Annotated in this window: 55 protein-coding genes and 1 pseudogene (2 of these 56 only partly in view); 19 read left to right on the top strand and 37 right to left on the bottom strand. The window is 71.4% G+C overall.

All coding sequences use genetic code 11. The features are described 5' to 3' along the window. From B9W62_RS29705 to B9W62_RS29660, 10 genes are all read right to left on the bottom strand, one after another. Nucleotides 1-967, bottom strand: the 5' portion of a protein-coding gene (locus B9W62_RS29705; RefSeq protein ID WP_179235733.1) for an ABC transporter substrate-binding protein. 404 nt of this gene lie to the left of the window's left edge; the window shows 967 of its 1371 coding nt (coding positions 1-967); it begins with the start codon at nt 965-967; its stop codon lies off the left edge, out of view. Nucleotides 968-1103: 136 nt separating this feature from the next. Continuing rightward, a complete protein-coding gene (locus tag B9W62_RS29700; protein WP_373433714.1) occupies nt 1104-2714 on the bottom strand; it encodes a glycoside hydrolase family 43 protein in 1611 nt (536 codons plus the stop codon). Next, nucleotides 2711-3556 carry a DUF6807 domain-containing protein gene (locus B9W62_RS29695; RefSeq protein WP_087810029.1) on the bottom strand — a complete coding sequence of 282 codons (846 nt, stop codon included), beginning with the start codon at nt 3554-3556 and terminating at the stop codon, nt 2711-2713. The genes B9W62_RS29700 and B9W62_RS29695 overlap by 4 nt, the downstream gene beginning before the upstream one ends. Next, a complete protein-coding gene (locus B9W62_RS29690) occupies nt 3553-4710 on the bottom strand; it encodes a Gfo/Idh/MocA family protein (RefSeq protein ID WP_087810028.1) in 1158 nt (385 codons plus the stop codon). The genes B9W62_RS29695 and B9W62_RS29690 overlap by 4 nt, the downstream gene beginning before the upstream one ends. Further along, nucleotides 4707-5603, bottom strand: coding sequence for a carbohydrate ABC transporter permease (locus B9W62_RS29685; protein WP_087810027.1), 897 nt, complete (start codon nt 5601-5603; stop codon nt 4707-4709). Before B9W62_RS29685 ends, B9W62_RS29690 begins: the two co-directional genes overlap by 4 nt. Continuing rightward, a complete protein-coding gene (locus B9W62_RS29680; protein WP_087810026.1) occupies nt 5600-6535 on the bottom strand; it encodes a carbohydrate ABC transporter permease in 936 nt (311 codons plus the stop codon). The genes B9W62_RS29685 and B9W62_RS29680 overlap by 4 nt, the downstream gene beginning before the upstream one ends. A 102-nt stretch (nt 6536-6637) precedes the next feature. Continuing rightward, a complete protein-coding gene (gene araD / locus B9W62_RS29675; protein WP_087810025.1) occupies nt 6638-8368 on the bottom strand; it encodes an L-arabinonate dehydratase in 1731 nt (576 codons plus the stop codon). Then, nucleotides 8365-9273 carry a dihydrodipicolinate synthase family protein gene (locus tag B9W62_RS29670; RefSeq protein WP_087810024.1) on the bottom strand — a complete coding sequence of 303 codons (909 nt, stop codon included), beginning with the start codon at nt 9271-9273 and terminating at the stop codon, nt 8365-8367. The genes araD and B9W62_RS29670 overlap by 4 nt, the downstream gene beginning before the upstream one ends. After that, a complete protein-coding gene (locus B9W62_RS29665) occupies nt 9270-9938 on the bottom strand; it encodes a GntR family transcriptional regulator (protein WP_087810023.1) in 669 nt (222 codons plus the stop codon). The genes B9W62_RS29670 and B9W62_RS29665 overlap by 4 nt, the downstream gene beginning before the upstream one ends. A gap of 192 nt (nt 9939-10130) precedes the next feature. Next, nucleotides 10131-10736: a TIGR03086 family metal-binding protein gene (locus B9W62_RS29660; protein ID WP_087810022.1), complete on the bottom strand. Its 606-nt coding sequence runs from the start codon at nt 10734-10736 to the stop codon at nt 10131-10133. A gap of 143 nt (nt 10737-10879) precedes the next feature. Between B9W62_RS29660 and B9W62_RS29655 the strand changes: the two genes are divergently transcribed. Then, entirely contained in the window at nt 10880-12133 is a 1254-nt protein-coding gene (locus B9W62_RS29655) for an MFS transporter (protein WP_087810021.1), read from the top strand. A 62-nt stretch (nt 12134-12195) separates the two neighbouring features. Here the strand turns inward: B9W62_RS29655 and B9W62_RS29650 are convergent, their stop codons facing one another. Together B9W62_RS29650 and B9W62_RS29645 are read right to left on the bottom strand one after the other, a co-directional pair. Continuing rightward, a complete protein-coding gene (locus B9W62_RS29650; RefSeq protein WP_087810020.1) occupies nt 12196-13365 on the bottom strand; it encodes a hypothetical protein in 1170 nt (389 codons plus the stop codon). Further along, nucleotides 13362-14312, bottom strand: a complete 951-nt coding sequence (locus tag B9W62_RS29645; protein ID WP_087810019.1) for a 5-dehydro-4-deoxyglucarate dehydratase — start codon at nt 14310-14312, stop codon at nt 13362-13364. Before B9W62_RS29645 ends, B9W62_RS29650 begins: the two co-directional genes overlap by 4 nt. A 206-nt stretch (nt 14313-14518) precedes the next feature. Here B9W62_RS29645 and B9W62_RS29640 point away from each other — a divergent pair, with 206 nt between their 5' ends. From B9W62_RS29640 to B9W62_RS29605, 8 genes are all read left to right on the top strand, one after another. Next, entirely contained in the window at nt 14519-15328 is an 810-nt protein-coding gene (locus B9W62_RS29640) for an NAD-dependent epimerase/dehydratase family protein (RefSeq protein WP_087810018.1), read from the top strand. A 283-nt stretch (nt 15329-15611) separates the two neighbouring features. Beyond that, nucleotides 15612-16388: a DeoR/GlpR family DNA-binding transcription regulator gene (locus B9W62_RS29635; RefSeq protein ID WP_087812163.1), complete on the top strand. Its 777-nt coding sequence runs from the start codon at nt 15612-15614 to the stop codon at nt 16386-16388. 91 nt (nt 16389-16479) lie between these two features. Continuing rightward, nucleotides 16480-17850: an ABC transporter substrate-binding protein gene (locus B9W62_RS29630; protein WP_087810017.1), complete on the top strand. Its 1371-nt coding sequence runs from the start codon at nt 16480-16482 to the stop codon at nt 17848-17850. Then, the gene (locus tag B9W62_RS29625) at nt 17847-18791 is read left to right on the top strand and encodes a carbohydrate ABC transporter permease (protein WP_087810016.1); all 945 of its coding nucleotides are present in this window, start codon (nt 17847-17849) and stop codon (nt 18789-18791) included. The genes B9W62_RS29630 and B9W62_RS29625 overlap by 4 nt, the downstream gene beginning before the upstream one ends. Further along, entirely contained in the window at nt 18788-19666 is an 879-nt protein-coding gene (locus B9W62_RS29620) for a carbohydrate ABC transporter permease (protein ID WP_011028038.1), read from the top strand. Before B9W62_RS29625 ends, B9W62_RS29620 begins: the two co-directional genes overlap by 4 nt. After that, on the top strand, nt 19663-20652 hold the full coding sequence (locus tag B9W62_RS29615; protein ID WP_003976918.1) for a zinc-dependent alcohol dehydrogenase family protein: 990 nt from the start codon (nt 19663-19665) through the stop codon (nt 20650-20652). The genes B9W62_RS29620 and B9W62_RS29615 overlap by 4 nt, the downstream gene beginning before the upstream one ends. 150 nt (nt 20653-20802) lie before the next feature. Beyond that, nucleotides 20803-21024 (top strand): hypothetical protein, encoded by a 222-nt coding sequence (locus B9W62_RS29610; protein ID WP_087810015.1) that lies wholly within the window; start codon nt 20803-20805, stop codon nt 21022-21024. A gap of 85 nt (nt 21025-21109) precedes the next feature. Then, nucleotides 21110-22306, top strand: coding sequence for a TerD family protein (locus tag B9W62_RS29605; RefSeq protein WP_087810014.1), 1197 nt, complete (start codon nt 21110-21112; stop codon nt 22304-22306). 41 nt (nt 22307-22347) lie between these two features. Here the strand turns inward: B9W62_RS29605 and B9W62_RS29600 are convergent, their stop codons facing one another. The 4 genes from B9W62_RS29600 to B9W62_RS29585 form a co-directional block, all read right to left on the bottom strand. Continuing rightward, entirely contained in the window at nt 22348-22926 is a 579-nt protein-coding gene (locus B9W62_RS29600; RefSeq protein WP_179235732.1) for a TetR/AcrR family transcriptional regulator, read from the bottom strand. A gap of 37 nt (nt 22927-22963) precedes the next feature. Beyond that, nucleotides 22964-24565 (bottom strand): TROVE domain-containing protein, encoded by a 1602-nt coding sequence (locus B9W62_RS29595; protein ID WP_087810012.1) that lies wholly within the window; start codon nt 24563-24565, stop codon nt 22964-22966. A gap of 498 nt (nt 24566-25063) precedes the next feature. Then, nucleotides 25064-26539, bottom strand: a complete 1476-nt coding sequence (locus B9W62_RS29590) for a PhoX family protein (protein ID WP_087810011.1) — start codon at nt 26537-26539, stop codon at nt 25064-25066. A gap of 247 nt (nt 26540-26786) precedes the next feature. After that, a complete protein-coding gene (locus B9W62_RS29585) occupies nt 26787-28214 on the bottom strand; it encodes a hypothetical protein (protein ID WP_087810010.1) in 1428 nt (475 codons plus the stop codon). Nucleotides 28215-28431: 217 nt separating this feature from the next. On the opposite strand from B9W62_RS29585, the gene B9W62_RS29580 reads away from it, so the two are divergent. Beyond that, nucleotides 28432-30273: an endonuclease/exonuclease/phosphatase family protein gene (locus B9W62_RS29580; RefSeq protein ID WP_087810009.1), complete on the top strand. Its 1842-nt coding sequence runs from the start codon at nt 28432-28434 to the stop codon at nt 30271-30273. Nucleotides 30274-30304: 31 nt separating this feature from the next. On the opposite strand, the gene B9W62_RS29575 is transcribed toward B9W62_RS29580, so the two are convergent. The 3 genes from B9W62_RS29575 to B9W62_RS29565 all read right to left on the bottom strand — a co-directional run bounded on the left by B9W62_RS29575 (nt 30305) and on the right by B9W62_RS29565 (nt 32047). Further along, the gene (locus B9W62_RS29575; protein WP_087810008.1) at nt 30305-31012 is read right to left on the bottom strand and encodes an antibiotic biosynthesis monooxygenase; all 708 of its coding nucleotides are present in this window, start codon (nt 31010-31012) and stop codon (nt 30305-30307) included. Between the two features lie 154 nt (nt 31013-31166). Then, nucleotides 31167-31631: a DUF3618 domain-containing protein gene (locus B9W62_RS29570; RefSeq protein ID WP_087810007.1), complete on the bottom strand. Its 465-nt coding sequence runs from the start codon at nt 31629-31631 to the stop codon at nt 31167-31169. Then, complete coding sequence (locus tag B9W62_RS29565; protein ID WP_087810006.1) at nt 31628-32047, bottom strand: phage holin family protein; 420 nt, start codon at nt 32045-32047, stop codon at nt 31628-31630. The genes B9W62_RS29570 and B9W62_RS29565 overlap by 4 nt, the downstream gene beginning before the upstream one ends. 181 nt (nt 32048-32228) lie before the next feature. Between B9W62_RS29565 and dapA the strand changes: the two genes are divergently transcribed. Continuing rightward, nucleotides 32229-33152, top strand: coding sequence for a 4-hydroxy-tetrahydrodipicolinate synthase (gene dapA / locus B9W62_RS29560; protein ID WP_179235731.1), 924 nt, complete (start codon nt 32229-32231; stop codon nt 33150-33152). Here the strand turns inward: dapA and B9W62_RS29555 are convergent. Further along, the gene (locus B9W62_RS29555; RefSeq protein WP_087810004.1) at nt 33137-33403 is read right to left on the bottom strand and encodes a hypothetical protein; all 267 of its coding nucleotides are present in this window, start codon (nt 33401-33403) and stop codon (nt 33137-33139) included. The two genes, dapA and B9W62_RS29555, sit on opposite strands and share 16 nt — an antisense overlap. 119 nt (nt 33404-33522) lie before the next feature. On the opposite strand from B9W62_RS29555, the gene B9W62_RS39785 reads away from it, so the two are divergent. The 3 genes and pseudogenes from B9W62_RS39785 to B9W62_RS29545 form a co-directional block, all read left to right on the top strand. After that, complete coding sequence (locus B9W62_RS39785; RefSeq protein ID WP_179235730.1) at nt 33523-33711, top strand: hypothetical protein; 189 nt, start codon at nt 33523-33525, stop codon at nt 33709-33711. A gap of 56 nt (nt 33712-33767) precedes the next feature. Continuing rightward, complete coding sequence (locus B9W62_RS29550) at nt 33768-34469, top strand: DNA alkylation repair protein (RefSeq protein ID WP_087810003.1); 702 nt, start codon at nt 33768-33770, stop codon at nt 34467-34469. 41 nt (nt 34470-34510) lie between these two features. Further along, a pseudogene (locus tag B9W62_RS29545) lies at nt 34511-34717 on the top strand (NUDIX hydrolase); the annotation flags it as partial. On the opposite strand, the gene B9W62_RS29540 reads toward B9W62_RS29545, so the two are convergent. The 13 genes from B9W62_RS29540 to B9W62_RS29485 all read right to left on the bottom strand — a co-directional run bounded on the left by B9W62_RS29540 (nt 34714) and on the right by B9W62_RS29485 (nt 45862). Beyond that, a complete protein-coding gene (locus tag B9W62_RS29540) occupies nt 34714-35253 on the bottom strand; it encodes an HD domain-containing protein (RefSeq protein ID WP_256976628.1) in 540 nt (179 codons plus the stop codon). The pseudogene B9W62_RS29545 and the gene B9W62_RS29540 overlap by 4 nt on opposite strands. Nucleotides 35254-35666: 413 nt before the next feature. Beyond that, nucleotides 35667-36962: an AAA family ATPase gene (locus B9W62_RS40040; protein ID WP_373433746.1), complete on the bottom strand. Its 1296-nt coding sequence runs from the start codon at nt 36960-36962 to the stop codon at nt 35667-35669. Nucleotides 36963-37267: 305 nt separating this feature from the next. Next, nucleotides 37268-38257 (bottom strand): 2,3,4,5-tetrahydropyridine-2,6-dicarboxylate N-succinyltransferase, encoded by a 990-nt coding sequence (gene dapD, locus B9W62_RS29535; RefSeq protein WP_087810002.1) that lies wholly within the window; start codon nt 38255-38257, stop codon nt 37268-37270. 9 nt (nt 38258-38266) lie between these two features. Then, nucleotides 38267-38860, bottom strand: a complete 594-nt coding sequence (locus B9W62_RS29530) for a TetR/AcrR family transcriptional regulator (protein ID WP_087810001.1) — start codon at nt 38858-38860, stop codon at nt 38267-38269. Then, entirely contained in the window at nt 38860-39180 is a 321-nt protein-coding gene (locus tag B9W62_RS29525) for a DMT family transporter (RefSeq protein ID WP_087810000.1), read from the bottom strand. Before B9W62_RS29525 ends, B9W62_RS29530 begins: the two co-directional genes overlap by 1 nt. Before the next feature lie 103 nt (nt 39181-39283). After that, nucleotides 39284-39616 (bottom strand): metal-sulfur cluster assembly factor, encoded by a 333-nt coding sequence (locus B9W62_RS29520; protein WP_003976900.1) that lies wholly within the window; start codon nt 39614-39616, stop codon nt 39284-39286. After that, nucleotides 39613-40083 (bottom strand): Fe-S cluster assembly sulfur transfer protein SufU, encoded by a 471-nt coding sequence (gene sufU / locus B9W62_RS29515; RefSeq protein ID WP_087809999.1) that lies wholly within the window; start codon nt 40081-40083, stop codon nt 39613-39615. The genes B9W62_RS29520 and sufU overlap by 4 nt, the downstream gene beginning before the upstream one ends. A 17-nt stretch (nt 40084-40100) precedes the next feature. Then, nucleotides 40101-41357 (bottom strand): cysteine desulfurase, encoded by a 1257-nt coding sequence (locus B9W62_RS29510; protein ID WP_087809998.1) that lies wholly within the window; start codon nt 41355-41357, stop codon nt 40101-40103. Beyond that, nucleotides 41354-42118 (bottom strand): Fe-S cluster assembly ATPase SufC, encoded by a 765-nt coding sequence (gene sufC / locus B9W62_RS29505; protein ID WP_031046948.1) that lies wholly within the window; start codon nt 42116-42118, stop codon nt 41354-41356. The genes B9W62_RS29510 and sufC overlap by 4 nt, the downstream gene beginning before the upstream one ends. Nucleotides 42119-42125: 7 nt before the next feature. Then, on the bottom strand, nt 42126-42443 hold the full coding sequence (locus B9W62_RS29500) for a non-heme iron oxygenase ferredoxin subunit (RefSeq protein ID WP_053128856.1): 318 nt from the start codon (nt 42441-42443) through the stop codon (nt 42126-42128). Beyond that, a complete protein-coding gene (sufD, locus tag B9W62_RS29495; protein ID WP_087809997.1) occupies nt 42440-43624 on the bottom strand; it encodes a Fe-S cluster assembly protein SufD in 1185 nt (394 codons plus the stop codon). The genes B9W62_RS29500 and sufD overlap by 4 nt, the downstream gene beginning before the upstream one ends. A 61-nt stretch (nt 43625-43685) precedes the next feature. Beyond that, nucleotides 43686-45107, bottom strand: coding sequence for a Fe-S cluster assembly protein SufB (gene sufB / locus B9W62_RS29490; RefSeq protein WP_003976894.1), 1422 nt, complete (start codon nt 45105-45107; stop codon nt 43686-43688). Beyond that, complete coding sequence (locus B9W62_RS29485) at nt 45104-45862, bottom strand: helix-turn-helix transcriptional regulator (protein ID WP_087809996.1); 759 nt, start codon at nt 45860-45862, stop codon at nt 45104-45106. Before B9W62_RS29485 ends, sufB begins: the two co-directional genes overlap by 4 nt. 171 nt (nt 45863-46033) lie before the next feature. Between B9W62_RS29485 and B9W62_RS29480 the strand changes: the two genes are divergently transcribed. From B9W62_RS29480 to B9W62_RS29465, 4 genes are all read left to right on the top strand, one after another. Beyond that, the gene (locus B9W62_RS29480) at nt 46034-46822 is read left to right on the top strand and encodes an AAC(3) family N-acetyltransferase (protein ID WP_087809995.1); all 789 of its coding nucleotides are present in this window, start codon (nt 46034-46036) and stop codon (nt 46820-46822) included. A gap of 87 nt (nt 46823-46909) precedes the next feature. Further along, nucleotides 46910-47833 carry an ABC transporter ATP-binding protein gene (locus B9W62_RS29475; protein ID WP_087809994.1) on the top strand — a complete coding sequence of 308 codons (924 nt, stop codon included), beginning with the start codon at nt 46910-46912 and terminating at the stop codon, nt 47831-47833. Then, a complete protein-coding gene (locus B9W62_RS29470; protein WP_087809993.1) occupies nt 47830-48627 on the top strand; it encodes an ABC transporter permease in 798 nt (265 codons plus the stop codon). Before B9W62_RS29475 ends, B9W62_RS29470 begins: the two co-directional genes overlap by 4 nt. Before the next feature lie 6 nt (nt 48628-48633). Continuing rightward, the gene (locus tag B9W62_RS29465; protein WP_087809992.1) at nt 48634-49704 is read left to right on the top strand and encodes a COX15/CtaA family protein; all 1071 of its coding nucleotides are present in this window, start codon (nt 48634-48636) and stop codon (nt 49702-49704) included. Here B9W62_RS29465 and B9W62_RS29460 read toward each other — a convergent pair. The 4 genes from B9W62_RS29460 to B9W62_RS29445 all read right to left on the bottom strand — a co-directional run bounded on the left by B9W62_RS29460 (nt 49659) and on the right by B9W62_RS29445 (nt 53047). Continuing rightward, entirely contained in the window at nt 49659-50402 is a 744-nt protein-coding gene (locus tag B9W62_RS29460) for a nucleotidyltransferase domain-containing protein (protein ID WP_179235729.1), read from the bottom strand. The genes B9W62_RS29465 and B9W62_RS29460 overlap by 46 nt on opposite strands. Before the next feature lie 39 nt (nt 50403-50441). After that, nucleotides 50442-51548 (bottom strand): amidohydrolase family protein, encoded by a 1107-nt coding sequence (locus B9W62_RS29455; RefSeq protein ID WP_087809990.1) that lies wholly within the window; start codon nt 51546-51548, stop codon nt 50442-50444. Nucleotides 51549-51646: 98 nt separating this feature from the next. Next, complete coding sequence (locus B9W62_RS29450; protein ID WP_179235728.1) at nt 51647-51991, bottom strand: hypothetical protein; 345 nt, start codon at nt 51989-51991, stop codon at nt 51647-51649. Nucleotides 51992-52078: 87 nt separating this feature from the next. Then, on the bottom strand, nt 52079-53047 hold the full coding sequence (locus tag B9W62_RS29445) for a heme o synthase (protein ID WP_373433713.1): 969 nt from the start codon (nt 53045-53047) through the stop codon (nt 52079-52081). 354 nt (nt 53048-53401) lie between these two features. Here B9W62_RS29445 and tkt point away from each other — a divergent pair, with 354 nt between their 5' ends. After that, nucleotides 53402-54845, top strand: the 5' portion of a protein-coding gene (gene tkt, locus B9W62_RS29435; RefSeq protein WP_087809987.1) for a transketolase. The gene runs 644 nt beyond the window's last position; 1444 of the gene's 2088 nt are visible here — the first part of the coding sequence; its start codon is at nt 53402-53404; its stop codon lies beyond the right edge, outside the window.

The following is a 54845-nucleotide window of genomic DNA, read 5'->3' as shown; positions in this document are numbered from 1 at the left end:
TGCCGGAGGCGCCGGCCGGCTGCGGGATGCCGCGGAACTTGTCGACGCCGAGCGCCTTCACGTGGTCCTGGTAGGAGCCCAGGTTGTGGTTGAGCATGCCGATGGTGCCGGTGTCCCACTGGGCGACCATCTTGGCGAAGTCGTTGTTGACGTCGGCGGCCGGTGTCGCCTTCTTGTAGAGGGCCGCGTACTTCTCCAGCGCCTCGACGTTCTTCGGGTCGTTGACGGTTGTCTTCTTCTTGCCGGCGTCCCAGAACGAGGTGATGCCGGACTGCCCGTACATCGCGTCGAAGGCCTGGGCGATGGATCCGGAGCCGCCGCGGATGGTGTAGCCGAACTCGTTCTTGCCCGCGTCGGTCAGCTTCTCGGCGGCGGCGTAGAACTTGTCCCACGTCGTCGGCGCGTCCAGACCGGCCTTCTCGAACAGGTCGGTGCGGTAGTAGAGGACGCCGTTGTTGGCGGAGGTCGGCATCGAGTAGAGGGTGCCGTCGCCGCCGCCGGCGGCCTTCAGGGACTCGACCATGTCCTTGTTGAGCTTGCCGCTCAGGGGGGACGTGGTGAGGCGGTCGTCCAGCGGCTCCAGGGCGCCCTGGGCGGAGAAGCCCGCGAGCATGGACGCCGTCACGCCGCCGACGTCGGGCAGGCCGCCGCCCTGGATGGCGGTGTCGACCTTGGACTGGTACTCGGTGGCGGCGATCCCGACGTACTCCACGTCGATGTCCGGGTTCGCCTTCTCGAAGTCGGCGATGATCTCCTTCCAGACGGCCGTGCGGATGCCGCCGTTGTTGTCCCAGAAGACGATCTTCCCCTTGCCACTGCCCTCGGCGCCCTTGTCGCCGCCCGCCCCGCTGCCGTCGTCACCGCAGGCGGTGGCGGTCAGCGCGAGCACGGCTCCCAGGGCGACGGCGGCGGACGTGCGGCGCCCGACTGTGCCTTTGTCTCTGCTGCTGAGCATGCTGATCCTCATTGGTCGGCTCTCTTCTTCTGGGTCTTCCGGGTTCTTCCAGGTCTTCCGGATCTTCCGGGTCTTCCGGGGTCTTGCGGGTCTTCCGGGTCCGACAGAGCGGTGGAACGACAGAGCGGTGGAACGACAACGTGGGGGTTCAGTGGGTTCGGTGGGGCCCGACGCGCAACCGCGTGAACGTGGCGGTGCCGGCCTGTCCCCTGCCGACGGGGGCGAGGGCGAACAGCCCGATCAGTGCGCCGACCCAGCGCCAGGGGGTGGCGGCGAACTCCCGGCCGACGGGGATGACCGACGAACCGTCGCCCGGATCGCCGTCGCCGAGGTCGTACGAGAAGCGGCAGCGGGCCCCCGGCACCGTCTCGATCCGCAGCCGGGCCCGTCCTCCGGGTGCGGGGCGGGGCCGGTCGGCATCGCGCTCGGCCTCGGCCACCGACTCGGCGAACCGGTGCACCAGGTGCACGGTCCCGTCGGTGTCCCGCTGGAGCCCGATCCAGCGGTAGGCGTCGCCGAGCACCGCGAGCCCGGCCCGCGCCCCGGGTTCCTCGCTGTCCAGGCGCAGCTCGACCTCGATCAGCGAGGGCTCGCCGGGGAAGCGCTGGGTGAGGACGCTCGGCAGCAGACGCAGGTCGTGCGCGTCGGCCGAGCGGACGCAGGCGAGGCGCAGCCCGTCCCCGGCGTGCTGGGTGGCCCAGCCGGTGCGGGGGTTGGCCGTCCACGACCACTGGCGGCCGAACCGTCCGCCGGGGAAGTCGTCGTCGGTCGCGGGCGCGGCGGGCGGCTGCGGGGGCAGCGCGGGACGCGGGTGCTCGGCGACCGGGGCGCCGTCGTCCCCGAGGACCGGCCAGCCGTCCGTTCCCCACCGCATCGGCTGGAGGTGGACCACCCTCCCGTAGGCGCCGCGCTGCTGGAAGTGCAGGAACCAGTCCTCGCCGGACCCGGTGCGCACCCAGCCGCCCTGGTGGGGGCCGTTGACGTCGGTGTCCTTCTGCTCCAGGACGACCTTCTCCTCGTACGGCCCGAAGAAGTCGCGGGAGCGGAAGGCGCCCTGCCAGCCGGTCTCCACCGATCCGGCGGGGGCGAGGATCCAGAACCAGCCGTCGTGCCGGTGGAGCTTGGGGCCCTCCAGGGTGAACCAGCCGGGGAGCCGGTCGCCGTCGACGATCACCTCGCCGTCGTCGAGGAGTCCGGTGCCGTCGGGGCGCATGCGGTGGCCGGTGAGGCGGTTCTTGATCCCGGAGCGGGAGCGGGCCCAGGCGTGCACGAGGTACGCCTCACCGGTCTCCTCGTCCCACAGCGGGCAGGGGTCGATCAGGCCCTTGCCCGCCTTGACCAGGTGGGGGGCGGTCCAGGGGCCCCGGATGTCGGGGGCGTTGACCTGGAAGACGCCCTGGTCCGGGTCGCCCCAGAAGATCCAGAAGCGGCCTGCGTGGTGGCGCAGGGACGGTGCCCAGACGCCGCAGTCGTGGCGGGGCTTCGTGAACTCCCGCTCGGGCTCCAGGCGCTCCAGGGCGTGCCCGACCAGGGTCCAGTCGACCAGGTTGCGGGAGTGCAGCAGGGGCAGGCCGGGGACGCGGCCGAAGCTGGAGGCGGTGAGGTAGAAGTCGTCGCCGACGCGGACGACGTCCGGGTCGGACCAGTCGGCGTTCAGGACGGGGTTGGTGTACGTCCCCTGGGTCCCGTTGGCCCCCGGGGTCCCCTCGGTCCCCTCGGTCCCCGTGGCAGTCTCGGCGGCGGTCTCCGCGGCGGTCACGGGCTCACCGCCTTGCGGACGAGAGCGGCGGCGCCGTCGGCGTCGAGGCGGCCGTCGGCGACGACGGTGACGATCCGGCGGACCAGGGTGTCGCCCGCGGCGACGGCCACCCGGTCGTCGTGGGCCAGCGAGGAACCGACGCCGGGGTACTCCTCCGTACGCACGAACCACGGGTCGCGCCTGGTGCGTGCGGTGGCGCCGGCGAACACCAGCGACCAGGTCTCCCCGGTCAGGGCGAGCCAGTCGGCGCTGCGGCCGTGCACCTCCGGCTCGCCCTCCCGGTCGGCGGTGAAGACGCTGGGCGCCGCGCCCTCCTTGCGGGCGCGCCAGAAGAAGCCGCCGTAGGCCGCGCCGGGGCGCCCGTTGGTGGCGGGGCTGCCGAGGGTGAGCGGGTCCGGGGTGACGTTGGTGAGGGAGAAGGTGAAGTCCAGCGCCCAGGCGGCGGCGGTGAGTTCGGTGGCCGCGACCGTGCGGCGCTCGCGCAGCAGCTCGGTGCCGGCGGCGACCCAGCGCAGCTCCTCGACGAAACCGTCGGGGTCGCGGAGCTGGAAGGCGGTGTGCCGCTGGGTGCCGTGGTTGTCCAGCTCGGTCGGCCCCCGGCCCCGGACGTAGGTGCGCCCGCCCCAGAAGTTGTGCCCCTCGACGTCGGGAACGGCGACACCGACGCCGAGGTGGTGGAGGTGGTCGGCGGGGCTGAACTCGGTCACGGCCGTGCCCGCCAGGGTGGTGACGGGGTGCAGGTACGGGCGCGGCGAGAGCCGGTACGGCAGCTCGGGCCGGGTCACGTACCGGGCGACGGGGCGGCCCGCCACACGCAGCACCGGGGAGTCGTTGCCGGTCATCGGGTGCTCACCTCGTAACGGGGGTGCTCGGTGCGCGGCGCCCAGGGCGCGCCCAGTTCGGAGTACAGGGAGAGGGTGTCGGCGGCGGCGGCCACGAGTGCGTCGATGCCGGGGACCACGCGGCGCCCCTCCCCGGGGACGCGGTGCCAGGCGGCGGCGGGCAGCGGCTCCGGGTCCCGGGCCCGGCGGATCGCCTCGACGACCCGCATGAAGGCGCCGGTCTCGTCCGGGGGCACCAGCAGGGGGACGCCGGTGGTGAGGTGGGCGACCAGGTTCTCCAGCAGGTCGGTGCGGTCGTGGTGGAACTCCTCGGGGCCGTGGCCGCCGCGCTGGAGCAGGACGCGGTCCTGCTTGTACCAGAAGGTGACGCGGCCGCCGGCGCCGTGCACCAGGACGTACGGCTCGTCGGCCCGCTCCGCGCACAGGGTCGCGGCGACGGTGACGCGGTGCCCGCGGGCGGTGTGGATCCGCACGCAGGAGGTGTCGTCGGCCTCGATGTCGTTGGCGTGGCTCAGCTCGGTCTCGATGCCGGTGACGTCCTCGGCGCGGGCGGTGCCGCCGAGCGCGAGGGCGGTGGCGACGGCGTGCGCCAGCGGGTTGGTCAGCGCGCCGTCGATCACGTCGGCGCCGTTCAGCCGCCGCTTGCCGGACCAGGGTGCCCGGCGGAAGTAGGCCTCGTCGCGCACCCACGCGCCGGCCCCGCCGACGCCCACGACCTCGCCGATCGCGCCCTCGGCCACCAGTTCCCGGATGGCGGGGACCGCGTGCGAACCCAGTGACTGGAACCCGATCTGGCAGGCGACGCCGCTCTCGGCGACCCCGTCGGCCATCCGCCGGAACTCGGCGTACGACGGTGCCGGGGGCTTCTCGAGGAGCAGGTGCACCCCCCGCCGGGCGGCGGTCAGGGCGAGGTCGGTGTGGGTGGGGATCGGCGTGCAGATCACGGCGATCCGGGCGCCGGTGGAGTCGAGCAGGGCACCGAAGTCGGCGGACTGCTCGGGGAGTTCTCCCCCGGCCTCCTGTTCGGTCAGCGGGGTCAGCTCGCAGAGGCCGGCCAGCCGGACCAGTCCCGCCCGCTCCAGGCGGCGGATGTTGGCGACGTGCCAGCGGCCGTGGCCGCGGGCGCCGGCGAGGACGACGGGGACCGGGGTCATCCCTTCACCGCCCCCGCGCTGAAGCCGGTGATCAGCCACTTCTGGATGAAGGCGAAGACGATCACGACCGGGACGGCGGCGACGATGCCGCCGGCGGCGAGCGCGCCGAGGTCGACGCTGTCCGCGCTCATCAGGGAGTTGAGGCCGACCGGGATGGTCTGCTTGTGCTGGTTGTTGAGGAACATCAGGGCGAACAGGAAGTGGTTCCAGGAGTGCACGAAGGCGAAGGAACCCACCGCGATCAGGCCCGGCCGCAGCAGCGGCAGGACGACGATCCGGAAGGCCCGGAACCGGCCGCATCCGTCGACCCAGGCGGCCTCCTCCAGCGAGTACGGCACGTTCTTGATGAAGTTGCTGATCAGGATGATCGACAGCGGCAGCTGGAAGACCGTCTCGGCGATGATGACGCTGCCCAGCGAGTTGATCATCTGGAGTCCGGCGAAGATCTCGAACAGCGGCACCAGGAGCAGCGCGCCGGGCACGAACTGGGAGCAGAGCAGGGCGAGCATGAAGACCCGCTTGATCCTGAAGTCGAACCGGGCGAGGGCGTAGCCGCCGGCCAGCGCGACGAGCGTGGTCATCACCAGGGTCGCGAGCCCGACGTACACGCTGTTCTGGAAGTAGGTGCCGAAGCCGCGGTCGGTCCACACCTTCTCGAAGTGCTCGGTGGTCATCGGCCAGGGCACGAGCGAGGTCGAGCCGGCCGGGCGCAGCGCGAAGAGCAGGATCCAGTAGAACGGGATCAGCGTGAAGACCAGGTAGATCCCGAGCGGCAGGTAGATCTGCCAGCGGGGGACCTCGTCCCAGGCCGGGCGCTTCTTGCCCGGCCGCGGCGGCGCGGGAGCGGCCGGGGCGGGGGCGGGGGCGGCCGCGACGGCCTCCTTGGTGATCACTTGTTCTCGCCTCCGAACTTGCTCAGCCGCAGGTAGACGATCGAGCAGAAGAGCAGGATCACGAACGCGACCGTGGTGAGGGCCGACGCGTAGCCGAAGTCGTGGGCGTCGACGCTGGTGTTGGCGATGTACAGGGGCAACGTCGTGGTCTCCCCGGCGGGTCCGCCGCCGGTCAGGGTGTAGAGCAGGTCGACGTTGTTGAACTCCCACACCGCGCGCAGCAGCGTGGACAGGATGATGGCGTCCTTCAGGTGCGGCAGCGTGATGTGCCAGAACTGCTTGATCCGGCTCGCCCCGTCTACCTCGGCGGCCTCGTACAGGTCCTTGGAGACGGACTGGAGGTCGGCGAGGATGAGGATCGCGAAGAAGGGCACGCCGCGCCAGAGGTCGGCGACCACCGCCGCGGAGAAGACCGTCGAGGTGTCGGAGAGCCAGCTGGTGCCGTACGAGCCGATGCCCAGGTCCGCGAGGTAGCGGGTGACGCCGGTCTGGGAGTTGTAGAGCAGCACCCAGATCGCCGAGGTCAGCACGCCGGAGACCGCCCAGGGCGAGAAGACCATGGCCCGCCCGATGCCCCGGCCCACGAAGGTCTGGTTGACGATGAGCGCCAGCGCCAGGCCGAAGAGCAGTTGCAGTCCGACCTCGACGAAGACCCACTTGGCGCTGAAGACCAGGGTGTCCCAGAAGACCGGGTCGTCGGTGAAGATCTTGACGAAGTTGTCGAAGCCCGCGAAGCCGTTCCGCCACGGCTTGGTGGGGTTGTACTCCTGAAGGCTGTAGTAGAAGACGCTGATGACCGGGTAGGCGATGAAGCCCAGCATCAGCAGGGCGGCCGGTCCGATCAGCAGGTACGGGAGCCTGCGCGGCGTGGCCGAGGCACGGCGCCGCCGGGGTGGCGCGGGCGGTTTCGCCACGGCTGCGGCTTGGGCCATGACAGTTCTCCGTTCTAGTGCGTCTACGTCGTGCGGAGGTCGTACAGGAAGCGCTTTCTCTACGGGCAGGGGTGTGCGGAGGCGGTTCGTGCCGTACGGGGCTCAGCCCGCGTAGGGGTCCTGCACCTTGCCCGGGCGGGCCAGGAACTCGAAGTCGCAGCCGGTGTCGGCCTGGGTGATCTGTTCGTTGTAGAGCGCGCCGTAACCGCGCTCGTAGCGGGCGGGCGGCGGGGTCCAGGCGGCCCTGCGGCGCTCCAGCTCCTCGTCGTCCACGCCCAGGTGCAGGGTGCGGGCCTCGACGTCGAGGGTGATCGGGTCGCCGGTCCGGACGAGGGCGAGCGGTCCGCCGACGTATGACTCGGGGGCCACGTGCAGCACGCACGCGCCGTAGCTGGTGCCGCTCATCCGGGCGTCGGAGATCCGGACCATGTCCCGCACGCCCTGCTTGAGCAGGTGGTCGGGGATGGGCAGCATGCCGTACTCGGGCATGCCGGGGCCGCCCTTGGGGCCGGCGTTGCGCAGCACCAGCACGCTGTCGGCGGTGATGCCCAGCTCCGGGTCGTTGATGGTGCGCTGCATGGTCTTGTAGTCGTCGAAGACGACGGCGGGCCCGGTGTGCCGGAGCAGGTGCGGCTCGGCGGAGATGTGCTTGATGACGGCGCCGTCCGGGCAGAGGTTGCCGCGCAGGACGGCGACCCCGCCCTCGCTCGCGACCGGGTGGTCGCGGGGCCTGATGACGTCGTCGTGGTGGACGAGGGCACCGGCCAGCTGCTCGCGCAGGGTGTCGTGGGAGACGGTGGGCCGGTCCAGGTGGAGCAGGTCGGTGATGCGGGAGAGGAAGCCGGGCAGCCCGCCGGCGAAGTGGAAGTCCTCCATCAGGTACGTCTGTCCGCCGGGGCGGACGTTGGCCAGCACCGGGACGGTGCGGGCGATGCGGTCGAAGTCGTCGAGGGTGAGGGTGACGCCCGCGCGGCCCGCCATGGCGATCAGGTGGATCACGGCGTTGGTGGAGCCGCCGAGCCCGAGCACGGTGGTGACGGCGTCCTCGAAGGCGTCGGCGGTGAGGATGTCGCTCAGCTTCCGGTCCCGGTGGACCAGTTCGACGATGCGCAGTCCGGCAGCGGCGGCCATCCGGTCGTGCCCGGAGTCGACGGCCGGGATGCTGGAGGCGCCCGGGACGGTGACGCCGAGGGCCTCGGCGGCGGCGGTCAGCGTCGAGGCGGTGCCCATGGTCATGCAGTGGCCGGGCGAGCGGGCCAGGCCGCTCTCCAGTTCCTGCATCTCGCAGTCGCCGATGAGGCCGGCCCGCTTGTCGTCCCAGTACTTCCACATGTCGGTGCCGGAGCCGAGGGTCTCGCCGCGCCAGTGCCCGGGGAGCATGGGCCCGGCGGGCACGAAGACGGCGGGCAGGTCGACCGTGGCGGCGCCCATCAGCAGGGCGGGCGTGGACTTGTCGCAGCCGCCCATCAGCACGGCGCCGTCGACCGGGTAGGAGCGCAGCAGTTCCTCGGTCTCCAGGGCGAGGAGGTTGCGGTAGAGCATGGGGGTCGGCTTCTGGAAGGTCTCGCTGAGTGTGGAGACCGGGAATTCGAGGGGGAAGCCGCCCGCCTGCCAGACGCCCCGCTTGACGGCCTGGGCGCGGTCGCGCAGGTGGACGTGGCAGGGGTTGATGTCGGACCAGGTGTTGAGGATCGCGATGACGGGCTTGCCGAGGTGCTCCTCGGGCAGGTAGCCGAGCTGGCGGGTGCGGGCGCGGTGGCTGAAGGAGCGCAGGCCGTCCGTGCCGTACCACTGGTGGCTGCGCAGCTCCTCCGGGGACTTCCTGGGGGTCATATGGACCACCCCGCGGCGATGGCGGCGACCTCGGCGCGCTCGCTCTCGGGCAGCGGCTTGCTCGGCGGGCGGACCTCCCGGCGGCACAGGCCCAGCGAGGCGAGGGCCTCCTTGACCACGGTGACGTTGTTGGCGGAGCCGTTGGCGGCGCGCAGTTCCTCGAAGCGGCGGATCTGCTCCCAGACCTTCATGGCGCCCGGGTAGTCGCCCGATCGAAGCGCTTCGATCATGTTCCGCGAGACGGCCGGGGCGACGTTCACCAGGCCCGAGGTGAAGCCGGTGGCGCCCGCGGAGAAGTACGAAGGGGCGTAGGGCTCGGCGAGCCCCGCCACCCAGACGAACCGGTCGAGGCCGGCGTCGCGGGCGAACGCGGCGAACTTGGCGGCGTCCGGCACGGCGTACTTGACGCCGATCACGTTGGGGCAGGCGTCGGCGAGGTCGGCGAGGCGGGCGCCGGTGAGCTGGGCGTTGCGGATGTAGGGGACGACACCCAGTTCGGGCACGGCCTCGGCGATGGCGCGGTGGTAGTCGACCCAGCCGCCCTGGGAGACGTAGGGGTGGACGGGCTGGTGGACCATCACCATGGAGGCGCCCAGCTCGCGGGCGTGCCGGGCGGAGGCGACCGCGGTCGGCAGGTCGTGGCCGACACCGACCAGGATGTCCGCGCGCTCGCCGGTCTCCTCGACGGTCAGCTCGGTGACGAGGCGGCGCTCGGCCGGGTCGAGGGCGTAGAACTCGCCGGTGTTGCCGTTGGGGGTGAGGGTCGTGATGCCACCGTCGAGGAGACGACGCAGCAGGGCCCGGTAGGTGGCGGGGTCGACGGTGCCGTCCTCGGCGAACGGGGTCACCGGGATCGCCACCACGTCGGCCAGGGCCGCCCGCTGGGTCTCGAACGTCGCTGTCATGCCTGACCGTCCTCTTCCTGGGCGGCGGTCCCCGCTTCGGGGAAGGCCCGCTCGACGAACGACGCGATGTGCGCGTGCAGGGCGCGGCCCGCGCCGTCCGCGTCACCGGCGAGTGCGAGGCGCAGGATCTCCTGGTGCTCGCCTGCCTCCCGCTCCCAGGAGGGGTCGGCGGCCCAGGCGACCGCGGAGACCAGGGCCGCCTGGTCGCGGACCTCGTCGAGCATCCGGCCGAGCAGTGGGTTGCCGCACGGCAGGTACAGGGCGCGGTGGAACTCGCGGTTGGCCAGGGACCGTTCGGCCGTGTCGGTGGCCCGTTCGGCCTGGGTGAGCGCGTCCCGGGCGGCGTCCAGGGAGGCACCGCGGCGCACGGCGCGCTTGAGCGCCTCGGGCTCGAGGAGCAGCCGGACGTCGTAGACCTCGCGCGCCATGTCCGCGTCCACCATGCGCACGGTGACGCCCTTGTACTGGCTCATCACGACCAGTCCGGTACCGGCCAGGGTCTTGAGCGCCTCGCGCACCGGTGTCTTGGACACCCCGAACTGTGCGGCGAGGTCGGTCTCGACCAGGGCCTGGCCGGGCGTCAGCCGGCCGGTGAGGATGCGGCGTTTGATCTCCTCCAGCACGTACTGCGTGCGGGAGGGGATCGGCGTGGGCACAGAGGTCATGCGCGCCTCTCGGAATCTCGCGTCGGATGCGCGGCAGATCTCGGACATCGGAACTCGACATCGGAACTCGACATCAGATCTCGCGTATCGCGTCTCATATATGACGTACGGAGTACGACGCGTTGAAGGTAAGAGGGGCGCGCGGCGGCGTCAATGCTTCTGACAAAGGAAGTTGTTCGGGTGCCGCCTTGCTCAGGCGGTGCGGGACCAGCCCGGGTCGCGTCCGCTGAGCCCCACCGCGCGCTCCAGCAGCGGCGCGTCGGCGGGCACGGCGACGACCGGCCCGAACATGCCCTGGTCCCGGTCGGACTCCTGCGCGGCGGCGGCGAGCAGCCCGTACGCCGCCTGGAGCGCCGCCGGGTCGGGGGCGTAGTCCTGGCCGGTCGCGCGGGCCAGGTCCCAGCCGTGGATGACCAGCTCGTCGGCGACCACGGCACCGGCGACGTCGCCGGGCAGGTCGATGCCGCCGGCCCGGGTCATGCCGGTCCAGGCGTCGGGCTCGCGCCAGGCGTCGGCGAGTTCCCCGAGGACCTTCGCGAGCTCCTCGCGCCAGCCGGGCCCGACGTCCGGCACGGATGCCTCGGGGCTGGTGTCCGTGGTGGGCCCCAAATCCTTGCGCGCGGCGTCGCGGAAGGCCACGGCGAGGCCGGTCAGGTGCCCGAGCAGGTTGCGCACGGCGAGGCCGGGGCAGGGCGTCGGGTCCGCGAGCCGGTCGTCGCGCACACCGTCGGCGAGGCGGGCGAGGATCCGGGTCTGCGGCCCGAGGTCGAGGGTGGCGGTGCTGGTCTCGTGCGTCATCCGTGTCTCCCGGGAACGTGTGCTCGCTCGCTCTGTCGGGAGGTAGACCGATCACGGCCGCGAAACTCATCGGCCGCCGAAGCCCTCGCCTACGGCATCTGCCCGATGCCGGTCGTCGCGCCTTAGGCCCACGATGACCAGGCATGACGACGAGAACGACGGACACGGGGAAGACGGGGCGCGGCACCTGGCCCCTGGCCCGGGTCCTGCGCGACCGCAACGCGGGCCTGTATCTGGCCGGGGTGGTGGTGTCCGGTTTCGGCAGCTCGGCGCTCGGCCTGGCGGCGGGCGTGTGGGTGAAGGACCTCACCGGCTCGGACGGCCTGGCGGCCCTGTGCCTGCTCGCGCTCTGGGCTCCCACCCTGGCCGGGCCCGCGCTCGGTACGATCGCCGACCGGGTCCGCCGCAAGCCGCTGCTGCTCGCCGCGAACCTGCTGCCGGCCGGTCTCCTGCTCACCCTCTTCGCGGTCGACTCGCCGGGCGCCCTGTGGCTGCTGTTCGCGGTGCTGTTCCTGTACGGCGTGGCCGGTGTCGTCCAGGACGCGGCGGAGTCGGCGCTGGTGGCCGCCGCCGTCGATCCCGGCCTGCTCGGCGACTTCAACGGGCTGCGGATGACCGCCAACGAGGGCATGAAGCTGGTCGCCCCCCTCGCCGGTGCGGGACTCTACGCGGCGTACGGCGGCCCGAGCGTGGCGGCACTGGACGCGGTGACGTTCGTGCTGGCCACGGGGCTGTACGCGGCCCTGCGGGTGCGGGAGGCGGCACCGGAGCCACCGCCGGTGAACTGGCGGCGGCAGACGGCACAGGGCGCCCGCTTCCTCTGGGGGCATCCCGGGCTGCGCCCGCTGGTCCTCGCGGGCGGGGTGACGATGCTGTGCGCGGGCGTCGGCGGCGCCACGCTGTACGCCGTCGTCGACAACCTGGGCCGCTCCCCCGCCTACGCCGGTGTCCTGTACGCCGTCCAGGGCGCCGGTTCGGTGGTGGTCGGGATCATCTCCGGGCCCGCCCTGCGCCGCCTGGGCCCGCGCCGGTTCGGGGCGGCCGGGATCGCGCTGTTCGCGGTGGCGGTGGCGGTACGGGCGGTCCCGTCCGACGCGGTCGTCTGGGCGTCCAGTGCGGCGGTCGGCCTGGGTCTGCCGACGGTGCTGATCGCCGCGCTGACCGCCGTGCAGCGCGAGACGCCGGGGCCGCTGCTGGGGCGGGTCTCGGCGACGGCCAACTCCCTGGTCTTCGCCCCGAACGTGCTCGGGCTGGCCGCGGGTGCGGCCCTGGTGGAGACGGTCGGCCTGTGGCTGCTGCTGCCGGCCCTGGGCGCGGTGCTGCTGGCGACGGCGACGGCGCTGGCCCGGCGTCCGCGCGCGGGGGTCCTTTCGGGCACGCGCACGGAACGCCTTTGAGACGGGCGCGGGGAGCCGCGCGGCCGGCCCCCGCCCACCGGCGCGGGACCACGCGCCCCCGCTCAGCCCACCCGCAGCCCCGCCCGCACCGCCTCCAGATCCCCGTCCGAGGCCAACCCCGCGTGGTACAGCCGCAGTTCCGTCGCCCCCAGGTCCCGCGCGCGGGCCGCGTCGGCCGCGAGGGTGCGGGGGCTGCCGCCCATGCCGGAGACCACGGTGAGGTTGGCGGCGAGGACGGTGTCGTCACCTGCCTGTTCGGCGAACGGCGTCAGCAGGCCCGCCCCGCCCGTGCAGGGCACGACCACGCCGTCCGCGACGGCGAGGATGTGCGCGGGGTCCACGCCGGCGTTGGCGCCGCAGTGGTAGGACACCGGGTCGGCGTGCAGCAGGATCCGGAAGCCGTCGGGCGCGGCGGCGCGGACCGACGAGACCGCCGCCTCCTGGAGGGTGCGAGCCCGGTCGTCCCGCCACGCGCGCGTGGCGTTCGCGGACGCCGCGCCGAGGAGCTTCTCGACGCCCGCCCAGCCCCCGTCCGAGGGCACCGCGCCCCGCCACACCGGCTCCAGGGCGGTGCGTACGGCGGCGGCCAGTTCGTCGGCGTCGAGGCCCTGGGCCCCATAGCCCGCGCGGCAGTCGGGGCAGAAGCACAGCGACATGAGGTACTGCCCGGCGTCGCCGAGGGGCACCCCGCCGGTCTTGTCGTGGGCGTGCAGGTGGGCGAGGCCGTACCAGCCGAGGGACTCCAGTTCCGTGCCGCGCGCGCCGGGCCGCACCGCCGCCTCGGCGGCCAGGTCGGTGAGGTACGCGCGCGTGGCGGGCTGCGCGATGCACGGCGCCCAGGGGTAGCGGTCGCCGTAGGCGTTGACGACGCAGGTGTGCGGGTGCTCGGCGCCGAGGCGGGAGTTGTGGGCGAGGACGACCCAGGTGTGCACCGGCAGGCCCGCGTCCGCGAGGGCGGCGGCGGCCTCGCCGTACGCGTCGCCTGGCGCCCAGTCGCCGGACTCGTACGGGCGCAGTGCGCGGCCCTGCCAGCGGGCGCCGTCCGGCGGGTAGAGGACGGCGGCGTGCTCGGCGGTGACGACGCGGTGGCGCGGGTGGCGCGGGGTCAGGGCGCGGGTGGAGTGGTAGGCGGCGGCGAGCGTCACCTGCGCCACGCCGAGGTCCGCGATGCGCGCGGGAGCTGCCGGGTCGCCGTTGACGTCCCAGGGGTAGACGAACGCGGACGCCTTCACCGGTCCCCCTCCGGGTCGAGCAGCGCCTGGCCGCGCTCGACGATCTGCGCGAGCTGCTTGACGTGGTCCTCGGTCGGCTCCTGCAACGGCGTCCGCACCTCCCCCACGTCCAGCCCCCGCAGCCGTACGCCTGCCTTGACCAGGGCCACGGCGTATCCGCGGCCCCGGGCGCGCAATTCGACGAACGGCCGGTAGAAGCCGTCCAGCAGTCGGTGCGCGGTGGTGTCGTCGCCCTCGCGCACGGCTCGGTGGAAGGCGAGGGCGATCTCGGGGGCGAAGCAGAACACGGCGGACGAGTAGAGGGTGACGCCGAGCGCGCGGTAGGCGAGTTGGGTCTGCTCGGCGGTCGGGAGTCCGTTGAAGTACAGGAACTCCTCGCCGGGCAACTCCGTGCGCACCGCGCTGACGGTCCGCTGCATGAGGTCGAGGTCGCCGAGCCCGTCCTTGAGGCCGACGATGCCGTCCGTGCGGGCCAGTTCGACGACGCTGGACGGGGTGAACACGGCGTTGTCGCGCTGGTAGACGATCACGGGCAGCGCGGTCGCGGCCGCCACCTCCCGGTAGTGCCGCACCAGTCCCTCCTGACCGGCGACCACCAGGTAGGGCGGCATGGCGAGCAGCCCGTCGGCCCCGGCCTCCTCGGCGAGGCGGGCGTAGCGCACGGCGAGGGCGGTGCCGTAGCCCGCACCCGCGAGGACGGGCACCCGGCCCGCGCTCTCCTCGACGGCCGCACGGACGCAGGCCGCGAACTCCTCGGGCGTCAGGGCGTGGAACTCGCCGGTGCCGCAGCAGGCGAAGACGGCGGCGGCGCCCGCCTCGATGCCGCGGCGCACATGGGTGCGGTAGACGTCCAGGTCGAGTCCGCCGTCGGGTCCGAACGCCGTGACGGGGAAGAACAGCGGCCCGCTGGGCACGGTGAGCCGGGTGGCGAGAGGGGCTGAGGTCACGGGCGCTCCCCATTCCATATCTATGACCTGCGTCTACATTTCTGAACGCGACCACGCTAAGCCGCCCCGCGAACACCGTCAAGCAGACGCCCTCTTGACGCGTGACCACCGGCTCCTTAGCGTGTCCACACATCTGAACGTGAGGCACACACCGGCACGCCTGCGCACGCCTGCCGCTTCCACAGACCGATCTAGGAGTCCCGAGGATGCCCGCTCCCCGCACCGTTCTGCTCACCGGCGCCGCCGGCGGCCTCGGCACCCTGATGCGGGAACTGCTCCCCGGCCACGGCTACCGGCTGCGCCTGCTCGACCTGCGCCCGATCGAGGGCGAGCCGGACGCGATCACCGCCGACCTCGCCGACCGGGACGCCCTGCGCGAGGCGGTCCGGGGCGTCGACGCGATCATCCACCTCGCGGGCATCTCCCTGGAAGCCCCTTTCGAGAAGATCCTGAAGGCCAACATCGAGGGCACGTACAACCTGTACGAGGCAGCCCGCGAGGAGGGCGTCGGCCGCATCGTCTTCGCCTCCTCCAACCACGCCGTCGGCTACACCCCGCGCCCGCAGGGCGACGACCCCCTCATCCCCGTCGGGACACCGCGCCGCCCCGACACCTTCTACGGCCTGTCCAAGTGCTTCGGCGAGGACCTCGCGCAGCTCTACTGGGACAAGCACGGCATCGAGACCGTCTCCGTCCGCATCGGCTCCTGCTTCCCCGAGCCGACCAGCGTGCGCATGCTCTCGGTGTGGATGAGTCCCGCGGACGGCGCCCGCCTCTTCCACGCCGCGCTCACCGCCGAGGGCGTCGGGCACACCGTCGTCCACGGCTCCTCCGCCAACACCCGCCTGTGGTGGGACCTGACCTCCGCGCGGGCGCTCGGTTACGAACCCCAGGACGACTCCGAGCCGTACGCCGACAAGCTCGTCGCCGAGCAGGGCGACCTCGACCCGGGCGACCCGGCGCACGCCCGTCTCGGCGGCCACTTCGTGACCGACCCGCCGATCTGGCCGTACTGACCGGAAGACGACCACGCGAGACCCCCCGGGGAAGCGGACGGGCACCGAACGGGCCCGTCCGCTTCGGCATGCGGGCATCCGCCCTGCCCGTTCCCACCCCGCCCCGCACTGCGCCCCAGGTCCGAGACGGGCACCCGGCACCGCAAACGGGCACACCCGGGCAGTATCGGGTCCGCAACAGGCCTGGTCAGTGCCGCACGACCGCTGTAGAACTTCCCCCAAGGGCCACGCGGGCCCGAACGGGCAACCACACGGCGACGAGGCGGTGAGGCAGGTGTTCGGCATGAGCACGCAGACACGGACGACGGAAGAACGCCGGCACGAGATCGTGCGGGTCGCCCGCGCCACCGGCTCGGTCGACGTCACCGCGCTCGCCACCGAACTGGGCGTCGCCAAGGAGACCGTACGGCGGGACCTGCGCGCCCTGGAGGACCACGGACTGGTCCGCCGCACCCACGGCGGCGCCTACCCGGTGGAGAGCGCCGGGTTCGAGACCACGCTCGCCTTCCGCGCCACCAGCCACGTGCCCGAGAAGCGCCGGATCGCGGCCGCGGCCGTCGAACTGCTCGGTGACGCCGAGACGGTCTTCGTCGACGAGGGCTTCACCCCCCAGCTCATCGCCGAGGCACTCCCCCGGGACCGGCCGCTGACCGTGGTCACCGCGTCCCTCCCGGTCGCGGGCGCGCTGGCCGAGGCCGGCGACACCTCCGTCCTGCTGCTCGGCGGCCGCGTCCGCTCGGGCACCCTGGCCACCGTCGACCACTGGACGACGAAGATGCTGGCCGGCTTCGTCATCGACCTGGCGTACATCGGCGCCAACGGCATCTCCCGCGAGCACGGTCTCACCACCCCCGACCCCGCGGTCAGCGAGGTCAAGGCGCAGGCCGTGCGGGCCGCCCGCCGCACGGTGTTCGCCGGCGCGCACACCAAGTTCGGGGCGGTGAGCTTCTGCCGGTTCGCCGAGATCGGCGCCCTGGAGGCCATCGTCACCAGCACGCTGCTGCCCTCGGCCGAGGCCCACCGCTACGCCCTGCTCGGCCCCCAGGTCATCCGCGTCTGACAACCCCTCACCTCCCGTCCCCGGACAGCACACCCACACCTTCCACTGTCTCTTACCTCCCCATACCTCCCCATACGTTCAGGAGCGATCCATGCGAACCCAGAGCCGACGGAGGCCGCGAGCCACACTCGCCATGGCCGCCGCAGGGACGCTACTCGCCCCGCTGCTCACCGGCTGCTGGGTCGGGGCGGGCGGCGCCGGATCCGGCGGCAACGCCATCAACGTCCTCATGGTCAACAACCCGCAGATGGTCGAGTTGCAGAAGCTCACCGCCGACCACTTCACCAAAGAGACCGGCATCAAGGTGAACTTCACCGTCCTGCCGGAGAACGACGTCCGGGACAAGATCAGCCAGGACTTCGCCAACCAGGCCGGCCAGTACGACGCCGCCACCCTCTCCAACTACGAGATACCGATCTACGCCCGCAACGACTGGCTGCACGAGATGGACTCCTACGTCGCCGGGGACCCGGCCTACGACGAGCAGGACATCCTCGGCCCGATGCGCGAGTCCCTCACCGCCGACGACGGCAAGCTCTACGGACAGCCCTTCTACGGCGAGTCCTCCTTCCTGATGTACCGCAAGGACCTGTTCGCCAAGGCGGGCCTGACCATGCCCGAGCACCCCACCTGGACCCAGGTGGCCTCCTTCGCCGAGAAGCTCGACGGGTCCGAGCCCGGCATGAAGGGCATCTGCCTGCGCGGGCTGCCCGGCTGGGGGGAGCTGATGGCACCCCTGACGACGGTCGTGAACACCTTCGGCGGCACCTGGTTCGACCAGGACTGGCAGGCCCGGCTCGACTCCCCCGAGTGGGAGAAGGCGACGAAGTTCTACGTCGACCTGGTCCGCGAGCACGGCGAGTCCGGCGCCGCCCAGTCCGGCTTCGCCGAGTGCCTGAACAACATGACGCAGGGCAAGGTCGCCATGTGGTACGACGCCACCTCCGCGGCCGGCTCCCTGGACGCCGCCAAGTCCCCCGTCAAGGGCAAGGTCGGCTACGCGCCCGCCCCGGTGGAGAAGACGGACTCCTCCGGCTGGCTCTACACCTGGGCCTGGGGCATCCAGAAGGCCTCGCGCAACGCCGACAAGGCCTGGAAGTTCGTCTCCTGGGCGTCCAGCAAGGAGTACGAGCAGCTGGTCGGCGACGAGATCGGCTGGTCCAACATCCCGGCCGGCAAGCGCGCCTCGACGTACCAGAACCCGGCCTACGTCAAGGAGGCCGCCGCCTTCCAGGAGATGACCAGGAAGGCCATCGAGGGCGCCAAGCCCAAGGACCCCGGCGTGCAGCCCCGGCCCGCGCCCGGCATCCAGTTCGTCGGCATCCCCGAGTTCACCGACCTCGGCACCAAGGTCTCGCAGGAGATCAGCGCGGCCATCGCCGGACGCCAGTCCGTCGAGGAGGCCCTGAAGAAGTCCCAGCAGCTCGCCGAGCAGATCTCCGAGGAGTACGAGGGACGATGACCGCCACGACCACGGCCCCCTCGGCCGCACCCGAGAACACCCGCCCCACCGTCCGCCCGCCGTCCAACCGGCTGCGCGCCTGGGCCACCCGCGCCCCGCTCCTGCCCGCCCTGATCTTCATGATCGTGGTCACCCAGCTGCCCTTCGTGGCGACCCTGGTGATCTCCTTCTTCGACTGGAACGCCCTCTACCCGGACGCCCGCAGCTTCACCGGCTTCGCCAACTACGGCGACGTCCTCAGCGACCCGGCCCTGCGCAAGTCGGTGTGGACGACGATCCTGCTCACCGTGGCGGTCGTCCTGGTCAGCCTGGTCCTCGGCCTGGCCCTCGCCCTGCTCCTGGACCGTAGGTTCAAGGGCCGCGGTGTGGTCCGCACCCTCCTGATCGCCCCGTTCCTGGTGGTCCCGGTGGCGGCCGCCCTGCTGTGGAAGCACGTCCTCTACAACCCCGAGTACGGCCTGCTCAACGGTCTGCTGCACTACGTCGGCGGACCCCAGCCGGACTGGATCTCCAACACCCCGCTGCTCGCGGTCGAGGCCTCACTGGTGTGGCAGTGGACGCCGTTCATGATGCTCATCCTGCTGGCCGGACTACAGAGCCGGGACCAGCAGCAGATCGAGGCCGCCCGGGTGGACGGCGCGGGCGACTGGCAGATCTTCGTCCACCTCACCCTGCCCCACCTGCGCCGCTACCTCGAACTCGGCGCCCTGCTCGGCTCGATCTACATCGTCCAGAACTTCGACGCGGTCTTCACGATCACGTCCGGCGGCCTGGGCACCGCCAACCTGCCCTACACCGTCTACCAGAGCTTCTACCAGGCCCACGAGAACGGCCTCGCCTCGGCCGCGGGCGTCCTGGTCGTCATCGGCTCGATCATCATCGCCACCTTCGCGCTGCGCGTGGTGTCGTCCCTGTTCCGCGAGGAGGTCGGCCGCGCATGAGCGCCACCGCCGTACGCCCCGTCGTCACCGACGCCAAGCCGCCCGTACGCACCCGCCGCAGGGCCGGGGCCGGCCTGGGCCTGGTGGCCTGGCTGGTCGGCATCGTGTTCTTCCTGCCCATCGCCTGGATGGCGCTGACCTCCTTCCACTCGGAGTCGGACGCCGCCACCAACCCGCCCTCCTTCGCGGCGTCGCTGACGCTGGACGGCTACCGCGAGTTCTTCGGCGCGGGCGGCGGCGCCAGCCCCTGGCCCGCCCTGGTCAACTCGGCGGTGGCGTCGATCGCCTCGACCCTCTTCGTCCTGGTCCTGGCCCTGCCCGCCGCCTACGCGCTGTCCATCCGCCCGGTGAAGAAGTGGACGGACGTCCTGTTCTTCTTCCTGTCCACCAAGATGCTGCCGGTGGTGGCGGGCCTGCTGCCGATCTACCTGTTCGCCAAGAACACCGACATGCTGGACAACATCTGGCTGCTGGTCATCCTCTACACCTCGATGAACCTGCCGATCGCGGTCTGGATGATGCAGTCCTTCCTGGCCGAGGTCCCGGTCGCGATCATCGAGGCCGCCCGGGTGGACGGCGCGAAACTGCCCACCATCCTGGTCCGGGTGGTGGCCCCCATCGCCCTGCCCGGCATCGCCGCGACGTCCCTGATCTGCTTCATCTTCAGCTGGAACGAGTTGCTCTTCGCCCGGGTCCTGACGGGTGTGGTCGCCGAGACCGCCCCCGTCTTCCTGACCGGCTTCATCACCAGCCAGGGCCTCTTCCTGGCCAAGGTGTGCGCCGCGTCGCTCGTCATCTCCCTGCCGGTGCTCGCCGCGGGGTTCGCCGCCCAGGACAAACTGGTCCAGGGCCTGTCGTTGGGAGCCGTGAAATGAAGGCCGCCGTCATCGAGTCCGTGGGCCGCGCCGTCGTCACCGAGGTCCCCGACCCGACGCCAGGGCCGCGCGAGGTCGTCGTCGAGGTCGCCGCCTGCGGCCTGTGCGGCACCGACCTGCACATCCTCCAGGGCGAGTTCGCGCCCAAGCTCCCCATCGTGCCGGGCCACGAGTTCGCGGGCGCGGTGGTCGGCGTCGGCGCCCAGGTCACGGAGGTGGCGGTCGGCGACCAGGTGGCCGTCGACCCCTCCCTCTACTGCTACGAGTGCCGCTACTGCCGCACCGGCCACAACAACCTCTGCGAGCGCTGGGCGGCCATCGGCGTGACGACGGCGGGCGGCGCGGCCCAGTACGCGGTGGCGCCGGTCGCGAACTGCGTGAAGCTCCCCGAGCACGTCCGCACCCAGGACGCGGCTCTGATCGAACCGCTCTCCTGCGCCGTCCGCGGCTACGACGTCCTCCAGTCCCGCCTCGGTGCCCACGTCCTGATCTACGGCTCCGGCACGATGGGCCTGATGATGCTGGAGCTGGCCAAGCGCACCGGCGCGGCCAGCGTCGACATGGTCGATCTCAACCCGGCCCGCCTGGAAACGGCCCGCGGCCTCGGCGTCTCGGCCTCGGCCGCGACCCCGGACGAGCTGGACCGGCCCCAGGGCTGGGACCTGGTCATCGACGCCACGGGCAATGCGGCGGCGATCCAGGACGGCCTCGACCGCGTCGCCAAGGCCGGCACCTTCCTCCAGTTCGGCGTCGCCGACTACGCGACCCGCGTCCAGATCGACCCGTACCGCATCTACAACCAGGAGATCACCATCACGGGTTCGATGGCCGTCCTGCACAGCTACGAACGCGCGGCGGAACTGTTCGCGAACGGCGTCCTCGACCCGGACGTCTTCATCAGCGACCGCATCGAACTGGCCCGCTACCCCCAGGCCCTGGAGCAGTTCGCGGCGGGCGTGGGCCGCAAGATCGTGGTCGTGCCGTGACCATCTAGCCCGTCCGGCGTTTGAGGACGAGGCCGTCCAGGCCGAAAGGCGGGGGTCTGGGGGCGGCAGCCCCCAGGGACGGGAAGGGAAGGGGCGGCGGGGGCGAAAACCCATGGGGACGCCGCCCCCACCCCCCGTACGCTCCCCCGCATGCCCAAACCGAACGGCTTCGCCTACACCGCCACCGCATCCGGCACCGTCCACATCACCCACCACAACCACCCCGCCACCACCCTCAACGGCTCCCGAGCCGCCCGCTTCCTCGAAGAGGTCACCGCGGGCGACCCCCAGCTGGTCATGGCCCGCTGGACCGGCAACTACAAGCACGGCAACGAACGCACGGCCCGCAACCACCCCCGAAACCGCCGCTGACCTGGCGCAACGCGCCCCCGACCCGATTGGCCCCCGGGTAAGGGAACGGTAAAACGCCCTCGCTCGTTCACCCGGCATGACAGCTATGACCCCCGGCTCGAACATCCCCCTCTCCGCCGCCCGCGTGACGGTGGACGTCGCCGCGCCCGTGCGGCTCGACGTATCGGGCCTGCTGCTCACCGCCGACGGCAAGGTGCGCTCCGACGACGACTTCATCTTCTACAACCAGCCCACCGGGCAGGGCGTGACCTACCGCTCCGGCGGCGGCAGCGCCCCGGACGCGATCGTGGTGGACACCGCCGCCGTCCCGCCGGGCATCGAGAAGATCGTCGTCACCGCCAGCCCGGACGCCGCCGGCCAGACCTTCCAGGGCATCGAACCGACCGCCACCATCCGCAACGCGGACGACAACTCCGTGCTCGCCAGCTTCACACCCCCGCAGCTCGGCGCCGAGACCGCCCTCGTGATCGTCGAGGTCTACCTGCGCAACGGCGCCTGGAAGGCCCGCGCGGTCGGCCAGGGCTACTCCAACGGGCTGGCCGGCATCGCCACGGACTTCGGCGTCACGGTGGAGGAACCGGCCGCCCCGGCGACCCCGCCGCAGCCCCAGGCGGTCACGCCGCCGCCCCCCGCGGCCGCGCCCACGATGCCCGCCGCTCCGCCCGCCCCGCCCGCCGCACCGCCGGCCCCCGCCCCGGGCACCGGCAAGATCAACCTCGACAAGGGCCGGGTCAGCCTCCAGAAGAACCAGACCGTCTCCCTGGTCAAGGGCGGCCGGCCGGTGCTCTCCCAGGTCAAGATGGGCCTCGGCTGGGAGCCGGCGTACCGCGGCAAGGACATCGACCTGGACGCGTCCGTCATCGCCTACGGTCCGCAGCGCAACCACATCGACAGCTGCTACTTCGGCAAGCTCTCGATCGTGAACGGCGCCATCAAGCACTCCGGCGACAACCTCACCGGCGAGGGCGGCGGCGACGACGAGGTGATCGTCGTGGACCTGGGCCGGCTGCCGCAGGAGGTCAGCGGCCTGGTCTTCACGGTGAACTCCTTCTCGGGCCAGAAGTTCACCGAGGTCGCCAAGGCGTACTGCCGCCTCATCGACGCCGCGAGCGGCGAGGAGCTGGTCCGCTTCGACCTCACCAGCGCCGAGCCGCAGACCGGCGTGATGATGGCGAAGCTGATCCGCCAGTACTCCGGCGAGTGGGAGATGACCGCCATGGGGGACTTCGTCAAGTCCCGCACGGTCCGCGGCATGGTGAAGCCGGCCGCGCAGGCGCTGTAGGCGACCGCGGGAGACCTGGGGGCGCCCGGCCGCGGGCGCCCCTAGACCGGTCCCGGTCCCTGCCCCTGCCCCAGCCCCTCCATGAGCAGCGACAGGTACCGCCGTACGGCCGTGCCGTCCACCTCGTCGGCCGCCTCGGCCGCCGTCACCACGCCGTGCACCAGCCGCAGCACCTCGACCGGCTCCACGTCCCCCCGCAGCGCACCGGCCCCCTGCGCGGCCCGCACCAGCCGGGTCGCCGCACCGCGCACACAGTCGCCGCACGCGGGCACGCCGCCGGTGACGGCCGTACCGAGCAGCGCCTTCAGCCCGCGCACCTGGAGCATGCCGACGGCCAGCTCGTCGAGCCACGCCACGAGCGCCGCCCCGGGCGGCCGGGCGGCCGCGATCACGTCGGCGCGGGCCGCGATCGCCTCCAGCCGCTCCAGGTAGGCGGCCTCCAGCAGCGCCTGCCGCGTCGGGAAGTGCCGGTAGAGGGTGCCGACGCCGACCCCGGCACGCCGGGCGATGTCGTCCAGGGCGGCGCCCTCTCCGTGCTCGGCGAACGCGTCCGCCGCCACCGCCAGCAACCGCTCACGATTCCGACGTGCATCCGCCCGCATGGGCCTGACCTGCGCCACAGCCCCTCCCTGCACAGCGGGCAACCTTCCGGGCACCCTACCGCGCGTGCTCGTCTCGGGCGTCCCAGGGCCAGTCGGCGTCCCGGCCCGCCTCGAGCAGCGGCACCATGCGGAACGCCGCGTCGGAGAGCCCGCCGAAGGTGTGCCGGTTCGCCCGGCCCGACGGACCGTGGCCCGCCCGGTACCCGGCGAGGTTCCAGGTGTAGACGGGCACGTGCGCCGGAACCTGCTCGGTCGGGTCGCCGTGCCGGCTGTACGCGTACTGCTCGTCGGTGACGATCAGCACCCGGTCGTGCTTCTTGTAGTGGCGCCGCACCGCCTCGGTGGTGTCGGTGCCACCGAGGTCGCCGAAACGCTCCAGGACCTTCAGCACCGACTCGCCCTTGCGGTACGTCACGCGGTCGCTCGACGAACCGAACTCGACCAGGTCCGCGTCGGCGGCCCGCAGCGCCAGCGCCGTGCCGAAGACCGCCGCCGCGTCGGCCCGGGTCAGCTCGGAGCGGTCCGACATCCGCGAGAAGAACATCGAGCCCGACCGGTCCACGAGGACCAGCGTGCGGCCGCCCAGCGCGGGCACGTTGGCCAGCGAGTGGCCGAGCGCCCGCTCCAGGGGGTACGACCAGCGCAGCGACGGTGCGTGCCGGTACGCGGCGAGGTAGCGGAAGGGGAACTGCCGCGAGCGCGCCACCTCGGCCGGGTCGCTGATCCGCGCCGCGACCCGGGCGGCGACCTCGTCCGAGACACCGGCCTCGTCGAAGTTCCGCAGGTTGCGCAGGAGCGCCATGACGCCCATGGACGGGATCACCGCTTCCCAGGCGGCCTTGTCCATCGGCCCCTGGAGCCAGCCGGCCAGCATCTCCCACGTGATGCCCGCCGCCGCGAGCCGCTCGGCACCGTCGGATGCCGTGAGGACCGCTCGCCGCTCGGGGACGGGCAGCGCCATCAGCTCGCGGTGCGCGGTCAGGACGCGGTTCGAGGCGGGCGGCACCGCAGTGTCCGGGTTGTGCCGGCGGTCGAGGGCGTACTGGAACAGCGCGCCCTGCCACGGCTTGTCCGGGTCGGGCGCCGCGTGGACCAGGTTGAGGATGTCGCCGAAGCGGTACCCCTTGGACGCGGTGTCGTACTTCAGCAGCGACGTGCCGTGGTAGAGCCGCCGCACGGCGTCGGCGATCCCCCGCTTGACCGGCTTCGGCACGGCGCGGCCGTAGGTCGCGGTCCAGTAGGCGAGCAGCTCACCGGGCTCGTCGGGCCGCCGCAGGACGGAGGCGATCACCTGCCGGTTGGACGGTCCGTCGGTGACGCCGAAGTCGAGGCGGGCCTTGACGTACTCGGCGGCGCCGACGATCGAGGCGGTGCGCAGGTTGCCCTCGCCGCGCAGCCAGCCCAGCAGGCCGGCCGTCCAGGACGGGTCGGAGAGGGCGAGTTCGCGCACCAGCGTGGCGAAGCGGTCGTCGCGGGCGGCGCCGGACTCGTAGAAGGTCTGCTGGGAGACGAAGTTGGCCACCGCGAGCAGGAAGAGCTCGGAGCGCGCGTCGCGCTCGCTGCCCCGGCCGCCCTCGTAGGTGCGCAGCACGCGCCCCGTCGACGTCACGCGCGAGGTGGGCTGCGCCTTCGCGGTCCTGGTGTTGAATCGCGCCATGGTGAATTCCCCCGAATTCTCGAAAGCTCGAAATCTCGAACATTTCCGGAGGGAGACACGGCAGCAGAAGGGTGCCCGAGGTCGGAATCGGCGACGGGACTGTGCGGATGCTCTGCCGAATTGAGCTACACCGACCCGAAGTCGATGACGGGATTCGAACCCGCAACCGTCCGATCAAAGGAAGTATCCGCTGCCTGCGCACCGGGCACCCTTCGACTGCTGGGCCTCCCGAGATCAAGTGGGCAGCGGCATGGGATTCTTTTTGCAGAAGAAGTAGCCGCGGCCCGCGCACCGGGAGGTGCGTGAAGTTGTAGGTGTCCAGAGTTCAGGTCGGCGGAACCGACAAGGTGCTCTAACCCCTGAGCTACACCGGCGTGTTGTGCCGGTGACGGGACTCGAACCCGTGACCGCCCCATTAAGAGTGGAAGTAGGTCCTGCCTTCGCACCTGGACGTTCATCACTCTAAAAGGGCGGCCGTCGCTCGGGCGACCGAATTAATTACCGGCGCTTCTGGCGCTTCCACGGCCCCGTGATCGCCAGCATGATGCCCGGCGTCTGGATGTTGGCGTAGAGGGTCCGGCCGTCGGGCGAGAAGGTGACTCCGGTGAACTCGCTGTACTCGGGGTCGTCCTCGGTGCCCAGGTTCAGTTCGTTGCGGGCGATGGGGTAGGTGCGGCCGCTGTCGGTGGCGCCGAACAGGTGCTGGACGCCGTCGCCGTCCTCGGCGATGACCAGGCCGCCGTACGGGGAGACGGTGATGTTGTCGGGGCCGTCGAAGGCGCCGTCGGCGGACGGGTCGGGGTTGACGCCGAGCAGGACCTTCAGCGTCAGGGTGCGGCGCTTGGGGTCGTAGAACCAGACCTGGCCGTCGTGCGGGCGGCCGGGGCTCTCGTCACGGGCGAAGGAGGAGACGATGTAGGCGCCGCCGTCGGCCCACCACATGCCCTCCAGCTTGCGCGCGCGGGTGACCTCACCGGCGGCGAACTGCTTGCGCACGGAGGTGGTCTTCGCGTCGCGGTCGGGGACGTCGACCCAGTCGACGCCGTAGACGGTGCCGGTCTTCGTGGCGCGGGAGAGGTCGTCGACGAACTTGCCGCCGGAGTCGAAGCACTTGAAGGCCTGGAGGACCCCGGCGTCGTCGGCGAGGGTGCGCAGCCGGCCGCGGCCGTGCCGGAAGTGCTCCGGCGGGGTCCAGCGGTAGAGCAGGCCGTTGGGGCCGGAGGCGTCCTCGGTGAGGTAGGCGTGGCCGCGCCTGGGGTCGATGACGACGGCCTCGTGGGCGTAGCGGCCGAGCGCCTTGATCGGCTGGGGGTCGCGGTTGGCGCGGCGGTCCTCGGGGTCGACCTCGAAGACGTAGCCGTGGTCCTTGGTCATCCCCTCCTCGCCGGCCTTGTCCTCGGTCTCCTCGCAGGTCAGCCAGGTGCCCCACGGGGTGCTGCCGCCCGCGCAGTTGGTGGCGGTGCCGGCGATGCCCACCCACTCGGCGACGTGGCCGCCGCGGCGGACCTCGACGACGGTGCAGCCGCCGGCGGCGGCCGGGTCGTAGACGAGGCCCTCGGTGAGCGGGACGGGGTGCGGCCAGTCGTCGCGGTGGCCGCCGAGTTCGTGGTTGTTGACGAGGAGGGTGGTGCCGCGCGGGCCGTCGAAGGCGGCGGTGCCGTCGTGGTTGGACGGGGTGTACTCGCCGGACTCCAGCTTGGTACGGCCGGAGTAGGTGATGATCTCGTACCGGAAGCCGGCGGGCAGGGCGAGGATGCCGTCCGGGTCGGGGAGCAGCGGCCCGTAGCCGACCCCGCCGTGGTGGGGACCGTGATCGTGGTCGTGGCCGCGTCCGTGCTCCTCCCCCACGCTGTCGGTGTCCGTGGACGCGAGGGCGTTGGGGGCGGTGGCGAGGGCGCCGACGCTGCCCGCCAGCACGACCCCGGCGCCGGTGAGCGCGGAGCGGCTGGCGAAGTCCCTGCGGGTGAGCGACATGGTGTCTCCTGTGACGGTGGGCGAGCCGTGGAGGGTGGCGGACCTCGATCCGGCGTCACGGTTCCGCCCGCGCCTGAACGGGGATCCCGCCGGTGCCTGAACGGAAGCTGAACTGGCGGCTACCTCTCCCGCCCGCGGGCCGCCCGCGGCACCCCGGACGCCGCTCGGCCGCCGCCCCCGCCCCGTACGCCGCTCGGCCGCCGCCCCCGCCCCGTACGGCCGACGGCGTACGCCGCCGTGCGCCCGCTCAGCCGCCCTGCTGGGAGCGTGCCTTGAACGCCGCCTTGCGGGCCTCCTTGGCCACCTTCTTGTCCGGGTGCAGCCGCCCCATGGCCTCCAGGACGTCCGGCGTGGCCGGGTGCTCGACCCGCCAGACCGTGTCGAAGAACCCGCTGTGCTGGCGGGCGAGGCCCTCCACCAGGGCGCGCAGTTCCTCGGAGTTGCCCTCGGCGGCGAGCTGGGCGGCGACGGTGTCGATGGTCAGCCAGAAGACCATCTCCTGGGGCGGTGCGGGCACGTCCCGCGCCCCGTGCTCGGTGAGCCACACCCGGGCGAGGCCGCCCAGTTCGGCGTCGTCGAGGACCTCCCGCAGCGCGGGCTCGGCCTCCGCGCCGACGAGGGAGAGCGCCTGCTGGCAGCGCAGTCGGCGCAGCGGTGCGCCGGGGTCCGAACCGCGGGCCGCGGCGAGCAGTTCGCGGGCGGCGTCGAGGGGGCTCCGCCCGGCCAGCCACAGCTCGGTCTCGGCGTGGGCCGCGGCCGGCGGGAAGGGCGCGGTGCCGTCGAGGAGCGCGTCGGCGCCCTTGTCGGCGAGGTCGCCGACGGCGGGGGCCTCGAAGCCGGCGTCCAGGAGCCGGGCGCGCAGTCCGTACAGTCCGAGCGGGGTGAGCCGCACCATGCCGTAGCGCGTGACGTCGGCCTCGTCGACGGGGGCGGCGGGCTCCTCGTCGGCGTCGGCCATGAGCGCCTCGTCGACCGGCTGGTACGCGACGAGGCCGACCGGTTCGAGGAGCCGGAACTGGTCGTCCAGGCGCATCATGGCGTCCGACACCTGTTCCAGGACCTCGTTGCTGGGCTCGCCCATGTCGCTGGGCACGATCACGGAGGCGGCGAGCGCGGGCAGCGGCACCGGGGCGTCGCCGGGGCCGTCCTCGCCGACGGTGAGCAGGTAGAGGTTGCCGAGCACGCCGTCGAGGAACTCGGACTCGGCGTCGGGGTCCCAGTCGAGGGAGGAGAGGTCGACCTCGCCGCCCTCGGCCATCGCGTCGACCAGGTCGTCGAGGTCGGGGACGCTCGCGTCGGCGAGTACCGCTTCCAGGGCGGTGAGCCACACCCCGAGCACGTCCTGGGGGGAACCGCCGGTGAGCAGGGCGAGGTCCTCGCCCGCGGCCACGGTGCCCGCCTCCTCGTCGGTGATCTCGACGAGCCCGGTGTCCACGGCGATCCGCCAGGCCTCGCTGGCGTAGGCGGCGGCGTCGTCCCCGCTCAGCCCGAGCTGCTCGGCCGCCGCCGGCAGCTGCTCCTCGACGAGTCCGCCTCCGGCGTCGACGCGGGTGCCGGGACCGGCCCAGCGGGCCAGCCGCGCGGCCCGGGCGAGGACCGGCGCGGACAGCGCGTCGCGGGCCAGCTCCGCTTCGGGGCGCAGCCGTGCGGGCGGCAGGGTGGAGCTGTCTGACATCGGATGTTTCTCCTCGCGCGCCTCTCGACCGCCGTACGGCCGCGTGGGGACCGGGTACGGCTCAACGGCTCAGCCTAGACGGGTTTCCACCCATGCCGCCCGGTTCATCTCCCCGACGGGTGGTGTACATGGCCGAAACCTTGACAACTGGCCGGACCAAGCAGGAGATTGACGCGCGTAGAGTCCCCGCGCCACGTCACATCCCCGGAGGGATCCGTTGGCCAGCAAGTCCTCCGCGCGCCTCGCCGCGCTCACCGTCGCCGCCGTCTGCTCGGCGGCGTCCACCGTCGCCCTCACCGTGCCCGCGCACGCCGGTCCGGCATCGGCCGGCCCCGTGCACGTGCACGACATCCAGGGCAGCACCAGGCTGTCCCCGTACGCCGGCCGGCAGGTCACGGACGTGGCCGGAATCGTCACCGGCGTCCGCGGCTACGGCTCCTCCAAGGGCTTCTGGATGCAGGACCCGCAGCCGGACGCGGACCCGGCCACCAGCGAGGGCGTCTTCGTCTTCACGAGCAGGGCCCCCGAGGTCGCCGTCGGTGACGCGGTCACCGTCTCCGGCACGGTCTCGGAGTACGTCCCCGGCGGCACCTCCTCGGGGAACCAGTCGCTGACCGAGATCACCCGCCCGACGGTCACCGTCGTCTCCGGCGGCAACGCCCTTCCGGCCGCGACGACCGTCTCCGCCCGCTCCGTGCCCCGCGCGTACGCCCCCGAGGGCGACGCGGCGGCCGACGGCTCGGTCGACGGCCTGACCCTGCGGCCGAGGACGTACGCCCTGGACTACTACGAGTCCCTGGAGGGCATGACCGTCCGGGTCGCCGACGCCCGCGTGGTCGGCGCCTCGGACCCGTACACCGAGCTGTGGGTCACAGTGAAGCCCGGGGAGAACCCGAACCGCCGCGGCGGCACGGTGTACGGCTCCTACGACGACCAGAACACCGGCCGGCTCCAGATCCAGTCGCTGGGCAAGCCGGCCGACTTCCCTGCCGCCGACGTGGGCGACACGCTCGCCGGCACCACCGCCGGACCGCTGGACTACAACCAGTACGGCGGTTACACGCTGGTCGCGAGCGAGATCGGCGCCCTGGAGAGCGGCGGCACGGAGCGCGAGTCGACGCGTCGGCAAAGCTCCCGCGAGCTGGCCGTCGCGACGTACAACGTCGAGAACCTCGACCCGTCGGACGACACCTTCAGCGCGCACGCGGAAACGATCGTGCACCACCTGAAGTCGCCCGACATCGTGTCGCTGGAGGAGATCCAGGACAACAACGGCGCCACGGACGACGGCACGGTGGCGGCCGACGCGACGGTCGGCAAGCTGATCGACGCCGTCGTCGCGGCCGGCGGCCCGCGCTACGAGTGGCGGGGCGTCGACCCGCTGGACAAGGCGGACGGCGGCGAGCCCGGCGGCAACATCCGGCAGGCCTTCCTGTTCAACCCGGAGCGGGTCTCCTTCACCGACCGCGCCGGCGGCGACGCCACCACGGCGACCGGGGTGCGGAAGGTGCGCGGCAAGGCGGCGCTAACCCTCTCCCCCGGCCGGGTGGACCCGGCGAACGAGGCCTGGGCGGACAGCCGCAAGCCGCTGGCGGGCGAGTTCGTCTTCCGCGGCCGGACGGTCTTCGTCGTCGCCAACCACTTCAACTCCAAGGGCGGCGACCAGGGTCTGACGGCGCGGTACCAGCCGCCGTCGCGCAGCTCGGAGACCCAGCGCCACGCCCAGGCGAAGGTGGTGAACACCTTCGTCAAGGAGATCCTGGCCGCCCAAAAGAACGCGGACGTCGTCGCACTCGGCGACATCAACGACTTCGAGTTCTCCGAGACCGCCCGCATCCTGGAGGACGACGGCGCCCTGTGGTCGGCGGTGAAGTCGCTGCCGAGGAGCGAGCGCTACTCGTACGTCTACCAGGGCAACAGCCAGGTCCTGGACCAGATCCTGGTCAGCCCGTCGGTGCGCCGCGCCGGACAGCTGTCCTACGACAGCGTGCACGTCAACGCCGAGTTCCACGACCAGATCAGCGACCACGACCCCCAGGTGCTGCGGTTCCGTCCGTAACCGGGCGGCGGTGGGGGCGGGTTCGGCGGCTTCAGCGGGGCACGAGGCCCAGCACGTGGTCGTAGCGGCTGACCGTGCTGCTCTTCAGGCCCGGCCAGGTCTGCACCCGCTCCCACTGAGGTGCCGAAGAGCCGACACCGTCCCCGGGCGCGGCGAGGGCGTCGCGGTGGGCCTGGGCGCTCTCCCACTCGGCGTAGTTGAGGACGCGGGTGCCGTCGGTGCTGAGGTGGAAGTGGGCGGAGATGCCGCCGGGGCGCGGGCTCGGCTCGCTCTCCAGGGCCTCGAAGACGGCGTCGACCCAGGCGCGCTGACGGTCGGGGTCGGGTCCCTCGAACTCGATGTCGACGATCACGATGCAGCCGGGGACGACGGCGGCCGCCGGGTCCTCGGGCCGCGTGCTGCGGTAGCGGCGGTACCTGCCGAGGCCCAGCCGTTCGATGCCCGGCACGGCGGTGTCGATCTCGTCGACGCGCTCCTGCCGGTGGGTCTTGACGAAGGCTTCGTACGCCTGCTCGCTCGCCCACTGGGAGTGGTGCAGCAGTGTGCTGCCGTCGTGCCCGGTGTAGACGTGGTAGCCGCGCAGGTCGTCGGCAGGCCAGGGCCGGCTCTCCCAGGTACGGGCGATGGCGTCGACGGTCTGCCGCTGCCGCTCGGGCGTGCCGACCCGCCAGGTGCTGAAGAAGGGCGCCAGGGCGTCGGGGCGGGCCAGGTCGGGGTGGGCGTCGGTGCGGCGGGTCATGCCGGCCTCCAGTGATCGGTTTCCGTCGAGTGCACGCACCACCCTCCGACCTCGACCAAGGTTGAGGTCAAGCCCCTTTTGGTTGCCGGTGGAACGCATGCGGCGAGGGGCCCCTTCTGGAGCCTCTCGCCGCACCGCGTTCCCTGACGTGCGCTCAGCAGTGCCCGTGGTGACGGCGCCGTACGAGGCTCGCCGCGACCACCATGCCCGCCGCCGCCCCGGCGGCCAGCACGACCCGCGGGTGGCCGAGCCCCGCCCGCACCGCGCCGCGGGCCCGCCCGGACGGCGCGTGAGGTTCCGTGGCCTCCTTGGCCCGGCCCGCCCTGTCGTGCGCGGCGTGTCCGGCGCGGCCCGCCCTGTCCTGCACGGTGTGCCCGGCGTGCGCGGCGGAACTGCGCAGCTGGACGCCCATGGCGCCCGCCTTGTCCTTCAGGTCGGCGGCGCGGGCCTTGGCGCGGCCCTTCACGTCGGCCTTGCCGGCCAGCTCCTCCACGGTGTCGCCGAGCTGCCCGCGGGTCTCCTCGATCTGCCGCCGCAGCTCGTCGGGGCCCTTCGCCCCGCCGACCGGCTGCGCGGTGGAGCCGCTCCTCGAACCGTCCCGGCTCGTCGCGTCGGTCATCGATGTGCCCTTTCCCTGATCTGGTCGACGTCGGCCCTGACGCTGCCGAGGGTCTCCTCGGGCTTGGGCGGCACGGCCCGGCGGAGCTGGGCGCGACCGGTCATGGCGAGGACGCCGGCGATCACGAAGAGCGCCGCCGTCACGATGAGCGCCGCGGCCCAGACGGGCAGGACCAGCGAGAGCGCGGCGGTGGCCGTGCCGGCCAGGGCGAACAGGCCCACGTAGGCGATGGCGCCCGCGGCACCGAGCATGCCGCCGCCGCGCCCGGCCCGCTTGCCCTTCTCGGCCAGTTCCATCTTGGCGAGGGCCACTTCCTGGCGTACGAGCCGGGAGAGCTGTTCGGTGGCCTGCCCGACGAGTTCGCCCACGGAGTGCTGCTCGTCGTGCACCGGCCTGGTGTGCATGGTTCCGGTCACGGTGTTCCCGCCTCCTCTCGGTTCGGAGCACCCCGGGTACCCCGGGCCGAGCGGCGCTACCCCTGCCGGCCCCGGCGTCGCCGCCGACACCCCGCCGGACATCCACACCGAAGCATTCCTTACAGATATCTCGTAGAAAAATTAAGTGGAGCTACACTGTCGGGGCGCCGACACTACTCCCATGACGACAGACGACGACCGCCCCGCCGCCCCCTTCGGCCGCACCCTGTGCGCCATGGTCACGCCCTTCACCGAGTCCGGCGCGCTCGACCTCGACGGTGCCCGGCGGCTCGCCGAGCACCTGGTCTCCCGGGGCTGCGACGGCCTGGTGCTCTCGGGCACCACGGGCGAGTCGCCGACCACCACGGACGCCGAGAAGGCGGCGCTGGTGACGGCGGTCCGGGAGGCGGTCGGAGACCGTGCGGCACTCGTCGCCGGGGTCGGCACGGCGGACACCCGGCACACCGTGGAACTGGCCCTGGCCGCCGAGAAGGCGGGCGCGGACGGACTGCTGGTGGTCGCGCCCTACTACAGCAGGCCCCCGCAGGACGCCCTGGAGGCGCACTTCCGCGAGGTCGCCGACGCGAGCGGCCTGCCCGTGATGCTCTACGACATCCCGGGCCGCACCGGCACCCGCATCGAACCCGACACCCTGATCCGCCTCGCCGGGCACCCCCGGATCGTCGCCGTCAAGGACTGCTCCTACGACCTCCTCGGCGCCCAGAAGGTGCTGTCCCGCACCGGCCTGGCGTACTACGCGGGCTGCGACGAGCAGGTACTCGCCCTGTACGCGGTCGGGGCCGCGGGCTGCGTCAGCACCGTGGCGAACGTGGTGCCGGGCCTGTTCCGGTCCGTCCTCGACGCCTTCGACGCGGGCGACACCGGCCGGGCCGCGCTGCTCCAGCGGCGGGCGATTCCGCTGATCGAGTCGATGATGGCGGCCGGTCTCCCCGGCACGGTCACCGCGAAGGCCCTCCTGGGCGCCCTGGGCCTCCCGGCGGGCCCGGTCCGCGCACCGCTGCGGCCCGCGGACCGGGAGACCACGGCCGGTCTGCTGGCGGCCTACGAGGAACTGGCCGCCCGCTCCGGTCAGTCCCAGGCGTAGCCGTCGCCGAAGAGCAGGGTGTGCTCCAGCACGTCCTCCGCGGGGTCGTCGATCTGCCCGACGTGGACGTTGAGGAGCCCCACCCGGGGGCCGTTGTGCGAGCCGGTCGTCGTCTCGTCGGCGTGCGCGGCGCCCGCGGCCCACACCGACCCGCAGCACACCAGCACCGCGGCCCCCGCCCCGGCCAGCAGGCGGCGGGCCGCGGCCCTCACCCGCTCGTTCGGCCTCTCGGGCGTGTTCTCAGGCGTCATCCCAGGTCCTCGTCTCGTCGGATCGGCGTCTGATCGGACTCTGCGTCCACCCGTTCATCCGCCAAGACCACCGGAAAGTCACGGGCGGTCATCCGTACGTGCGGGTTACGGTGCGCGCGATGAGCAGAAGACGCTACGTGGCCCGGGGCGTCCCGGGCGGATACCGGATCTGGGACACCAAGGGCCGCCGCTGGTGGGGCGACCACTACGAACTGTGCCCCGACGACCTGTTGACCGAGCTGAACGGCACGGCGGACCAGGCCCGCGTCACCGCGCTGCTGAAGAGGTACCGCGCCCTGAAACGCTGAGCGCCGTAGGCTGAGCCCCCGCGAATGACCGCCGGGAACGACAGGAGGCGACCGAGGTGCCGGAGCAGACGACCGACCCTACGGTGGCCGAGGTGACGGCCGAGCTGGCCGCGCTGGAGGACCCGCGGGTCCGGGCCGTGAACGAGAAGCACGGCGACGACCACGGCGTGAACCTCACCAGGCTGCGCGCACTCGCGAAGCGCCTGAAGACCCGGCCCGCACTCGCACGCGGCCTCTGGGCCACGGACGACACCGCCGCACGCCTGCTGAGCCTCCTGATCTGCCGCCCCAAGTCCTACGACCGCGCCGAACTGGACACCATGCTGCGCGAGGCCCGCACCCCCAAGGTGCACGACTGGCTCGTGAACTACGTGGTGAAGAAGAACCCGCACGCCGAGGAACTGCGCGTGACCTGGACCGCCGACCCGGACCCGGTGGTCGCGAGCGCCGGCTGGGCCCTCACCACCGAACGCGTGACGAAGGAGCCGGCCGGTCTCGACCTCACGGCCCTGCTGGACACCGTCGAGTCCGAGATGAAGGACGCCCCGGACCGCCTGCAATGGGCGATGAACCACTGCCTGGCCCGCATCGGCATCGACCACCCGGAACACCGCCCCCGCGCCCTCACCATCGGCGAACGCCTCGAAGTCCTGAAGGACTACCCCACTCCCCCGGGCTGCACCTCCCCGTACGCCCCGGCCTGGATCACGGAGATCGTGCGCCGCCAACAGCAGAGCCTCACCCCTTCAACCACGTGAGCGCCCTCCCCGCAACGGAACGGACAGGGCGCCCACAGAACCTGGCGTACGACAACGGCGAGGTCCGCCAGCAGTTCTCCATCTGCTTCCGAGCCCGCATCGTCGGCGGCGAGCTGCGCACGAGTAGTGAGAGCAAGGAGGTGGCGTTCGTGGACCCGAGCCGACTCGACAACCTGAACATCCACCCGTCGATGCGGATGCGGATCGATCACGGCCTGTCCGACGAGACCGCCCCCCACATCGGCTAACCAGCGAGGTGAGCGCGCGTCCGCTCGACGGCGGCCCCGAGGTACGGACGCGCCTTGCTGATCGCGTTGTGCACTTCGCTGCCCAGCGCGTACCGCTCCAGGATCTCGTCAATGCGGCGATCGAAGTCGAAGGACTGCCCGGCCGGGCCGGTCGTCATGTCCGCGTAGATCAGGGCATCGAGCACCGGGGAGTCTTCCCGCTCGTAGACGTCCAGCTCCGCAGTCAGCCCACGCCGTTCGGCCGCGTAGACAGCCCCGGAGTGATGAGCGACCAGGCGCACCAGCCGTGTCGGCGCCCCGAGCGATTCGAGATGCCGCACGCCATCGATCGGGTGGAAACCCGTGCCCCGCAGCTCGGGCGCGTAGCCGAGGTCATGCAGCCAGGCCGCAGCGACGAGTAGATCGCGATCCTCCTCGGGCACAGCCGCAGACGCCTCCTGGGCGCGAGCCGCGACGGCCTGAGTGTGCAGCCAGCGGTTCCCGAGCGGGGGCAACAACGATTCGGCCAGTTCGGCAACGCCTTGGGGCGTGTCCAATCCAGAGGGCATAGGTCGCACGGCAGCCGAGACGGGCACGTAGCCGACAGTCCGGGAGTGTCCGTTCCGGATCATGGGCGCGGTAGAACTTTCCCTACTTCATCAAGGCCCGCGCACGGCGCGGGCACGCGCCGCCTCTACGGCGCGGCCCGCCTCCTGTCTTCGCCCCGGCTGGCCGCGCCCGGCGGCGCGCTCGGCGGCTGCGGGCATGAAGGTGGGAGACACCCTCTGTGGCTGGGCGGTCGGCTCCACGACTTTAGGCAGCCACTTTGGGGCGAGCCTCTAAGATCTTGGCCCCAACGTCGTGCTTTAACGGGCAGGTCCACAGACTGCCCGACTCGCCATCACCTTACAGGGCCAAGATCACTCGCCCCAAAGCAGCTCCAGCCCAAAGCCGCTCCCCCGACCTGATGTCACGCCTCGCGCCGCAACTTGCTTCGGTGATACGCAACAAGCCAACCATTACTCGTTACCGAAATCGTCTTCCGCCGCTGATCGTCTTCGTCAATCACGCTGTCTAGCAGGTTCGCCTCTTCAAGTCGCTGGAGGTGAAAACGCATGGCCTGTGAACTATTGAAGCCGAAATCCTCATAGTCACTCGGAGCCATTGACCCACCAGCGTCGGCAATCTTGTCAAAGAGAGTCCACTGGCCGGGCTGAAGCGGTGCCGCCGTGGAGTACTCCGCCGCAGTTATGTCGATCCATTCCTCAAGCAATTCACGCTTCTCGGCCGGAGGAGATTCCGACTTCCCCTCCTCATCGAGCCATAGAGCAAAGTCCTGTGCATGCTTGAAGGAGTTGCGCAGGTTAGCATTGGATATCTTATAGATGTGCGCGAACCCTTCAGGATCCACGGGTGCATCGGGGTCTGGTCGAGTGGAATAGTGTGCGAGACGCCGCCGCACAAGCTCTGGCACATCTTCGTCCGGAACCGGCTTAAGATCGATCGGGCGTCCAATGCGCCCAGACAGTCGCGGCGATGACACAACGCTGCGAACGATTCCCTTGGCCCCGCACAACACCCATCGGACTCCGGGGAGGGACAAAATACTGTCGCGCACAGCCTCCAGCGCTTGCCGAGCATCGGCCGAGGTACGCAGAAGTTCTATGTTATCGATTACTCCGACGAAGGCGCCGTGCTCACGGGTAGGAAAAGTCGTGTGGAGGCAATCCCTCACCAACTGCCGGAACCCGGCATCTGTAAAACCCTGCCCGGTGTTAGCAGAAACACTGCGGGTGACATTCCCGCCCACTCCGACTACAGAAAGGCCGCCACCGCCTCCGTAGATGAATGGGGATCCTAGCCACTTCTCCAGTTCCGACGTGTCGAAGGTGTTGAACCCCAAGTCGTCCAAGATCTTCACGTTAGCGACATAGGCTCTGGCAATAGCAAAGTAGGCGTCCCGCTCCAACTCGTCCACTCCGGACTTCATCTGAATGATGTCCGGAATCGGGATAAGCAACTGTTGGGATCGACCCGCAACAAAATCCTGTTCGGCTCGATATGCAGCAACTGCAACAAGACTCGTCTTACCGGATCCGTTATCACCCTCGATTGTCGGGTGAGTGTCAGTCGAGGTCAGCTGTGTGGTGAGCTTCCGCAGTTCCTTGTCTCGCCCGACGATGAGTTCCGATCCTTCTGCGTTCGGAGCAAGTGGATTGACCGTATAGGGGTTAGCAGAGTAACCAAGCTGATTCCACAGTGACATTTTCAACCCCCAGACGATGCCGACAAGGCCCCCCAAGTCGTCGGAGGAAGGCCTCCGCAGCCCCATCAGCCGACCCAGGAAGTCACAGTTTACGGTCCCGCCGAGGGCAACGAGCCTTTGTGCTGCAATTGATCGCCTCGCAGACCTGCCTGCGCTGTCGCCTGGACACAACCGAGCGCCCTCCCGTGCCGTCCTAGGGCCGTGGAAGGGCGCTCAGTGTTGACCAACGTCGACAGCTGCCGACAGCTCGGCAGCAGGTCAGGGCGTTGATCGGTAAGGTGGCCGCAGGTCACGGCCGTCCGTGATCAGTTGTGGCTGTGCAGCACCTCGTTCAGGCCGCCCCACACCGCGTTGTTCGGGCGGGCCTCGACCGTGCCGGTGACCGAGTTGCGGCGGAAGAGGATGTTGGAGGCGCCGGAGAGTTCGCGGGCCTTGACGACCTGGCCGTCGGGCATCGTGACGCGGGTGCCCGCGGTGACGTAGAGGCCGGCCTCGACCACGCACTCGTCGCCCAGGGCGATGCCGACGCCCGCCTCGGCACCGACCAGGCAGCGCTCGCCGATGACGATGCGGACGTTGCCGCCGCCGGACAGGGTGCCCATGGTGGAGGCGCCGCCGCCGATGTCGGAGCCGTCGCCGACGACGACGCCCGCGGAGATGCGGCCCTCGACCATGGAGGTGCCGAGCGTGCCGGCGTTGAAGTTGACGAAGCCCTCGTGCATGACCGTGGTGCCCTCGGCCAGGTGCGCGCCGAGCCGGACGCGGTCGGCGTCGGCGATGCGGACGCCCTTGGGGGCGACGTAGTCCGTCATGCGGGGGAACTTGTCGATCGAGGTGACCTGGAGGTGCAGGCCCTCGGCGCGGGCGTTGAGGCGGACCTTCTCGATGTCGTCGACGGCGACCGGGCCGAGCGAGGTCCAGGCGACGTTGGCGAGGTGGGCGAAGATGCCGTCCAGGCTCTGGCCGTGCGGCTTGACCAGGCGGTGGGAGAGCAGGTGCAGCCGCAGGTAGACGTCGTGCGTGTCGACCGGCTTCTCGTCCAGCGAGGAGATGACCGTGCGGACCGCGACGACCTCGACGCCGCGGCGGGCGTCCGGACCGACCGCGGCGGTGGCGCCGCCGCCCAGGAGTTCGGCGGCCTGCTCGGCGGTGAGGCGCTCGGTGCCGGAGGGACCGGGCTCGTCGGACAGGGCGGGGGCCGGGAACCAGGTGTCGAGGACGGTGCCGTCGGCGGCGATCGTGGCGAGGCCGGCGGCCACGGCGCCGGTGGTGCGGGGAGCAGTCGTGTCGGTCATGAGGGCAACCTAACCGGCCGTCGCCGGTGGAAGCGAGCCGGGCCCGCGGCCGTCTCGGGTGGCGGGCGCGGGGATCAGCCGGGTCAGCACCTGGCAGGCGTACTCCTCGTCGTACGGCGTGTCCGTCAGCAGGACCTGGAGGCAGATGCCGTCGAGTACGGCGACCAGGGCGCGGGCCGTCATGGGGTCGGTGCGGGCGGCGAGCAGGGCGCCCACGCCCTCGGCCCACTCGGCGGCGACCGGGCGCAGCGCGGGGCGGCGCAGGGCGGCGAGGTACAGCTCGTACTCCAGCTCCACGCCGGTGCGGTCGCCGCCGAGCCATTCGCCGAGGACGCGGGCGAGTTCGCCGGGCAGGTCGGCTTCGGGGTCGGACAGGGCGGGGTGGGCGGCGACGACCCGGGCGAAGCCCTCGTTGGCCTGGCGCAGTGCGGCGACCATGAGGTCGTCCAGGGTCGCGAAGTGGTAGGTCGTGGAGCCGAGCGGCACGTCCGCCTCGGCGGCGACGGTGCGGTGGCTGAGGCCGGCGATGCCCTTCCGTCCGACGACCCGGATCGCGGCGTCGATGATGCGCTGGCGGCGCTCCGGGTCGTGGCGGCGGACCATCAGTGCGCCCCGCCCAGATTGAGGACGACGACGCCGATGATGATCAGCGCGATGCCGGCGGCCTTGGTGAGGGTCATCCCCTCGCCCATGAAGGCGACCCCGATGGTGGCGATGGCGGCCGTGCCCACTCCGGCCCAGATGGCGTACGCCGTGCCGACGGCGAGGATCTTCAGGGTCTGGGCGAGGAGCGCGAAGGACAGGACGTACGCGAGGGCCGTCACCAGGGACGGCACCAGCCTGCTGAAACCCTCGCTGTACTTCATGGCGGTGGTGCCGGCGACCTCGGCGGCGATGGCTCCGGCCAGGAGCAGATATCCCATGTGTACGAGCGTACATAACCAGGACGCGGGCGGGGAGCGAACACGGAAGAACGGCGGCACCCGAGGGTGTCGCCGTTCTCCACAGCCGTCGTGCCGGTACGGCTCAGACGTTGAACCCGAGCGCGCGCAGCTGCTCGCGGCCGTCGTCGGTGATCTTGTCGGGGCCCCACGGCGGCATCCAGACCCAGTTGATGCGCAGCTCGCTGACGAGGCCGTCCGTGGCGGACTTGGCCTGGTCCTCGATCACGTCGGTCAGCGGACAGGCCGCCGACGTCAGGGTCATGTCGACGGTGGCGATGTTCGCGTCGTCGACGTGGATGCCGTAGATCAGGCCGAGGTTGACGACGTCGATGCCCAGCTCGGGGTCCACGACGTCCATCAGGGCCTCGCGGAGCTCCTCCTCCGAGGCCGGCTTCATCTCCAGGGTCTCGCTCATGCCGTCGTCTCCTTCTCGGCGTCGGCGCCGTCCAGCGCCTGTGCCGTCGCGTCCTTCCAGGCCATCCAGCTCAGCAGGGCGCACTTGACCCGGGCCGGGTACTTCGAGACCCCGGCGAACGCGACCGCGTCCTCCAGGACCTCCTCCATCGCGTCGTCGGGCTCGACCTTGCCCTTGGACTGCATCAGCTCCAGGAAGGTCTCCTGGATCTGCTGCGCCTGGGCCAGGTCCTTGCCGACCAGCAGGTCGTTCAGCACGGAGGCGCTCGCCTGGCTGATGGAGCAGCCCTGGCCCTCGTAGCTGACGTCGCTGATCGTCGTGCCGTCGTACTTCACGCGGAGCGTGATCTCGTCCCCGCAGGTGGGGTTGACGTGGTGGACCTCGGCGTCGCCATCCCGCAAGCCCCGCCCGTGCGGGTTCTTGTAGTGGTCCAGGATGACTTCCTGGTACATGGAGTCCAGCTTCATGCTCTTCGCTCGTCCCGTCAGCCGAAGAAGTTCCGTACGTGCTCCAGGCCGTCGACCAGCGCGTCGATCTCGGCCGGCGTGGAGTACAGATAGAACGACGCTCGCGTGGTCGCAGGAATTCCGTAGCGCAGGCAGACGGGACGGGCGCAGTGGTGGCCGACCCGGACCGCGATGCCCTGCTCGTCGAGGACCTGGCCCACGTCGTGCGGGTGGATGTCCCCCAGCGTGAAGCTGATCGCCGCGCCGCGCTCCTCGGCCGTGGTGGGGCCGATGATGCGCAGGTCCGGGACCTCCAGCAGGCGCTTGACGGCGTACTCGGTCAGCGCGTGCTCGTGGGCGAGGATCTTGTCCATGCCGATCGAGTTGAGGTAGTCGATCGCCGCGCCGAGACCGACCGCCTGGGCGACCGGGGGCGTACCCGCCTCGAACTTGTGCGGGGCCGGGGCGTAGGTGGAGGAGTGCATCGAGACGGTCTCGATCATCTCGCCGCCGCCGAGGAACGGCGGGAGGTCCTCCAGCAGCTCCTGGCGCCCCCACAGGACGCCGATGCCGGTCGGGCCGCACATCTTGTGGCCGGTGAAGGCCACGAAGTCGGCCTGGAGGGCCTGTACGTCCAGCGGCATGTGCGGCGCGGCCTGGGAGGCGTCGATGCAGACCAGCGCGCCGACCTCCTGGGCGCGGCGCACGATCGCCTCGACCGGGTTCTGGGTGCCCAGAATGTTGGAGACCAGCACGAAGGAGACGATCTTCGTCTTCTCGGTGATGACCTCGTCGATGTTGGACAGGTCCAGGCGGCCGTCGTCCGTGAGGCCGAACCAGCGGAGCTTCGCACCGGTGCGCTGCGCGAGCAGCTGCCACGGCACGATGTTGGAGTGGTGCTCCATCTCCGTGATGACGATCTCGGTCTCGTGGTCCACGCGGTAGGGCTCGTCGGCCCAGCCCAGCATGTTGGCGACCAGGTTGAGGGACTCCGAGGCGTTCTTGGTGAAGATCACCTCGTCGCGCGAGGGCGCGTTGACGAACTCCGCGACCTTGTCACGCGCGCCCTCGTACAGCGCCGTGGCCTCCTCGGCGAGGACGTGCACGCCGCGGTGGACGTTGGCGTTGTAGCGCTCGTAGTACTCGCTGAGCGCGTCCAGCACCTGCCGCGGCTTCTGGCTGGTCGCCGCGTTGTCCAGGTACACGAGCTTGTGCCCGTCGTGGACCTGGCGGTCCAGGATGGGGAAGTCCTTGCGGATCGCCTCTGTGTCGAGGAGGCCCGGCAGCTGTGTCACTCGGATGCGCCGCCCTTCGTGTATGCCTCGTAGCCCTCGGCCTCCAGCTTGTCGGCCAGCTCGGCGCCACCGGACTCGGCGATGCGTCCGTTGGCGAAGACGTGGACGTGGTCGGGCTTGATGTAGCGCAGGATGCGCGTGTAGTGCGTGATCAGCAGCGTGCCGACCTCGCCGGTCTCGCGGACGCGGTTGACGCCCTCGGAGACGACGCGCAGGGCGTCGACGTCCAGTCCGGAGTCGGTCTCGTCGAGGATGGCGACCTTCGGCTTGAGCAGCTCCAGCTGGAGGATCTCGTGGCGCTTCTTCTCACCGCCGGAGAAGCCCTCGTTGACGTTGCGCTCGGCGAAGGCGGGGTCCATGTTGAGGCGCTCCATGGCCTCCTTGACCTCCTTGACCCAGTGCCGCAGCTTGGGGGCCTCGCCGCGGACGGCGGTGGCGGAGGTGCGCAGGAAGTTGGAGACGGAGACGCCGGGGACCTCGACCGGGTACTGCATGGCGAGGAAGAGGCCGGCGCGGGCGCGCTCGTCGACGGACATCTCCAGGACGTCCTCGCCGTCGAGGGTGACGGTGCCGCCGGTGATCGTGTACTTGGGGTGACCGGCCAGCGAGTAGGCGAGGGTCGACTTGCCGGAGCCGTTGGGGCCCATGATGGCGTGCGTCTCGCCCTGCTTCACGGTCAGGTCGACGCCCTTGAGGATCTCCTTCGTGGCGTTGTCGGCCTCGACGGTGACGTGCAGGTCTCGGATTTCAAGCGTTGCCATGGGTGCCTCAGGACTCCTGGGTGAGGGAGACGAGCACGTCGTCCCCTTCGATCTTTACGGGGTAAACGGGGACGGGGCGCGTCGCCGGCAGACTGTCGGGCTTGCCGGAGCGGAGGTCGAAGCGCGAGCCGTGCAGCCAGCACTCGATGTGGCAGTCGTCGACCTCGCCCTCGGCCAGCGAGACGTTCGCGTGCGAGCAGATGTCGTTGATCGCGAAGACCTCGCCCTCGGTCCGCACGACGGAGATCGGCGTGCCGTCGAGTTCCACCCGCTTGGGGGTGTCCTCCTCCAGCTCGTCCGCTCCACAGACGCGTACGAAGGTCATGCGACCGACGCCTCCAGCTCCTGGGCGATCTTGCTGAGCAGGCGCTCCTCGATGTCGGCGACGCCGATCTGCTGGACCAGCTCGGCGAAGAAGCCGTGGACCACCAGGCGGCGGGCGTCCAGCTCGGGGATGCCGCGCGCCATCAGGTAGAAGAGCTGCTCGTCGTCGAAGCGGCCGGTCGCGGAGGCGTGGCCGGCGCCGACGATCTCGCCGGTCTCGATCTCCAGGTTCGGCACGGAGTCGACCCGCGCGCCGTCGGTGAGGACGAGGTTGCGGTTCATCTCGTAGGTGTCGGTGCCCTCGGCCGCGGCCTCGATGAGCACGTCGCCGATCCACACCGCGTGCGCGTCGTCGCCCTGGAGCGCGCCCTTGTAGACGACGTTGGACTTGCAGTGCGGGACGTTGTGGTCGACCAGGAGGCGGTGCTCCTGGTGCTGGCCGGCGTCGGTGAAGTACAGGCCGAACAGCTCGGCCTCGCCGCCGGGTCCGGCGTAGGCCACGCGCGGGTGGAGGCGGACCAGGTCGCCTCCGAAGGTGACGACGAAGGACTTGAAGGTGGCGTCGCGGCCGACGAGCGCGTTGTGCTGGCCGACGTGCACGGCCTTGTCGTCCCAGTCCTGGACGGAGACGACGGTCAGCTTGGCGCCGTCGCCCAGGACGTAGTCGACGTTGGCGGCGAGGACCGCGTCACCGGTGTGGTCGATGACGACGACGGCCTCGGCGAAGGCGCCCAGCTCGACGACCTGGTGGGCGTAGGCGGTGCCGCCCTCGCCGTGCACGACGATGCGGATCGGCTCGGTGAGGACCGTCTCCTTGGGGACGGTGATCACGCCGGCCTTCTCGAACGCCGAGTAGGCCTGGGCGGCGACCCGGTCCACGGGGGTCCCGGCCCTGCCGATGCGCGCGTCGTCGCGGCCGACGGTCTCGACGACGACGCCCTCGGGCGCCTCGACGTCGACCTTCACGCCGTCGCCGGTGGCGACGGCGGTGCCGTCGTGCAGCCCGCGCAGCCGCTCCAGCGGGGTGAACCGCCATTCCTCCTCGCGGCCGTGGGGGACCGGGAAGTCCGCCACGTCGAAGGACGCGGGCGCGCTCATGCGCGTGGCGACGGTCGACTCGGCGGCCACCGCGATCTGGCCCGCGGTGGTGGACCCCACGGGGATGTTCTGAGCCTCAGCCATGGCTGTCGGTCTGCTCTCTTCCTACGTTCCTGGATCTGGTGACTGCGGTGGGGGGCGGGGGTCAGCCGACCGCGCCCTCCATTTGCAGCTCGATCAGCCGGTTGAGCTCGAGGGCGTACTCCATGGGCAGCTCCTTGGCGATCGGCTCGACGAAGCCGCGCACGATCATCGCCATCGCCTCGAACTCGCTCAGACCGCGGCTCATCAGGTAGAAGAGCTGGTCCTCGGAGACCTTGGAGACGGTCGCCTCGTGGCCCATGGACACGTCGTCCTCGCGGACGTCCACGTAGGGGTACGTGTCGGAGCGGGAGATGGTGTCGACCAGCAGCGCGTCGCACAGCACGTTCGACTTGGAGCCGTGGGCGCCCTCGCCGATCTCGACGAGACCGCGGTAGGAGGTGCGCCCGCCGCCGCGCGCCACGGACTTCGAGACGATGTTGGAGGAGGTGTTCGGCGCCATGTGGACCATCTTGGAGCCGGCGTCCTGGTGCTGGCCCTCGCCCGCGAAGGCGATGGAGAGGGTCTCGCCCTTGGCGTGCTCGCCCATCAGGTAGACGGCCGGGTACTTCATCGTCACCTTGGAGCCGATGTTGCCGTCGATCCACTCCATGGTCGCGCCCTCGTACGCCACGGCGCGCTTGGTGACCAGGTTGTAGACGTTGTTCGACCAGTTCTGGATGGTCGTGTAGCGGCAGCGGGCGTTCTTCTTGACGATGATCTCGACGACCGCGGAGTGCAGCGAGTCCGACTTGTAGATCGGCGCGGTGCAGCCCTCGACGTAGTGCACGTAGGCACCCTCGTCGACGATGATCAGGGTCCGCTCGAACTGGCCCATGTTCTCCGTGTTGATACGGAAGTAGGCCTGGAGCGGGATCTCTACGTGCACGCCCTTCGGCACGTAGATGAAGGAGCCGCCGGACCACACGGCGCTGTTCAGCGAGGCGAACTTGTTGTCACCGACGGGGATGACGGTGCCGAAGTACTCCTTGAAGAGCTCCGGGTGCTCCTTCAGGGCCGTGTCGGTGTCCAGGAAGATGACGCCCTGCTCCTCCAGGTCCTCGCGGATCTGGTGGTAGACGACCTCGGACTCGTACTGCGCGGCGACACCGGCGACGAGGCGCTGCTTCTCCGCCTCGGGGATGCCGAGCTTGTCGTACGTGTTCTTGATGTCCTCGGGCAGGTCCTCCCAGGACTCCGCCTGCTTCTCCGTGGAGCGCACGAAGTACTTGATGTTGTCGAAGTCGATCCCCGACAGGTCCGAGCCCCAGTTCGGCATGGGCTTCTTCTCGAAGAGGCGCAGGCCCTTGAGCCGGAGCTTGGTCATCCACTCCGGCTCGTTCTTCTTCGCGGAGATGTCGCGGACGACGTCCTCGTTGATGCCGCGCTTGGCAGAGGCGCCGGCCGTGTCGGAGTCGGCCCAGCCGTATTCGTACTTGCCCAGGCCCTCGAGCTCGGGGTGAGCAGTCTCCGTGGGGAGAGTCATGCGGGGTTCCTCCCGGCCGTGCTTGCAGATGCGTTAGCGGTGTTCTCGGACGCGCGCGCCGGGGGTGGCGCGTGCGAAGTCTTCGGAATGAACGTGGTGCAGACCCCGTCGCCGTGCGCGATGGTCGCGAGCCGCTGTACATGCGTACCGAGCAGCTCGGCGAAAAATTCCGTCTCCGCCTCGCACAGCTGCGGGAACTGCTCCGCGACGTGGGCGACCGGGCAGTGGTGCTGGCACAGCTGCTCGCCCTGCTGGGGGTGGGGTGCGCTCCGCGCGGTAGCAGCGTACCCGTCCTCGCTCAGGGCCTTGGCCAGGGCTTCGGCGCGCTTTTCGGCGGGGACGGACTCGACGGCCGCGCGGTACGCGCCCGACTGGGCGGCGATCCGGGCGCGGGCGAAGGCGGCGATCGCCTGCTCCCCGCCCTCCCGCTCGGCGATCCAGCGCAGGGCGTCGGCGGCCAGCTTGTCGTACGACTGGTCGAAGGCGTCCCGGCCGCAGTCGGTGAGCGCGAAGACCTTGGCGGGCCGCCCGCGCGTGCGCGCGCCGTAGACCCGCTGCTCGCGGGGCTCGACCACGTCGTCGGCGACCAGGGCGTCGAGGTGGCGCCGGACGGCGGCCTGGGTCAGGCCCAGGCGTCCGGCGAGCTCGGCGACAGTGGACGGCCCGTGGTCCAGGATGGAGCGCGCGACCCGGTTGCGGGTGGACCGCTCACCGGTCGCGAGTTCCTCCTGCGGAGCCTCACCGACGTTTTTCACAACGCCATTGTTGCGTAATTCCTCCGGGGCGGGCAAGCCGCGTCCGGATCATCGAACGGTGCCCTGCGTCACTTAGGCATACCTAAGCTGACCTGCGGAAACGATCTTTGATCGATCAGCCGCCGGGCAATCCACTGGCGTCCGCGGCCGGCTTCCGGAACACTCCCCCGCATGCCCACACCCCCTCCGACCGGCCCACTCGTCACCCGCGGCTCGATCGCAGCCGGGCTGCGCGAACTGGGTGTGCGCACCGGCGACACCCTCCTCGTGCACTCCTCCCTCAGCTCCCTGGGCTGGGTCTGCGGCGGCCCCGTAGCGGTCGTCCAGGCGCTGCTCGACGTCCTCGGCCCGAGCGGCACCCTGGTGGTCCCGGCCCAGACCGGCGACCTCTCCGACCCGGCCCTGTGGACCAGCCCGCCCGTCCCCGAGGAGTGGTGGGAGACCGTGCGCGCCGCGACGCCCGCCTACGACCCGCTGATCACGCCGTCGCGCGGCGTCGGGGTGATCCCCGAGACCGTGCGCACCTGGCCGGGCGCCCGGCGCAGCGCCCATCCGCAGACCTCCTTCGCGGCCCTCGGTGCCCGCGCCGAGGAGGTGGTCGCCGACCACGCGACCGACTGCCGGCTGGGCGAGCGGAGCCCGCTGGCCACTTTGGAACGACTGGACGCCCGGGTCCTGCTGCTCGGCGCGGGCTACGACGCGTGCACCGCCTTCCACCTCGCCGAGTACCGGATACCCGCCCCGCTGGTGGAGGTGGGCCGTCCGGGACCGGTGGGCTGGGAGCGGGTGACCGAGGTGTCGATCACCTCGGAGCGCTTCGACGAACTGGGCCACGACTTCGAACGGGACCGCCCCGTCGTGCGCGGCCGGGTCGGCGCGGCCGAGGCACGCCTGTTCCCGCTGCCGGACGCGGTCGCGTACGCCGAGCGGTGGCTGCCGCTGCACCGCCCCCGCGAGTGAGCCCCGCCCCGGGGCCGGAGGAGGTTACCCACGGTTTTCCACACCCCCGCGCCCGGCAGGTCGTCCGCCTACCTAGACTCGTGACCCATGCGAAGCGAGCCCGTGGTCCAGGTCCAGGCCCTGGTGAAGCGGTACGGCACGAAGACCGCGGTGGACGGCCTCGACCTGGTGGCCCGCACGGGCGTCACCGCCGTGCTCGGCCCCAACGGGGCGGGCAAGACGACCACGGTCGAGACCTGTGAGGGATACCGCAGACCGGACTCCGGGACGGTGCGGGTCCTGGGCCTGGACCCGGTGCGGCAGGGCGCCGAGCTGCGCCCGCGGATCGGCGTGATGCTCCAGTCCGGCGGCGTCTACTCCGGCGCCCGCGCGGACGAGATGCTGCGGCACGTCGCGAAGCTGCACGCCCATCCGCTGGACGTCGGCGCGCTGATCGAGCGGCTCGGGCTCGGCTCGTGCGGCCGCACCACGTACCGCCGGCTCTCGGGCGGGCAGCAGCAGCGGCTCGCCCTCGCGATGGCCGTGGTCGGGCGCCCGGAGCTGGTGTTCCTGGACGAGCCGACTGCCGGTCTCGACCCGCAGGCCCGCCGCGCCACCTGGGACCTCGTGCGGGACCTGCGCGAGGACGGGGTCTCGGTGATCCTCACCACGCACCACATGGACGAGGCCGAGCAGCTGGCCGACGACGTGGCCATCATCGACACCGGCCGGGTAGTCGCCCAGGGCTCCCCCGAGCAGCTGTGCCGCGGCGGCGCCGAGAACACCCTGCGGTTCACGGGCCGCCCGGGACTGGACGTCGCGTCCCTGCTCAAGGCGCTGCCCCCGGACTCCGCCGCGGCCGAGCTGACCCCGGGCTCCTACCGGGTGAACGGCGAGGTCGACCCGCAGCTGCTCGCCACCGTGACCTCCTGGTGCGCCCAGCACGGGGTGATGCCGGACCGCATCTCGGTGGAGCGGCACACACTGGAGGACGTCTTCTTGGAGCTGACGGGCAGGGAGCTGCGCGCATGACCACGACCTCGACCACGGGCAGCACCGGCGCCACCGGTACGTACGCGCCCAGGCCCGGCGCCGCGCCCCTCGGACGCATGATCGCGGCCCAGGCCGTGCTCGAGACGAAGATGCTGCTGCGCAACGGCGAGCAGCTGCTGCTGACGGTGATCATCCCGACGCTGCTGCTCGTCCTGTTCAGCTCCGTGGACATCATCGACACCGGGGCCGGAGAGGCGGTCGACTTCCTGGCCCCCGGCATCCTCGCGCTGGCCGTGATGTCGACGGCGTTCACCGGGCAGGCCATCGGCACCGGCTTCGAGCGCCGGTACGGGGTGCTGAAACGGCTGGCGGCCTCCCCGCTGCCGCGCTGGGCCCTGATGACCGCGAAGACGGCCTCGGTCCTGGTCACGGAGGTGCTCCAGATCGTGCTGCTGACGGTGATCGCCTTCGCGCTGGGCTGGTCGCCGCACGGCAACCCGGCGGCCGTGCTGCTGCTCCTGGTCCTCGGCACCGCCGCCTTCTCCGGGCTCGGTCTGCTCATGGCGGGCACGCTGAAGGCGGAGGCCACGCTGGCCGCCGCCAACCTGGTCTTCCTGCTGCTCCTGGTGGGCGGCGGGGTGATCGTGCCGCTGGACAGGTTCCCGGACGCGGCGCAGGACGTGCTGGGGCTGCTGCCCATCTCCGCCCTGTCGGACGGGCTGCGGGACGTCCTCCAGCACGGGGCCTCGATGCCCTGGGGCGACCTGGGGATCCTCGCCGGGTGGGCGGTCGTGGGGCTCGCGGCCGCCGGGAAGTTCTTCCGCTGGGAGTAGGAACACATGCCCGGGACCGACCCTCGTGAAAGCGTGCACAAGCGGGCGCCTACGATGGACGGCGTGCCAAACGTGACCCGTGCCGACGCCGTAGCCGCCGTGCGCAACCCACTCGCCTTCATCGCCGCGCGCTGGACCCCGACCCCCCGGACGGTCCAACGGGCGGCCCTCGCGCCCCTCGTGATGTCCGTGGTCATCGTCGTCACCGGCGGCGCCGTCCGGCTCACCGGCTCGGGCCTCGGCTGCCCGACCTGGCCCAAGTGCACCGACGACTCGCTCACCACCACGAGCGAGATGGGCTTCCACGGCGTCATCGAGTTCGGCAACCGCATGCTGACCTACGTGCTGTGTGCCGCCGTCGGCTGGGCGATCATCGCCGCCCGCTCGCAGAAGCCCTACCGGCGCAGCCTCACCCTGCTGGGCTGGGCGCAGTTCTGGGTCGTGATGAGCAACGCCGTGCTCGGCGGCATCGTCGTGCTCGTCGGCCTCAACCCGTACACGGTCGCCGCGCACTTCGTGGCGACGACGGCGCTGCTGACCCTGGCCACGGTGATGTGGCAGCGCACCCGGGAGGGCGACACGGCACCGCGCCCGCTGGTCGGCGGCTCCGTGCGGCAGCTGGTGTGGGTGATGGTCGTCGTCTCCGCGCTGCTGATCGTGGTCGGCACCGTGGTCACCGGCGCGGGACCGCACGCGGGCGACTCCAGCGACGTGCCGCGCATGCCGGTCGACTGGGAGATGATCAGCAAGGGGCACGCCGTTCTGGCGTGGATCGTGGTGACGCTGACGTTCGCCCTGTGGTTCGTGCTGAAGGCGGTCGACGCGCCCAAGGGGCCCCTGGCCCGCACCCGCGACCTGTTCCTGGTGCTGCTGGCGCAGGGGGTCATCGGGTACGTCCAGTACTTCACCGACCTCCCCGAGGTCCTGGTCGGCCTGCACATGTTCGGCTCGTGCCTCGTGTGGATCGCGGTGCTGCGGGTGCTGCTGTCGCTGCGCGAGCGGCCCGAGGAGACGGTGCCCGGGCTGCCCGCTCAGGAGTACGACGCCACCAGCGTGTCGATGGCCGGTCCCAGGTAGCTCCGGGTCAGCTCCGCGCGGCGGGCGGTCCACTCCCCCGTGGCCGCGGGCCGGGTGTGCTTCCCGTACCGCCGTTCGGCGATGTCCTCGACGACCTCGCCGGGGGCGCCCAGGGCGGACAGTTCGTCCAGTGCCTGCCGCTTGGTGATCAGGCGCCCCTCGTGCAGGGTGACGGTGGCGCGGGCGAAGGTGAGCAGGCCCAGGTCGACCCAGACGTCCTGCCGCCACAGCTCCGCCCGGCGCACGCTCGGCCGCCAGAACTCCCGCTGGTCGCGGACGACGAACCCGGCCAGCTCCGGGTCCGCCACCGGCGGCAGCAGTTCGGCCGGCAATCCGCCATGCAGGACGCGCCCGAAGCTGTGCAGTTCGCGCCGGGTGACCGGGGTCACGGTCCGCTTGAAGAGCTGCTGATGGGCCCAGGTCAGATGCCGCTGGTCGGGGTCGGCGACGGTGTCGGGCGACAGGTACGTGCAGTGCAGCAGTCCGGCCAGGGGCTCGTCGCGCAGCCGGGCGTGGAGCAGTCCCAGCCGCCAGGCCGTACGGGCCGTGGCCGGCCGGGGCAGGACCGCGATCAGGTCGAGGTCGCTGCGGCCCTCCTGGTAGTCGCCCGCGCCCAGTGAACCGTGTGCCCAGACGGCCACGGGGTCGAGGGGCGCGAGGCCGGTGAGGAAGCGGTCGAGCAGGGCGTCGGTCGGCATGCGCCCAGTCTCTCCGCCTCGCTCCGGTGTGTACACCCGTCACTCCAGCCCGTACACCCGCACCGCGTTCCCCGAGGCGATCAGCCCCGCCACCCGCTGTGCGTCCCCGAGGGACCACGCCCCCTCGGCCACCCAGGCGCCCAGCACCCGTCCGAGGGCCTCGCGGAAGAGCCGGGCGGCGACCACGTGCAGCTCGGGCAGGCCCTGGGCGCCGCTGGAGAACAGGATCTTGCCGAAGGGGGCCAGCTCCAGGATCTCCGCGAGGACCGTCGCGGCCCGGGCACCGGTGCGCACCAGGGCGGCGCCCGCGTCGGCGTAGACGTGCGGGAAGACCCCGGCCAGGTGGGCGGCGTGGCGGTGGTACGGGTAGCCGTGCAGCAGGACCAGGTCGGTGCCGAGGCCGGCGGTGGCCCGCACGAAGTCGGTGAGCAGGACCGGGTCCGTGCGGTCGATGCGCAGCCCCGGCTCCCCGAGGCCCGCGTGCAGCTGGAGCGGCAGGCCCGAGGCGACGGCGATCCACAGCAGGTGGCGCAGCAGCACCGGGTCGCTCAGCTCCCCGCCGACCTCGCGCCCGGTGAGCCAGCGGGCGGCGGCCCCGCGCACCTCGCCGGGGCCCGGCGGCTCCGGGGCGAGGGCCAGGCCGTGCCGCACCCCGGCGACGGAGGTGAAGGCGACCGCGCCCGCGGCGGCGCCGTGCACGGCCTCGGCGAGGTTGGCGAGGAAGGACTCGACGGTGCCGGAGGTGTCGGCGACCTGCTCGGCGAGGAGTTCCAGGCGCACGATCTCGCGCGTGTCGGCGTCCGCGGCGGTGGCCATCTCGGCGGGGCCGGTGAGGTCGCCGGGCAGTCCCGCGTCGACCAGGTAGGTGGTGATGCCGCTGCCGCGCAGCAGCCGGCGGTCGGCCTCCATGACGCCCAGTTCGCGGCGCCGGGCCAGGTAGCGGGCGGGCGCACAGTGCGGTTCCAGACCGAGCAGGGGCGGGCACCAGCGGCGTACCGCGAAGCCGGTCTGGGTGTCGAAGAGGGTGGTGCCCGGGGCGGGCGGACCCTCGGTGCGGGCCAGCTGGGCCTCGAAGGTGCCGAGGCCCAGCTCCGTTCTCAGGACGCCGTGGCAGTACTGGTCCACCAGGGACGGCGTTTCGATCATCCGGGCTCCCCGTGCTGGGACCGTGTGCCGTGCGGCTCGCGTGCCTCGCGGCCCGTGCGCCTGGCGGCTTCCTACGGTCCTAACGGGTGAACCCGGTCTCAGGTGTTGCTCGGCCCGCCGACCTGGATGCCGGCCATGCGGGACCACTCGTAGCGGCCGGTGGTCACCTTGGCGGCGAACTCGCCGTCGAAGTCCTCGTGGACGGTGATCCCGGACTTCGCCACGGCCTGCTGCGCGGTCTCGTAGGTGCGCGCGACCAGGTCTCCCCAGGCGCCGTCCGCGCCGACGAGGACGATCCGGGCACCGCGCTCACCGAGGTAGGCCACCTGGGCCTCGGCCCCGCCGTGCGCCTTGGAGAACGCCTCGATCCGCCCGGCCATACGCGCCACCCGGCGCTCGGCCCACCGGTCGGGCTTCGTCTCAACCTGCTGCGTGTCTGCCATGACCAGGATGCTACCGACGGGTAGATCGAACGGCGACGGGCGGGGTGCGTGGCCTTGGCCACGCACCCCGCCCGTCGGGAAGAGATCTCAGCGCAGGAAGGGGTCCACCGCGATGGCGAGGAACAGCACCGACACATAGGTGATGGACCAGTGGAACAGCCGCATCTCCTTGAGCTTGCCGCCGGTCACCTCGGCCTTGGCGCGGTTTTGCAGCCCGTGCGCCTCCCACAGCCACATGCCGCCGGCCGCCAGGGCCACCGCCGTGTAGAACCAGCCGGTGTAGCCGAGCGGCTGCAACAGCAGCGACACGAGGACCATCACCCAGCTGTAGATGACGATCTGCCGGGCGACCACCTTGTTGGACGCGATCACCGGGAGCATCGGCACGCCGACGCGCGCGTAGTCCTCCTTGACCTTCATGGACAGCGGCCAGTAGTGCGGCGGCGTCCAGAAGAACATCACCCCGAAGAGGATGATCGGCGCCCAGGACATCGAGTCGGTCACGGCCGACCAGCCGATGAGCACCGGCAGACAGCCCGCGATGCCGCCCCAGACGATGTTCTGCGAGGTGCGGCGCTTCAGGATCATCGTGTAGACGACCACGTAGAAGAGGAGCGCGCCGAGCGAGAGCCAGGCCGACAGCCAGTTGACGGTGAAGCCGAACAGCAGCGTGGAGACGATCGCCAGGGCGATGCCGAAGACGAGGCATTCGACCGGGCTGACCATGCCGGTCACCAGCGGGCGCTGCGAGGTCCGGTCCATCAGCGCGTCGATGTCGCGGTCGATGTACATGTTCAGCGCGTTGGCGCCGCCGGCCGACAGGTAACCGCCGACGCAGGTCAGCAGCACCAGCTTCAGATCCGGAACACCCTGTTCCGCGAGGAACATCACCGGAACGGTGGTGATCAGCAGAAGCTCGATGATCCGCGGCTTGGTCAGCGCCACGAACGCCTTGACACGGGCCCCGAACGGCCGGTGACTCGGGCTCTGGCTCGTCCCGATTACCCCCGCAGGACGGGATTCAACGGCCGTCACGCACACCCCTGACAGAGACATCCCAGCAAGCCTCCCCGTGTGAAGTGGCGGTAAAGGCTCGCGCGTACCACGCCACTTTAGACGTTGCCCATACCTCGGCCTTCGCGGGGGTGGGCTCGTGTTGGCGCAGGCGCTCCGACGTGCGTTCGGAGAGTCGATTGAGCGGTCAGATGAGCGGCTCCGTATTCACTTGCCGAATGCGGTTTCGCCCAGTCGACAGGCGGATCCACAAGAGTCCCGGCAGTCTGGTTTCCAGCGGAAAAACGCACGTACTTACGGGGGTAGGCTCGGCAATGGCCGGCCGACTCACGGACGCGCCGGCAGCCGGTGCTCGCGCACCGGCAACCGACATGTGGAGAGGAGCCCTGACTCAGGGTGAGCACCAAGCCGACCACCACAGACCTCGAGTGGACCGAACTGGACCAGCGGGCCGTGGACACCGCCCGCGTCCTGGCCGCCGATGCCGTACAGAAGGTTGGCAACGGCCATCCGGGTACGGCGATGAGCCTGGCGCCCGCCGCCTACACCCTCTTCCAGAAGGTGATGCGGCACGACCCCGCCGACGCGAACTGGGTCGGGCGCGACCGTTTCGTGCTGTCCGCGGGCCACTCGTCCCTGACCCTCTACACCCAGCTGTACCTGGCCGGTTTCGGCCTTCAGCTGGCGGACCTTCAGTCCTTCCGCACCTGGGGTTCCAAGACCCCCGGTCACCCGGAGTACGGCCACACCACGGGCGTGGAGACCACGACCGGCCCGCTGGGCCAGGGTGTCGCCAACGCGGTGGGCATGGCGATGGCCGCCCGCTACGAGCGCGGCCTGTTCGACCCGGAGGCCCCCGAGGGCACCTCCCCGTTCGACCACTTCATCTACTGCATCGCCGGTGACGGCTGCCTCCAGGAGGGCATCTCCTCCGAGGCGTCCTCGACGGCCGGCCACCAGAAGCTCGGCAACCTGGTGCTTCTGTGGGACGACAACCACATCTCCATCGAGGGCGACACCGAAACCGCCGTCTCCGAGGACACCTGCAAGCGGTACGAGGCGTACGGCTGGCACGTCCAGCGTGTCGCGCCGAAGCCGGACGGCGACCTGGACCCGAACGCGATCTACGACGCGATCCAGGAGGCGAAGAAGGTCACCGACCGCCCCTCCTTCATCGCCATGCGCTCGATCATCGCCTGGCCCGCCCCGAACGCGCAGAACACCGAGGCCGCGCACGGCTCGGCGCTCGGCGACGACGAGGTCGCCGCGACCAAGCGCGTCCTGGGCTTCGACCCGGAGAAGTCCTTCGAGGTCGCCGACGAGGTCATCGAGCACACCCGCAAGGCCCTGGAGAAGGGCCAGGCGGCCCGCGCCGTGTGGGAGAAGTCCTTCCAGCAGTGGCGGGACAACAACCCGGAGCGCGCCGCCGAGTACGACCGCGTGGCCAAGGGTGAGCTGCCCAAGGGCTGGGAGGAGAAAATCCCGGTCTTCGAGGCGGGCAAGGGCCTGGCGACCCGCGCCGCGTCCGGCAAGGTGCTCCAGGCGCTCGGCGCGGTGATCCCGGAGCTGTGGGGCGGCTCGGCCGACCTCGCGGGCTCGAACAACACGACGATCGACAAGACGTCGTCCTTCCTCCCCAAGGGCAACCCGCTGCCGGAGGCCGACCCGTACGGCCGCACCATCCACTTCGGCATCCGCGAGCACGCGATGGCCGCGGAGATGAACGGCATCACGCTGCACGGCAACACCCGCATCTACGGCGGAACGTTCCTGGTCTTCTCCGACTACATGCGCAACGCCGTGCGCCTGTCGGCCCTGATGCACCTGCCGGTGACGTACG

The organism is Streptomyces sp. CS113, from assembly GCF_002188365.1.
GTDB classification, from domain to species: domain Bacteria; phylum Actinomycetota; class Actinomycetes; order Streptomycetales; family Streptomycetaceae; genus Streptomyces; species Streptomyces tendae.
Note: the sequence above shows the minus strand (reverse complement) of the source record. Positions and strands in the feature narration are given on the sequence as shown.

What these genes read in the sequence shown, in the direction of transcription:
- sufB (WP_003976894.1), bottom strand. Translation starts at nt 45,107, where the DNA reads ATGACTCTCCCCACGGAGACTGCTCACCCCGAGCTCGAGGGCCTGGGC.
- B9W62_RS29695 (WP_087810029.1), bottom strand. Translation starts at nt 3,556, where the DNA reads ATGACCGGCAACGACTCCCCGGTGCTGCGTGTGGCGGGCCGCCCCGTC.
- B9W62_RS29445 (WP_373433713.1), bottom strand. Translation starts at nt 53,047, where the DNA reads ATGTCTCTGTCAGGGGTGTGCGTGACGGCCGTTGAATCCCGTCCTGCG.
- B9W62_RS29475 (WP_087809994.1), top strand. Translation starts at nt 46,910, where the DNA reads ATGCGAAGCGAGCCCGTGGTCCAGGTCCAGGCCCTGGTGAAGCGGTAC.
- B9W62_RS29680 (WP_087810026.1), bottom strand. Translation starts at nt 6,535, where the DNA reads ATGGCCCAAGCCGCAGCCGTGGCGAAACCGCCCGCGCCACCCCGGCGG.
- B9W62_RS29575 (WP_087810008.1), bottom strand. Translation starts at nt 31,012, where the DNA reads ATGACCCGCCGCACCGACGCCCACCCCGACCTGGCCCGCCCCGACGCC.
- B9W62_RS29630 (WP_087810017.1), top strand. Translation starts at nt 16,480, where the DNA reads ATGCGAACCCAGAGCCGACGGAGGCCGCGAGCCACACTCGCCATGGCC.
- B9W62_RS29690 (WP_087810028.1), bottom strand. Translation starts at nt 4,710, where the DNA reads ATGACCCCGGTCCCCGTCGTCCTCGCCGGCGCCCGCGGCCACGGCCGC.
- B9W62_RS29625 (WP_087810016.1), top strand. Translation starts at nt 17,847, where the DNA reads ATGACCGCCACGACCACGGCCCCCTCGGCCGCACCCGAGAACACCCGC.
- sufD (WP_087809997.1), bottom strand. Translation starts at nt 43,624, where the DNA reads ATGGCTGAGGCTCAGAACATCCCCGTGGGGTCCACCACCGCGGGCCAG.
- B9W62_RS29460 (WP_179235729.1), bottom strand. Translation starts at nt 50,402, where the DNA reads ATGCCGACCGACGCCCTGCTCGACCGCTTCCTCACCGGCCTCGCGCCC.
- B9W62_RS29610 (WP_087810015.1), top strand. Translation starts at nt 20,803, where the DNA reads ATGCCCAAACCGAACGGCTTCGCCTACACCGCCACCGCATCCGGCACC.
- B9W62_RS29585 (WP_087810010.1), bottom strand. Translation starts at nt 28,214, where the DNA reads ATGTCAGACAGCTCCACCCTGCCGCCCGCACGGCTGCGCCCCGAAGCG.
- B9W62_RS29450 (WP_179235728.1), bottom strand. Translation starts at nt 51,991, where the DNA reads ATGGCAGACACGCAGCAGGTTGAGACGAAGCCCGACCGGTGGGCCGAG.
- B9W62_RS29620 (WP_011028038.1), top strand. Translation starts at nt 18,788, where the DNA reads ATGAGCGCCACCGCCGTACGCCCCGTCGTCACCGACGCCAAGCCGCCC.
- araD (WP_087810025.1), bottom strand. Translation starts at nt 8,368, where the DNA reads ATGACCCCCAGGAAGTCCCCGGAGGAGCTGCGCAGCCACCAGTGGTAC.
- B9W62_RS29635 (WP_087812163.1), top strand. Translation starts at nt 15,612, where the DNA reads ATGAGCACGCAGACACGGACGACGGAAGAACGCCGGCACGAGATCGTG.
- B9W62_RS29640 (WP_087810018.1), top strand. Translation starts at nt 14,519, where the DNA reads ATGCCCGCTCCCCGCACCGTTCTGCTCACCGGCGCCGCCGGCGGCCTC.
- B9W62_RS29455 (WP_087809990.1), bottom strand. Translation starts at nt 51,548, where the DNA reads ATGATCGAAACGCCGTCCCTGGTGGACCAGTACTGCCACGGCGTCCTG.
- B9W62_RS29470 (WP_087809993.1), top strand. Translation starts at nt 47,830, where the DNA reads ATGACCACGACCTCGACCACGGGCAGCACCGGCGCCACCGGTACGTAC.
- B9W62_RS29670 (WP_087810024.1), bottom strand. Translation starts at nt 9,273, where the DNA reads ATGACAGCGACGTTCGAGACCCAGCGGGCGGCCCTGGCCGACGTGGTG.
- B9W62_RS29530 (WP_087810001.1), bottom strand. Translation starts at nt 38,860, where the DNA reads ATGGTCCGCCGCCACGACCCGGAGCGCCGCCAGCGCATCATCGACGCC.
- B9W62_RS29555 (WP_087810004.1), bottom strand. Translation starts at nt 33,403, where the DNA reads ATGACGCCTGAGAACACGCCCGAGAGGCCGAACGAGCGGGTGAGGGCC.
- B9W62_RS29480 (WP_087809995.1), top strand. Translation starts at nt 46,034, where the DNA reads ATGCCCACACCCCCTCCGACCGGCCCACTCGTCACCCGCGGCTCGATC.
- B9W62_RS29595 (WP_087810012.1), bottom strand. Translation starts at nt 24,565, where the DNA reads ATGGCGCGATTCAACACCAGGACCGCGAAGGCGCAGCCCACCTCGCGC.
- B9W62_RS29525 (WP_087810000.1), bottom strand. Translation starts at nt 39,180, where the DNA reads ATGGGATATCTGCTCCTGGCCGGAGCCATCGCCGCCGAGGTCGCCGGC.
- B9W62_RS39785 (WP_179235730.1), top strand. Translation starts at nt 33,523, where the DNA reads ATGAGCAGAAGACGCTACGTGGCCCGGGGCGTCCCGGGCGGATACCGG.
- B9W62_RS40040 (WP_373433746.1), bottom strand. Translation starts at nt 36,962, where the DNA reads ATGTCACTGTGGAATCAGCTTGGTTACTCTGCTAACCCCTATACGGTC.
- B9W62_RS29500 (WP_053128856.1), bottom strand. Translation starts at nt 42,443, where the DNA reads ATGACCTTCGTACGCGTCTGTGGAGCGGACGAGCTGGAGGAGGACACC.
- B9W62_RS29655 (WP_087810021.1), top strand. Translation starts at nt 10,880, where the DNA reads ATGACGACGAGAACGACGGACACGGGGAAGACGGGGCGCGGCACCTGG.
- B9W62_RS29605 (WP_087810014.1), top strand. Translation starts at nt 21,110, where the DNA reads ATGACCCCCGGCTCGAACATCCCCCTCTCCGCCGCCCGCGTGACGGTG.
- B9W62_RS29570 (WP_087810007.1), bottom strand. Translation starts at nt 31,631, where the DNA reads ATGACCGACGCGACGAGCCGGGACGGTTCGAGGAGCGGCTCCACCGCG.
- B9W62_RS29590 (WP_087810011.1), bottom strand. Translation starts at nt 26,539, where the DNA reads ATGTCGCTCACCCGCAGGGACTTCGCCAGCCGCTCCGCGCTCACCGGC.
- dapD (WP_087810002.1), bottom strand. Translation starts at nt 38,257, where the DNA reads ATGACCGACACGACTGCTCCCCGCACCACCGGCGCCGTGGCCGCCGGC.
- sufU (WP_087809999.1), bottom strand. Translation starts at nt 40,083, where the DNA reads ATGAAGCTGGACTCCATGTACCAGGAAGTCATCCTGGACCACTACAAG.
- sufC (WP_031046948.1), bottom strand. Translation starts at nt 42,118, where the DNA reads ATGGCAACGCTTGAAATCCGAGACCTGCACGTCACCGTCGAGGCCGAC.
- B9W62_RS29520 (WP_003976900.1), bottom strand. Translation starts at nt 39,616, where the DNA reads ATGAGCGAGACCCTGGAGATGAAGCCGGCCTCGGAGGAGGAGCTCCGC.
- B9W62_RS29615 (WP_003976918.1), top strand. Translation starts at nt 19,663, where the DNA reads ATGAAGGCCGCCGTCATCGAGTCCGTGGGCCGCGCCGTCGTCACCGAG.
- B9W62_RS29665 (WP_087810023.1), bottom strand. Translation starts at nt 9,938, where the DNA reads ATGACCTCTGTGCCCACGCCGATCCCCTCCCGCACGCAGTACGTGCTG.
- dapA (WP_179235731.1), top strand. Translation starts at nt 32,229, where the DNA reads ATGACGACAGACGACGACCGCCCCGCCGCCCCCTTCGGCCGCACCCTG.
- B9W62_RS29660 (WP_087810022.1), bottom strand. Translation starts at nt 10,736, where the DNA reads ATGACGCACGAGACCAGCACCGCCACCCTCGACCTCGGGCCGCAGACC.
- B9W62_RS29465 (WP_087809992.1), top strand. Translation starts at nt 48,634, where the DNA reads ATGCCCGGGACCGACCCTCGTGAAAGCGTGCACAAGCGGGCGCCTACG.